Below are 40422 nucleotides of genomic sequence, written 5' to 3'. Positions count from 1 at the left end.
GTAATCCATTGTAAAATATGAACTAATCTTCAAAAACACCTCATCTCCTGCCTTTTTCCTCAATTGTTGCCTAAAGAAATGTGTTCTTAACCCGATTCGGGGTAGTAAGACTATACAAAATGCCTACGCCTATGCATTTTTTTGTAAATATACCGTTCACATAAACTCTCTCCCCCCTACCGGAGTTCTTATGACCTTCAAATCCTTGAAGCGAAAGCTGATAACCCAGATTTCAGCAGGCTTCATACTATTCATTGGCCTTCTCCTCGGTATTTCGCTCACCACTATGCGCAGTGAATCAATAAAAAGCGCATATTCATATTCTGAGGAAATTGTAAAAGAACAACAGCTTAAAATTGAAAATAAATTCAATTCCGGCTTCACTATTGCCCGCACGTTATCCCAGTCTATTGAGGCAATACTGCTTTCCAAATCCCCCAAAAGCAGAGCACAGATTGTGGAAATGTTGAAAGTTGTAGCAATAAAGAACCCGAACATTTTCGGAGCATGGGTCGTTTTCGAGCCTAATGCCCTTGAAAACGACGCTGACTATATTGGCAAATCAACATTCAACTCCCCAAAAGGACAATTTGTACCGTACTGGAGTCGTGCTGAAGGCTCCCTCAACCTAAGCGCATGCAACGTTGCTTCGAATGGTGCCTGGTTTACTCACAGCAAAAACACTCGAGAAGAATTTGCAACGGAAGTCGCCGAGTACACCAATAAAAAAGGAACCCACTTCAGCGTCTCAAGCCTTTCCGTTCCGATAATTGTAGACGGCAGTGTTGTCGGTGTGGCCGGTGTCGATCTCTCCACACAGTTTCTCAACAAACTGGTTAATACACTCACGGCATATAATGGTGATTGCAACTTGGCGCTTATTGCTGCAAACGGTAAAATTCAAGCGCTGACAGACACGCCTGATGCGCTGGGTTCACGGCTTGAAACCTTTATTCCCAATGGAAGAGGAGCCTTTACCAGAGCGCAGGACAACGAAATTGTCCGCATTGAGGACGGCGAAAATATCCACATTCTGGTTCCTGTTCAATTCGGTAACACCGTAGCAAAATGGGTTGCAGCCATCACAGTATCAAAAGATATTGCGCTGGCAGATGCGAATGAGCATACAATCCAGATGATTATTTTAGCTTTCATCTGTGCCATTGGAGCGTTGCTCGCAACGTTCTACCTTGCAGCCACCATTTCCAAGCCCATTATTCAAACCTCTTCTGTTATTTCCGCAATTGCACAGGGTGATCTTAATGCTCGCTGTGCACCGAACGGTGAAGACGAAATTGCTATAATGCAGCGGGCTGTTAACAGCATGGCAGAAACGCTTCAGGCTAACATTCATGATATAGAAAAAAATATGAATGAAGCGCGAAGGCATTCCAAAGAAGCAGAACAGGCAACGTCTCAGGCTAAGGCTGCGGAAGATAACGCCAGACAGGCGTACAAGCAAAGCCAGCAGGCTGCGCAGGAGCTGGATGAATTAGTGGCAAACCTGACAACGGCTTCCTCGGGACTGGACACACAAATTCAGTCAACCGCAGACGGGGTGCATCAGCAGGACGTTCGTAACAGCGAAACCGCCACTGCTATGGAAGAAATGAACAGCACCATTAATGAAGTCGCACGAAATGCTGCAGAAGCAGCAGCGAGCGTAGACACTGTGTTCAGTGAAGCTGAATCCGGTCTCGCTATTATTGGCGAATCAGTTTCCACCATCCAGAATGTATCCACCCTTTCAGCCCACCTCACCGAAGAAATGGGCGCACTTGGAACGCAGGTTGAATCCATCAGCGACATTCTTAATGTTATCAGTGACATTGCTGATCAGACAAACCTGCTTGCCCTTAACGCAGCTATTGAAGCTGCCCGTGCAGGCGATGCAGGCAAAGGCTTTGCAGTGGTAGCTGACGAAGTACGTAAACTTGCTGAAAATACGATGGAAGCGACCGGTCGCGTTGGCAATGCTATTCAAAATATTCAGGCCGGCACACAGAAGAACATTACCGCCATGACGAACACTGCGGATGCTGTGCAAAACGCTACATCGCTTGTAACTCAATCCGGCGAGGCATTTGAACGCATTGTTGCCAAAGTAACCCCTGCAACTGATCAAGTCCGTGCCATTGCTACAGCAGCTGAACAACAATCCTCCGCAAGTGAAGAGATCACACGCGCAGTGGATGAGATCAGCCGTATTTCCTCTATGACAACATCCAAAATGAAGGATGCTGAATCAGCTGTCCGTGATTTGAATGCTGTTGCAGAGTCTCTTACAGTTACCATGAACAAGTTGCTTGCCATATAACGAAAATCAACACTGGACAGCTTTTAAGCTGCTTTGTGTACCGCCTATCACATAAAAAAAAGCGACCTTGAAGGTCGCTTTTTTTTGCATGTTTCTCATCTAGTACGGCAGAACACGGGCTTTTCCGTTCGGTGATGTTACAACGCGTACACGTTGCCCATAACTGAAGTTCGACCCTTCTCTTGCCTGTACGATAGATACTGATCGTCCAGAATCCAAACGTACAGTAATCTGAAGACCGTCTGTCTTCTGGAATTCATCTTCTGCCAGAGCACCGGCAGTTGCACCAAGGGCTGCACCGCCAACCGCACCTAAGACTCGACCGGAACCGCCACCAATAGTACTGCCAAGAAGACCACCGGCAATACCACCACCAATGAGCCCTACACCTGTGTTCTCATCTTTAATTGTCACAGAGTTCATTCGTGTGATTGTTCCGTAGCTGATAGAGTCAGCCTGCATTGCCTGATCACCGGTATATACATTCGGATCATACTTGTTTGTACAACCCACAAGAACAGCCAATGCCATCAAGACCAGAATTATTTGATACCGTTTTATTATCCAGGTCATGTCTCACCTCCTGATGGTTAGGTACCTTGTAAAAAATACAAAAAAGTCACCTACCAGAACACGATTTTTTCGCCGAAGCCCCGTCATTTCAAGGCTCTAAGCGATATCGCATAATCTAACCATCAAGCATTATGGACAATCACTGAGCATCTATATCTTGTATTTTATCTACAAAGGTAGCGAAGCGCGTTACTCCCATTATTTCAAAAACATTGCGGAAGTTTTCTGATAAACCGGAAATAACGACCTTACCGCCGTCATTGTAGAAAGTGCGGATTGAATCCGTCAGCAATGCAATAGCAGCACCGTTGATTGATGTGTTCTCTGTAAAGTCGAGTACAACTCTCTTGGCATCCCCAGCTCCCTTAAAAGCGTGCTTAATTTCTGCTTCATCAGCTGTACCAAGAGTGCCCCGAACAGTAATCACCATTGTCTCGTCTGTGAATTGCGTTGAAAGAGTAACAAATTTATCGGTACTCAACTTAATACGCTCTTCCACACGCTCCAGTGCTTTCTCCAGCACTTCAAGACGTAACGGCTTATTAATAAAATCTGTAGCATCAAGATTTAAAGCCTGAATCGCAACATCCATATCACCGTGACCGGTAATAACGACTACTTCTACATTCGGCTCTTCTTCTTTAAGACGTCCCAGCACTTCAATGCCGTCCATACCCGGCATTTTAATATCAGTTAACACCAGAGGCGGACGGTGCTCTGCAAACACTTCCAATCCGCGTTCACCGGAATTAGCCAACAAGACTTCATGACCCAACGTACTTAATAACAATTCAAACATTGTCAGCGTGGGCTGTTCATCATCAATCACTAAGATCTTCATTCAATCTACCTTTCCCTAATTGGCTGCAAGAGCCACCTCTTGACGCGGGAAACGAACAGTAAAGCATGTACCGTCACCTACTGCACTCTGAATACTGAGCTCTCCTCCATATTCACGTACAATGCCGTAGGAAATAGCCAGTCCAAGTCCCATTCCTTGCCCTGTGGCTTTTGTTGTAAAGAACGGCTCAAACACCTTCTCCGCCACATGGTCTGGAATACCTGTTCCATTATCTTCAACCGAAACAGATACCCCTTCGTCGTCATATTCAGTCCGAATCAGGATACGGCCTCTCACCTCCGCACCTTCTTCATTTCTCTCTACAATAGCATCACGGGCATTGATCACCAGATTCAACAGCACCTGCTGCAACTTATTATGCTGCGCGGTAATGTACGGTAATTCCGGATCAAGCTCTGTGACAATATGGACATCTTCAATAAGGAACTGTCTGCTGAGTAAAGACACAACAGACCCTACAGGCTCATTGAGGTTCACATCCTCAAGCAATAAATCGGCCTTGCGCCCGAAGGATCTGAGCGTATTGATGATGTCGGAAGCCCTATCCACCTGTGTGCTGATTTCCGTCACAACCTGTGCATACTGCTCCTGTGGAATATCAATTCCCTGCTCATGCACCATTGTTAAGAAATCGCTTCCCATACGGATGGCATTCAACGGCTGGTTAAGCTCATGCGCCACACCGGTAGACATTTCACCAAGTGATTTCATTTTAGATGCCTGAATAAGCTGGGCATCTTTTTCTACAAGATCAGTAACGTCGGTTGTTGCAACGATAATGGCAGGCCGTGTACGGTAACTGATAAAGCACGCAGTTACGTTAACGTACATCGGAATGTTACCTTTGCGTAAATGCACAACACGCGGTGCCTTCATTGCTTCTGAACACAACTCGTCATTACTGAAAAATTCAAAACATTCTTTTGCCTGTTCTTCCCCGAAGGCAGCATACGGCATACCCACAAGTTCTTCACGGGTATATCCGTACAGCTCTTCTGTGCGTGGATTTGCATCCACCAGCTTTTTCGAAAGAACATCAACTACAAAAATCGGGTCCGGCCCGCTGCGGAATAAGGAACGGTATGTACTTTCAGATTCTTGCAATCTTCGACGATACAACCTGATAGACCATACCATGTTTCTGAAAGAAGTTGTCAGCTGCTGTACTTCATCTCCGTCGCTTGCCTGATTATAGAACGCGCATTTTTTGCAACGGTGCGGACGCATTTCTGATTTGCTTTCGCCCTCACGTTGTTCATCAAAATGCCAGCAGGGCAAATCCGTGTCATGGAAGGCAGGACACTCCAGTTGTTCCTCAGTATTAATAAGGTCTGAGGAACTAAAATTCCCTCGCGACAGGTCATCGGAGATCTGCGTGAGCGTCATGACAGGATCAGCAATATATTTCGCCATCCTGTGACTGACCCAGAACGTGATTATAATAACCGCCGAGATGAATCCCAGAAACATTGCACGCAATTTACCCACAAGGCTGTCTATGTGTGCCTTGGATAGTCCCACATGCACTGTGCCTATCTGGTAAATACCTTCTTTTATGGGAACAGCAATATCGTACGCTTCATGCCCTCCAAACGGCACAATACGTACACTCTTCTCCACCCTTTCGGTTACGGGATTAACTCCCTTTAATCTTTTCGGAAAAGGGGTGGTAAAGGTGTGACTGAGCACAGCACCGTTTTTCCCTTCAACATAGATATAGGCGACAAGGTGCTTGCGTTCATGCAATTGCTTTTCATCAAAAAGAACATTGAGCAGATGATCTGTATCATTCTCCAGAATAAACTCTGCGCCACGGGTAGCCACACTATGCGCAATGGCGGTCCCGCGCATTTCCAGCTCCTGCGTGAGACCGGAAATAAGAATCCAGCGGGCAAGCAACGCAATCGTGCCGCTGATCAGCAGAATAACTATCAGGATAGAAAAGAAAAATTTATTCTTTAAACTAAGCTGTGCAAATTTAGCGCGAATCATTTCGTAACAGGCTCCTCACGTTTGACCAAAGCGTTTTGCTTTACCTGCCGGTCAATGTCGTCCATCAATATAAACTCGCCATTGTTCAGGATGGTATAATATACCGAGTCCAATCCCTGATGATCTTTGGACGAAAACCCTACTGAAGCATATCCGCCGAGGGGGAATTCACGCATGGACTCCATCGCTTTCATAAAGCGTTCGCGTGTTAAATTCCGCCCTGCCCTGCGCAGACCTTCCACAATCACCCGTGCATTCACATACCCTTCCAGCCCTACCGCATTGGGAACATCTTCGGGGTAATACTCATGCAAGTGCCTGACATATTCTTCTGCTATTCCCATCAACTCATCTACCTGCATAGATGTTGGCGGAGGAACAACCTGTGAAACAAGCACATCTCCCTTTATGTCGTCGGGCAACCGTCTGGCAAGTTCTTCTGCACCTACAAACGATAAATTAAAAAATGCAGCATCAAGCCCGCGTGCATCTGCCTGAATAATAAACTCAGCACAAGGCTTACAGGTACCCACAAGAACAACAGCATCCGGCTGCGCTTTGACTATCCGCTGCAGTGCTTCTTCTATATCAACTCCGCCCCGAACATACGAACCGCGCGCAACCGGCGCAAGACCGTGCTCGCGCAGTGCGATCTCTGTCCCCATCAGCCCGTCAAAACCATAGGCATCATACTGATAAAATACAGCAATACGCTTATACTTCATACGCGAGACAAGCAACTCTACAGCAGCTTTTGTTTCCTGATAATAGGAAGCACGAACATTAAATACATACGGATTAAACGGGACACGCAGGGCATTGGCACCGGTAAAGGCACCGACAAGCGGAATTTCTGCTTCTTCAATAAGCGGGAGAACACGAACTGTTGTGGGGGTTCCGACAAAACCGAAAAGAGAAAAGACATTCCCGGTGCTGATCAGCTGGTGCGTGTTTGCCAGACATCGTGTTGGATCATACCCGTCATCAATGGCCTGCAGGGTAATCAATCTGCCGTGCACGCCACCGAGGGCATTCACATTACGCAGATAGCTCAATGCCCCCCGCAGGGTCTGTGTCCCCAGATAACTTGCATGCCCTTTCAAAGGCAAAGAAGATCCTAACGTTATTTCTGTGGACGAGACACCGGGAACCTGTGTGTAGCGCAATGGCTCATATCCGTCTCCATCGCATCCGCACAACGCCAAACAAAACATCGCCCAAGCCGCAAACTTGAATGCCACACGCATATACTCTCCCTAGATACGCAGGAAAAAAGAAAGGGAATCTTTTTATATGATGCATACTCTCAAATAGTTAACCAGCGAGGTCTCTGTAAGTTGTGCCGTTCTTACAAGTAACCTATCTGTTCTATACCCCATTTTAGTCATTTAAGAACGAACAAATATCCTCACGCTTGATTGTGCAACCAACTAAAACAAATGAAGTTCTTGCGCTAGTGCCAATTTAGCAGTAAGTAGACTCTATGCAAGAAACAGCCGCATTTGACATCTCCATGCTTGATTCAGAAGAGGCAGCACTTGAGTATCTTCTCTCATTTTGCTGGCCTTCCGGCGTGCGCTTTTGCCCGCGATGTGGGCAACACAAACTGTACACGCTTTCAGGCGGACGTCATCGCTGTGCCACTTGCAAATATACATTTCAGGACTTCAGCGGCCGCTGGATTAATAACGGCAGTCTCTCCCCGTCCACATGGCTTCACCTAGCCCACATGTTTCTGCAGGAATACACCGTACATGAGCTGGCACAAGAGGTGAACCTTTCGTATAACGCTGCCTACAAGGCCGTTACCACCATCAGATTTGCCCTGCTTGCACACGCAACAGATGCCCGCCAGCTTCTGGGGCCGGAAACCGGACTCGGGAAATATATCAAAGGAAAAAAACTCACCGGAGCTCCTCCGGTACGAGCCAAAGGTGCCATCCCTGTATTTGGCATTATGGAACGCAACGGTTGGGTTTTTATTGACCTTGTCAGCGGCATTGAAGCAGAGACTGTGTTTCATTTTAACCACAGCTTCCATCTTACTCTGTTCCGTGCAGGCAACATTATATATACGGGCAAGTACCGTCAGTATGATGCGCTTATCTTATGTGGTGATGATTCTCTTCCATATGAATACATCAGAAAATATGACCACGACTTCCCCATCAAAGAAGGCTCCTTCTGGGAATTCGGTCATTCCCGCCTGAAACGCTTTAAGGGAATCACTCCCCAGCGTTTTCCTCTCTACCTCAAGGAACTTGAGTTCCGGTATAACAACAAAGAAGGCGACATCCTTTCTATGCTGTTAACCCAACTCTGTGATCTTGTTCCTGAATTCGATCCGTTTAAAAAATAAGCAATCAGGCGAAGACCACGCTTCAGTCTGCACCCTCCAGACCATGACTCATCACAAGAGGTTTGAAAAAGCTAACCTCATGAGCTGGTGGTAGTACATGCCTTCCCCTCCTTACATTCTGCACAATAAAACTCTTTATTTTCAGCAAGATAACCCTTTAACACATTGCAAGTGCCAAACCGTGCGCATATTTAGTGCCAAACCACACGCATATCTTTTTCACAAGCTTACAACATATTGTTTTTACTAAAAATACACATACTACCAAGTGCTGTAGGCTGTCCAAGTTCATTTCTTTTGTGGAAGTTCTTTTTCTGTAGCTAAACTCCTCCTAACATAACGATTCCATAGTGCGCACTGCACTATGATCACGTTGGAAGGGGTTTTTGTTATGGAACGAATCAACCGTTCTCAACACAACGAAGCGATGTTGCTTCCTTTTTCCGGACTCGGAATACCGCTGTCGGACGTAGCCGCACGTGCCACTTTATGCGAGCTTACGCCTGTGACAGTGGAATACGAGGATCGGATCAAGCCTGTGCTGCCTGAATCTCTCCCTGTCTGTAACGGATACGGGTCAGGATTCAACCTGCTGATCGCACTCGGGCGGGAAATCAGAGGACGCTAGACACAACTTCAATATCAGGAGGAACAATGACAGTCTCCCGTAGACAATTCCTCAAGCTTTCTGCAGGTGCTGCCACCGCATCTGCATTCGGCGGACTGGGCATATCTTTAAAGCCTACCGTCGCGAAAGCTGAGCTGCAAAAATTAAAATGGTCTAAACAGACAACATCCGTCTGTTGTTACTGTGCTGTAGGCTGCGGTCTCATCGTAAACACTGCTAAAAACGGTGACGGTCGTGCCATTAACGTAGAAGGCGATCCGGACCACCCAATCAACGAAGGTTCACTTTGTGCAAAAGGTGCCGCAATCTGGCAGCTTGCAGAAAATGACAACCGTCCGCAAACTCCACTGTACCGTGCTCCAAACAGCACAGAATGGAAGCCTGTTTCTTGGGACTGGGCTCTCACAGAAATCGCTAAACGCGTAAAAAAGACCCGCGACAAATCTTTCCAGCTTAAGAACGATAAAGGTGAAGAAGTTAACCGTACCGAAGCTATTGCTTCTGCCGGTTCTGCCGCAATGGACAACGAAGAATGCTGGGCATACCAGTCATTACTCAGATCCCTTGGCCTGGTGTACATTGAGCACCAGGCGCGTATCTGACACAGCGCAACTGTAGCGGCTCTGGCAGAGTCGTTTGGACGCGGTGCGATGACGAACCACTGGATCGATCTTAAGAACAGTGACTGTGTATTAATCATGGGCAGTAACGCTGCCGAAAACCACCCTATTTCTTTCAAATGGGTAATGAAAGCAAAAGACAAGGGCGCAACGCTCATCCACGTTGACCCTCGCTTTACCCGTACCTCCGCAAAGTGTGATTTCTATGCCCCAATCCGTTCCGGTGCGGATATTCCGTTCCTCGGCGGTCTGGTGAAATACATCCTCGATAACAACAAACACTTCCACGACTATGTTGTTAACTACACCAACGCATCGTTCGTTGTCGGTAAAGACTACGAGTTCAATGATGGTGTATTCTCCGGTTTTGATCCGAAAAAAAGTGCCTACGATAAATCCAAATGGGCGTTTGAAACAGACAAGAACGGTGTGCCGGTTCGTGACGAATCATTAAAGCACCCGCGCTGTGTATTTAACCTGCTCAAAAAGCATTTTGCCCGCTATGACGTTGACACTGTTTCCAGCGTAACAGGCACGCCTAAAGAAGATATCCTCAAAGTATACGAAACCTATGCTGCTTCCGGCAAAGCGGATAAGTCAGCAACTATTATGTACGCTATGGGCTGGACACAGCACACAGTCGGTGTACAGAACATCCGTACAATGGCGATTGTGCAGTTGCTGCTCGGTAACATCGGCGTTGCAGGTGGCGGCGTAAACGCGCTGCGCGGGGAATCTAACGTACAGGGTTCTACAGATCACTGTCTCCTCGTACATATTCTGCCGGGGTATCTTGGAACGCCTAAGTCCAAATGGTCTGACCTCGCAGCCTATAACAAAAACTGCACTCCGCATTCTGCTGACCCTATGTCTGCAAACTGGTGGGGGAACAAGCCAAAGTATATGGCAAGCCTTGTAAAAGCCATGTACCCTGAAGCATCACCTGCTAAAGGCTACGAAATGCTGCCTAAGCTTGATGCGCATAAGCCGATGACCGAGTACTACTGGCTTTCCATGTTCGAAAAAATGAACCACGGGCAGTTCGACGGCTTCTTTGCATGGGGGCAGAACCCTGCATGTGGCGGTGCTAACGCAAACAAAAACCGTGAAGCCATGGCAAAGCTCGACTGGCTTGTGAACGTAAACATCTTCGATAACGAAACAGCTTCATTCTGGCGCGGGCCAAACATGAATCCGAAGGATATCAAGACTGAAGTCTTCTTCCTGCCATGTGCTGTTTCTATTGAAAAAGAAGGTTCCGTAACCAACTCCGGCCGCTGGATGCAGTGGCGCTATCAAGGGCCAAAGCCATACGGTCAGACACTTCCTGACGGTGACATCATCCTTAAACTCACCGACAAGATTCAAAAGCTCTACAAGAAAGAGGGCGGTGCATACCCTGACCCTGTTGTAGGTCTTGGTCTGCAGGACTGGCAGAACAGCCATGGACATTTTGATGCCCACGGCATTGCCAAGCTTATCAACGGTTACTTTATGAAGGACACCGAAGTTAAGGGCAAAAAGTTCAAAAAAGGCCAGCAGGTACCAAGCTTTGCGTATCTGCAGGATGACGGCTCCACATGTTCAGGCAACTGGCTCTACTGTGGATCTTACACAGACAAGGGCAACATGGCTGCCCGCCGCGACAAAACCCAGAACAATGCACAGGCAAATATCGGCCTGTACCCTAATTGGGCATGGTGCTGGCCTGTAAACCGCCGCATTCTTTACAACCGTGCATCTGTTGACCTTACAGGTAAACCGTATGCACCGAAGAAAGCAGTTATCAAATGGACTGGCGATAAAACCAAATGGCAGGGTGACGTGCCTGATGGCGGATGGAAGCCGGGTACCAAGCACGCCTTTATTATGCGTAAACACGGCTTTGGTCAGATTTACGGCCCGGGTCGCGCAGAAGGTCCGTTCCCGGAACACTACGAGCCGCTTGAATGTCCTATTGCGAAAAACCCGTTCTCTTCACAGCTGCATAACCCTACGGCCTACCAGATTGCCAGTGAGGAAAAAGCTGTTGCCAACCCTCGCTTCCCGTATGTCGGTACAACATACCGCGTTACAGAGCATTGGCAGACCGGCCTGATGACCCGTTATCAGGGCTGGCTCATTGAAACAGAGCCTCAGTTGTTCTGTGAAATCAGTGAAGAACTGGCGAAGAAAGAGAAGATTGAAAACGGTGAAAAAGTCAACGTTTCCAGTCTGCGCGGCACGCTCGAATGTGTTGCCATCGTTACTAAGCGTATCAAGCCGTACAAAGTACATGGTCAGGACGTACATCTCGTTGGCCTGCCTTGGCACTATGGCTGGGTAACACCGAAACACGGTGGTGATTCTGCAAACCTCCTCACACCTTCTGTGGGCGACCCTAACACCGGTATTCCGGAAACAAAGGCGTTCATGGTTAACGTGAGCAAGATAAAGGGAGCGTAAGCCATGGCTAAAAAATTCCTCGTCGATCTTACCCGCTGTACGGCATGCCGTGGCTGTCAGGTAGCGTGCAAGCAATGGAAAAAGCTTCCGGCTGAAGAAACCATAAACTGGGGTTCCCACCAGAACCCGAAAGACTTGAGCTTTACTACAATACGTCTTGTCCGCTTTGAAGAAGTAGTCAATGACGGAAAAGTAGACTGGTTGTTCTTCCCTGAACAGTGTCGTCACTGCACAGAACCCCCATGCATGGGGCAGGCTGAGCTTGATGACGAACGTGCTGTAATTCAGGATGAAGCAACAGGTGCGGTAATCTTTACTGAATACACCAAGAACGTCGATGCTGAAGGCGTCCGTGAAGCATGCCCATACGATATTCCCCGTAAGGATCCTGCCTCCGGCGAGCTCTCAAAGTGTGATATGTGCATCGACCGTATTCAGAACGGCATGAAACCGGCTTGCGTTCTTTCCTGCCCGACTGGTGCAATGACCTTCGGTGACGAAGAAGAAATCGACGCACTGGCAAAACAGCGCCTTGCTGCTGCTAAAAAGCGGTACCCGAACGCTGTCCTCGGTGATCCTGATGATGTACGGGTGGTATACCTGTTCCAGCAAGACCCTACCCAATACTTTGATAAGGCAATTGCCGCGGCTTCACCGCATATGATGAACCGCAAGCAGATGTTCGCCCGTCTGCTCGGTACCAAAGCATAACAAAAAGCAAAGAGGCACGCAGAAAACTGCGTGCCTCTTTTTATAGCAATCATAGCTGGCTGGCAGTATTTGCTCAGCGCAACTTCTCTATTGTTACATTACGCTCTAATAAAGTTCTGGGACATCCACATTGGATCTTCAGTCTCTTCAACCTGCTGAGCACTGCTTTCACCTGAAACCGGCTTTGCAGACCATTCAGATGCTTCAAGCGCAAAATCGATAAAACTCTGGAAAATGGCAATAAAGGATGTCTTTTCCAAATCTTTCAGCAGTTCTTTTCCCCAAATGACAATCTCGTTATCATCTGAAAGATGCATGACCGGAGCCCATTTAGTGGTAAGAGCATTAAAGCGAAGCATTTCTTTCATCTTCTCAGATGCACTTTCTTCATCCAACTCACCTACGTAGCTGAATAAAAACACGCATTCATCATCAGGGCAGGCAATATTAACTGTCACAGTGTCATCAACGCTGATGAGATACACACCGGACTCGGTGCTTTCCAGCCCTGACAATCCAATATTATCAAGAACTTCATTCATCAGGTTATCAAACACAGCATTTGTTTTTTCAGTACTCATTTATGCTCCTACTAATCCGTGTGCATATTCAAGCAGTAATGCTGCCTGAGAGTGAGTTTGGACAAAGAACTGACCACGGGACTGTCGACCTTGAACGATAACGTCTAATAATTTTTCGTCCACATTATCACGGGTCAACTCTCCTGAAGCAGCCATGTCTGACAATGCAAGTCCGGCAAAGATAGTGCCAGTACGTCCTACTCCAGCGGTACAATGAATCGCTAAATTGCCAGGATTATTTTGTGTTGCATTTTTTACTGTGCTTAAGATTTCTTTAAACGTATCCATTTTCACTACCCCGTGATCAGGCCAATCTGGGAAGTGAAGTGCCTTTACATCGTGCATTCCTGTCTGGCCGGAAACTTCCATATTGGTTACGTTCATAACCCCATCTCTCTTTCGTGAGGTCGCTGCTACCTCAACATCTCCAAACAGCTGCTCCCCATGTGGGCGATACTTCGGAATGTGATGTTTTTGAATATCATCCCTGCGAGTTAAATCTAGAATGGTGGTTACTTTTGCTTCACTTACCATAGTCCAGAATGCTTCTTGAGTTTCCACTTTAGGAGCCTGTGTTGCTATACCATACTCTTTTCCACCGAGAGTTACGTAGTTAGCATTGATCAACTTTGAAGTATTAACCAATGTTTCCTTCGGTGGCTTTAAGTCTTTGAAACGGCACACTGCCTTCATCTCATCACTATTATTGTAGTACTGAGAAGTGGTTTGCAAAACCAAAGCTCCATGTCCGTCACCAAGTCTCTCCTTAAGCGCTTTCGCCATTTGCGGATGAAAATCTTTAGCTCGCCCCTCATCGCCTATCATCGCAATAGTGTCCTCAGTTACACTCGGTTGCGCACCAGTTCTCATCTTTTCCCCTGTCATTGCAGCAGGCTTCGGAGGACGTTCTGGCTGTGTTAATGATGGACGCTCCTTAGCTGCAGCTAGCAATTCTAAGGCCTGATTATGGGTCAACAGATTATCCGTGATACCTTTCAAGCTACCGTCGCTACCAAGTTTTAAGTTATCAAAATATGACTTGAGATCACCGGTATCGATCACTTTACCATTCAGTTCGGATACCACCTTATCCGCAAAGGCTTTCTGCGTATCAGTTGTTTTTGAGCTCAGCTGATTACGTCCAAAGAGTTTCTGTTTCAGATTTCCCTTTGCTTCGGAGGTACCTTTAACTTCTTGCTTATCCCCAGCGCTTAAACGACCGATCTCGTCTCCGCGTCCAAGATTTACCTGTGCTTGCACCTGTGCTTGAAAATTATTTGATATTGGCATGTTTGTGTCTCCCATATGCAGAAAATGTACTCCCCTGCATCGGTTGTGCTTTTTAATTGGGCTGAAAAGTGAGCCTCGGGTAAAGCTCACTCTCCAGACGTATGGAGAGGTATATGTATTTTTTGATTATCAACAGGTTAAGAACAAGCTACGCAGTCTCAACCTTAAAAAACATAGCTAGATTCGAATCGCTGTCTGCTGCAACAAATCAGAATCAGACGTTGCTGACTCGCTTTGTGCGCCTTCTTCAGCCTCACTAAGCTGCTTTTTCCAGTAATCCGCTGCTCCCAGAAAATCTGAGAATATTTCTTCAACCTCAGTCACATGCTCAAATGGCAATGTGACTAACTGCTGAAGGCTCAAATATCCTGTCTGATCATCCACAGCCAACGTTCCGCCAGCAGTTGAAGCCCACATGTAATTTCCTTGCAGCACTTGCAGTAAAAAGCCTGCATTCTCATATGGGGCAGGAGCAAGATAGGCTGAAAAAATCAGTACTTCTTCCTCTTCAAGAAGCGAAAAAACTACATGTATATCTTCAATAACAACACCTGCCTGCATTGTTTCATCCAGAACAATATCTGTCTTGATGATCTTACCGAGGTGATTCAAAATCTCTTGAGTGTGTTCTATAATCATTTCTTGCTCCTAAAGAGGTCTATCGACTAACGCAGCTTCCGCTGTGACACGTTCAATTACTGGATTATGTTCTGCTTCTCCTGCAAAGCTGACTCTGAAACGAGTGGTAAGCACCATCGACAAGTCATCTGTCTGTTGATCCATTGAGGCAGTGATTCCGTATTTATCACCTTGTGTTGAAATGGAAATGAGACCGGCAACAGGACGGTCTGCACGTTGCAGCATATCCATGTACACATCGCTTAGCGGCTTATCCACCCCAACCCATGAAGACTGGGCAATGCCGTGCACATTCTGGAACGCAACGCGGGTTATCTTGCGTGCGCGTTCTGGCCCATCAAGCATTTTGATCACCTTACGGTACGCAGCAGCAACATCCTCATCAGAATTGGAAGCAGGCTGATACTTTTTGGCATCAATCTTTATCCCGTCACGGATAAAATCTTTGATGAAGCCAAGAGACACTCCTGCAAGATCTTCACCTGTAACGCCTTTCGGCTCCCAAAGTTCCGCAGGTGTTGTTTGCAGATCTTCAGTAAGTGCATTTTCAACTTCAGCCTGAATATTATACTCACCTTGACTGAGCGTATTTTTTCCTACCAATTCAGCAGCATTACGCCCTGCCCTGTGGAGAATAACACCGTGCTCCTCGTCAGTTACTGTTGCAAACTCATTACCGGACAATTTCTGCATATTGCCGACACCATTTGCACCGAGAAGTTCAAGAGGAAGCTCACGCATCATAAACTTGGCGCCCATTTCGCTCTTAAGCGTATCAATGACTGATATCTGCTTATCGAAATTCGGGAAGCCTCCTGTTGCACCAACAAATATATCCTCAGGACTAAAGCCAAGGCTCTCAGCAACAGCAGAGAGACGGAAAGCAACGCCATTTGAAGCTGCATCCATATTATCAAGGCTTGTTTTAAGGTCGCCCATAAATGCTTTCATGCTGTCTGACTTTAATAACTTACCAAAACCAGCTTTAAGAGCTTCCGGCGAGATACCGTTGTCCTTTGCAAAGCTGTTCAACCGTGCTGATATTACATCCCGCATACGGTCAAAGGTATCAGCAGCGCCGGTATCATCAGGTCTGATGACAACACTTGCTTCCATCACAGTAATAAGCTTCATAAAGGACGTAACATCGTGTGTTGTTACCGTTCCTTTCGCTGCCAGTTCGTTAAGCTGCTGCGCCAGAGAGTTACCTATCTCACCCGTGTTATTTCCGGTAAGTCCGACAAAAGGCTTCAACTCAGCAGAGCTTAACGCAATTTCATCGCCTAAGCGGATATCAAGATTGTCATACTGCGAAGAAAGTTTTTGCATGAAGGCTTCAATATCAGCCTTCATCGGTGCTCCCATTTCCATGCGAGCGTCACTGCCAATTCCTTCGAGAGCAGCTTTGCAGTTTTGGTACATCCGGCTGATACCTACAGCGGTTTCTCTTCGAGCCGGATTTTCCTCTGTAATTGCTCTCCATAAATGAGGACTGTATTTCAGGGCTTTCATACCGAGTTGCTGAAAATCATTACGCAGTTCTTTTGGAAGAGTTGCGCGTTTTGTCTCTGTGGTTCCAGTATGAAACACCTTTGACCAGCCACGCTTAATAAGCTTGCCAATGTCCGCAAATTTTAGAGTACGGCTCGTTGGCTCACCTGACACATTTCTATTAAAAAGTTTAGAAAGAGCAGCGCCATTTGATTCCATTTTCAGCAACAAACGATCGCCGACAGCTCCTGTTGAGTCATGAAGCGCACCGTAGAGGAGAGACCCTTTTCCTCCGGGAAGACTTACATCAATACCGCGATGTCCATGTTCTGCCTGAGATTCTTTGGCATACGAAGATGTACGAGCGTAGCCTTTAACAGAGCTATCCAAAAAATCTTTCAGTTGATGGTTCGGGTCTTCAATAACCAGTGTAGAACTGGCTGTTGCTCCTGCCTTGGTCTGTCCCTGCGCATGAAGAAACGACAGCAAATTCTTAATGTTCGAATCAGTAGCAGCTGTGTCATCACCCTCAATAATCGACTGGTAGACTTCACTGCCGCGACGTACGTTTTCAGCAAGTGCTTTGCCTGCCAGTTCTGAAAACAACTGCTTTCCGGCATCACTCTTTTCCCAGCCTTTCCCCAGCTGTTTACGCACTTGACCTGCAACGTGACGCAACTCGCCTTTTGGCAAAGAAGACACACCTACACGCTGGTGTACGTTATCTGGTGGAACTGGAATGGAAACAGTGCCTGCCCCCAGTGCCTTCGGAACACTTGTCCGAAGTGGAGACGCACTACCAGCCTTTACAGCAGTCAGGTCTGTTCGAGGAACTTCCTGTCGTCCCTGCTGCCTGCGAATATGTGGCAAGTTTGCTTTGAAGCGATTCAGTAAACCAGTAGCGCCTGACGTCTGCTGGGTATCATGATTTTTTTGCACATTGGTAACCTGTGATGGGTGTGCCACCACAGGATTATTGAATATTTTCATCATCCGCTCCTTACGGTACACGCTTTGGTAATTCTTGCTCCGCGTTCACACAGAATATTGCAGAGGGTGTGCCTCTAACAAAAAAACTTGTGATTTCAATATAATTGGCACAAAAAAACATGCTTCCTCCAAAGAGATTGCATGCACTGAATGCCAACAGAAATACCAGACTTGCTAATATATTTGGCACCTAAAGCTATAACAATGAGTGTACCCAGCGTAGCACTTCTGCCACTGGCTTAATATATTCCTTTGGAATATATGCGCCCTCTGTACTGTCAGCGTACAGGCCACGTGCAAGAGAGACATTGCGCATAATCGGAATATCTTCCTGCTTGGCAATATCAATCATACGTTGCGCTAATCCGCCTTCACCCTTGCAAAGCACCATTGGAAGCGGTGTGTCTTCCTCGTCATACATAACCGCAACAGCATAGTGTGTCGGGTTTGTAATCAACACATCTGCCTTCCGCACTTTGGCTGCTGTGTCTGACATAATCATCTCCTGATGCAGCTGCTTACGCTGCCCTTTAATGTGAGGATCCCCTTCAGATTCTTTATATTCACGTTTCACTTCATCTTTGGTCATCATAAGACCTTTTGTATACTGCCAGCGCTGAAACAAATAATCCCCAATAGCCAGTACAATAAATACAGGTACCAGATACTGTACAAACTGTTTTGCCAAAACAGCCGCTATGGACAATGGCATAGAGACACCGGACTCAATTGCCAGCAGTAAGGATGACATGTGTTTTTCAACAATCATCCAGATAACCCCACCAATTGCAAATACTTTAATCAAGGACTTTAAAAACTCCACTGCATTTTTGATTGAAAAGGTTTTTGTGAACCACTGCTTAGGATTCAACTTATCAAGCGACGGCGTCGCCGCTTTCATCGAAAACAATACCCCCACTTGAACAAATTGTGAGATCACGCCGCAAAAAGCCGCTACAGATACGGCTATGGCAGTAAGCACTGCAACAATTGATAATGCTTTTTGCCCCACAACTTGCACTGCAAATTCAAACGGCTGATTCATGTACAGAACAGGAAGCTGGAATAATGCTGAAAACTGTTCAAAAAACATGTCCGCCCCGAACCACAGCAGAAAGAAGACCCCTGTTACGCTTGCCGCTGAAGGTATCTCCTGACTTTTACAAACATTCCCCTTTTGACGTGCGTCCCGTAATTTCTTCGACGTGGGTTGTTCTGTTTTTTCACTCATAGCTATAGTCCCGCATCCCAGAAAAGAACGTTTTTCATAAAAGAAATCAGTTCAGAAAATGATGTCCCCACAAACCGCACAAACACTGAATAGTAGAGCACCAACAAAAGTGCGACTGCGAAACTCTTCACTGCCATGGACAAAGAAAACACGTTCAACTGCTGTGCAAATCTGTTGATCAAACCAAGCCCCACGTCCGAAAGAAGACAAACGATAACCATTGGTGACGCTACCAGCAGCACCAGCACCATAAATTCCCCCAGTACCTTCACGAAGAACAAACTCAAAGAAGGTGCTGCCGCATCTGGAAAGTAATGGATGGGAGACCAGACAACATAGCTGTTGAGCAACAGTTCTACGAGCAGCAAAAATGCGCCGCTTGTAAAAAACAAGTACACAACAGTCTGAAAAAAGAACGAAGCCAACGGGGAAGATTGCTCACCGCTTAGCGGATCACTCCCCTGCGCCATGGATGCACCGCGCTGGTTATCGATGAGCTGCCCTGCGCTTTGCATTGCCCAGAAAAACAATCCCGAAAGGTACGCAAAAACAAACCCTAGAGCCACTTCCTTTGCAAGCAGTCCTAGAGTCCAAAATATTTTGTAGTATCCAGTATGCACAGGGAGCGAATGAAACTCCGGCGCAAGCGTTACGAACAAAAACGGAACAAATGTAAAAGCAACTCCGTTTCGCAACACGCCGGATAAGACGACTCCCCCCATAAAAGGTGCTACCTGAAAAAATATCAGCAACCTCGGTACACAGAGGCTGAATAAGACAATATACTTTTCCAGACTTTCAGGATCAAAGCTGAACTCAAACACAAATATTCCCGTCAGGCCAAACGTTCAGGTTGTACCACATAAATCACTACCTGACGATCATATTAAAAGAATCGAATATCTGTAATGAATACACATACAAAGCTTTGCCGAAAGTACCCGCAGCCAGAAACAGCGTGGCACATACGCAAATAAGCTTAATACCAAAGCTTAATGTCTGCTCCTGAATCTGGGTAATAGCCTGCACAAGGCTCAGCAATACGCCGGCAATTGAAGCAACAATAATTGGAGGCATGGAAATTTGCAGTACGAGCAATAATGCCTGTGCTGCAAAATCAATAACACTTTGTGACCCCATAACGTTGCTCCTACAACTTGATTCTATCGATCGGTTGCACTGTTATTTCCGGTGTCAGTTCTTGATACGACAGAACAGGAAGTGAATAAAACTCACCCTCAATAAGCCTGCGGACATATCGTCTGATATCCATGGAAGCGAGCAGAACACACTTTTGTGACTTACTTTTTGTATCACCGATGACTTCACGCATATTTTCAATAAGTTGTGCAGAAGTGGATGGATCGAGCGCAAGGAATGCACCGCCTGAAGTCTGCCTGATTGATTTACGGACAGTCTCTTCCAGACCAGGATCAAGTAAGTATGCAGCAAGCATGTTCATACCGCCGCTGTACATGTAGCTTAACTGACGCTTCAGGTTACTGCGTACATATTCAACAAGCATGATAGGATCTTTTTCCTTTGCCCCCCATTCCACCAGTGTTTCAAGGATGGAACGCATGTTACGCACAGAAACCTGTTCCTGTACAAGACGCTGCAAAACTTCAGCAATCTTTTGAACCGGTACAAGACGAGAAGCTTCACGCACCAACTCAGGAAATTGTTTTTCCACTTCTTCAAGTAAAAAGCGTGTTTCCTGCAATCCAATAAACTCAGAACTGTGCCTTGCAAGTACTGTTGAAAGGTGGAACGAGATAATTTTGGAATGATCCATATAAGAAATATTGGATTTATCTAACAACCCGCCAACACTGGTATCACACCAGATGGACGGAGTATCCGGCAGGAAATTGTCTGTCTGCGTATAGCTGACACCCATCATATCGAGGTTTTCCAGACTTTCCAGAACCAGCAGTTTCCCCTTTTCAAGTGTTCCTGAGGAAACAGGAACTTCGTGAATAAACAAAGAATACTGAAGTTCAGTCAAGTTCGGGTTCTGACGGATATGAATCCCCGGGAATGGCACACCGAGATCAAAATACAGTGCGCGTCTAAGTGCAATCAACTCATCATCAAGATGCTTGTAGTTGAGACTGTCTGCCAAAGACTCTGAAATATCGAGCAGTAGCGGAACAGTCAGTGCAATTTCATTAGCATCGTCGGCTCCGCTCTTCTGCGGGGTTCGTTTCCCTGCAGCAGGTGCGATGGTGTCTTTTAAGCTCTGTGCCCCGTTTACGTCTTCCTCATCATCTGACTTCACCATCTTCATCAGAATGAAACCGAACGACCCAAGAATACCACCAAGGCTAAAAAGCTGGATTTTCGGGAATCCGGGAATAAGCCCCACCAGACACAGCAAACAGCCTGCAAGCAAAATTGCTTTAGGCTTATCAAATATCTGGCGACCGATTTCCCCGCCAAGGTGGTCTGAATCTTCATCACCGGAGCGGGTAATGATAACACCCGCTGAAATAGCAATGAGCAACGACGGAATAGATGAAACAAGGCCGTCACCAATGGTCAGGATGCCGTACTTCTGGATACTGTCACCGGCACTCATACCAAGCTGCGTTGTACCGATGATGATACCGCCGAGAATGTTCACCATAGTAATGATGATACCGGCGATACTGTCACCCTTAACAAACTTCATGGCACCGTCCATAGCACCAAACAACTTACTCTCGTCTGTTACCCTTTTTCGACGTTCCTGTGCTTCTTCCATAGAGATAACACCGGCGCGCAGGTCAGCATCAATACTCATCTGCTTGCCCGGCATCGCATCAAGGGTAAATCGTGCTCCTACTTCAGCAACACGCTCTGAACCTTTAGCGATAACAAGAAACTGCACGATAGTCAGAATAAGAAAGACAACGGCACCAACGATGAAGTTACCTTCCACTACAAAGTTACCGAAGGTATATACGATTTCCCCGGCATCCCCGTTCAGAAGAATCAAACGCGTTGTTGTAATGTTCAGCGCAAGTCTGAACAGCGTCGTGATAAGCAGCATGGTCGGGTACACAGAGAAATCCAGTGCTGATGAAATATAAAGTCCCATCATCAGCATCAGAAATGAGATGCCCATGTTAACGCCGATAAGGGCATCAACAATAAAGGTAGGCATCGGAATAATCATAAGTCCGATGATCGCCACAAGCAGGAATGCCAGCGTGATATCGTTATACTTAACTATTTTGGAAACAACGCGTTGCACAGACATGTCTTTTTCCGGACATTAATGTTGGTCGATTAGTAACAGGTACCTGTCAAAAATATCTTTGCTCTCACCCTTACGTCCCAGACTCCACAGCGCTTTGGCCTGAATGAGTAATAAAGGGGCATCCGATGAACGCATCATGCCTGTATCCAGACATTCAGAAAGCAGCGAAAGAGCGGATGCAGCGTCACCTTTAACTGTTGAAAGATAGGCAAGGTACCGTTTATTTTTCATATCATCAGGATACACGGCCTCAAGCCCTTTAAATATGCGCTCTGCCTTATCAAACTCTCCTACACGCAAGTACGTGTAGCCAAGCACTTCAATAACAGTCCGCTGCTCTTTAGTAAGTTCCATACAAGTCCTATCCGGATACGACTAAGTTTTTAAACATATGTAAGAATTGCTGGTTATTCACAGCTTCATCAAGTTCCTGTGCAAGACCACGCTCTGCTTCTGAAGAAATCTGACCGGAAACTTGCTGCAATGCAGAACGAAGTTCCCGCCCGAAGTTCTCAGGCAGTAATAGTGCCGGATCAGGCACGGACGGTGTCAAAAACGATGCTACTTCTGATTCAATACCGTTATTTTTGAACACCTCTTCCAACGAGCGAAACGAGGTGGATAATTGCGGAGGAACGTTAGCAGCCTGCGGCATCTCAGATTTTGCAGTAACAGCTGCTGATACCTGCTCGATACCATGATTGAATGTAATGAACGGCTTAATTTCGGTACCCATAGTAGTCTCCTGACAAGTTACGCTGCAAAGGTGCTGCGCAGTGTTTCATCCAGATACATCAGCGCGTGTTCAAGAACATCCACAGTGCATTCTTCTTCTGAAAGCAGTGTGGAAAAGACCAGCATACCGTTGCCTGTTTTTCCGCAGGTAAGAGGAAAACGCTGAGGAGTGCTGTAGTGCACAAGACGCATTGCTTTTTCGTTGAGCGCATCGATGTCGGACTGAACTGTCGGGCCCTGCTGTCCCATGCTGATGGATACACCAAAAAGCGGCGCCATTGCGCTCGGCTGACAGCGCTCAATAGCTACGGAAACTGTCTCATCAAACGTGAAGCGGACAACTTCACCCTGCTGTGGAGCTAATTCAGGCATTCCAATACGCTTACCGAACTCGCTGATCACTGATTCAAATAACATTAGTATCCTAACTCCTCGTCTTCCCGCTCAATGGCGCTATCTAATTCCTGCTGAACAAGCTGGAGAATTTTATCTCTGCTCTCTAACGATTCAAATACCTTCACAGGAAGCATCTTGGTTTCCTTCAACGTATCCTGAAGGAAGAGAACCTTGCGGGTAGTGTCCGGTATGTTCAATGGATCCATTATTGCGTGCACATCCATCGGTGCAGGGAACTTTTGTTCCATCATCTGTAAAAAACGATCCATCATCTGCGCCACGTTGTTGCCTGCCTCAGTTTGAGGAAGAGCAACATTATGTTCAGACTCAAGGCGTTCCAGCAGTCTTCCTGACAATCCATAGAGTGATGCGATATCGCGTACTTTATTCATGTCAGTGCTGAACACTTCCATTCGTGCCTTGTCCATTGTCGGGCATACAGAATCAATATCCCGTGCAAGGGTTGCGAATAAAAATTCCAGAGCCTGATCAATCTTTTCAGCGCCGTATTGCTGCAGCAACTGATCGAATACAGAACGGGAGTTCTCAAAATCCAGAACCGTGGAACGGTAGGTATCACGCAGCTGTTGCGAGTCCCCTATTTCTGCATATTCCGCAGCTTCAGATGCAGCATGGAGTCCAGCAGCAATTGCGCCTCCCTGTCTGCTTTCCATTTGCTGCAGCGCATAGGAAACAACCTTTGCCTGTTCACTGTCAGGCGGCGCTGTTTCGAGTACCTCTGCAAGCAGTGCATACTGTTCTGTAACATCACGGCCGCTTTTTCCCAGGTACTCCTGAATCTGACCATATGCGTCATCAGCGGATTGCGCACCGCCGGAAGCCTTTTGCATCATTTGAGAGATAAACACGCTCAGCTTTCGGGCTTCACCTGCAAACTCTTCTTTATCAATCAGCTCCTGATATTTCTTAACAGAGTCAATCAGTCTGCTTTCCTGACGCTTAGTCTTGGAACGCTCGTTCAGCTTCTGTGATTTAGTCTCGGCTACATGAGCGGTCAGCTCTTCCATTGCATCTGCAACCAAAGAAGCCATATTTTTCGGCGCAGAAACAGTACGCCCCATAAATGTACCGCTGGTGCGCACGCTTTCCGGTGCGCGGGAGGTATCTATATGCTGTTGTCCAACATTTGCATTTACAGAAATAGACATAACAACTCCTACAAAGTATAGCCCATCATCAGCCCCTGACTGATCTTCATCCATCCATCCAGCACTACGAAAAGCAAGAGTTTAAAAGGCAGGGAGATAGTTGTCGGAGACACCATCATCATCCCCATTGCCAGAAGGATATTCGATATAATCAAGTCAATCGCGATAAACGGTAAGTACAACAAGAAACCTATCTGAAAAGCCTTGGTCAGTTCCGTCAATGTAAAGGCAGGCAGTACAATAAACAGAGAGGTTTCCTTAACAGAGTCAAACATATCCTTGGGCCAGATTCGTTTGGCAGTGGCAACAAGCTTGGCCTTAATACGCGGGGAACTGTTTTTATCCAAAAATTCTACAAACGGCGGAGTAACGTTTTTGGCTACTTCCATGTACTGTTCCATCCGCATATTCGGCGCAAACTTCTGTTGATCCAGCAGGGTCAAACAAGAGTTTCCTACCGGTGCCATAATGAACACACTCAGAATCACAGCAAGACCGTTGATGACCATCCCCGGTGGAATCTGCTGAATACCCAGCGCGTTACGGACAAGCGAAAAAACGATAACTATGCGTACATACGTGCTGCCCATCATAATTGCGAAAGGCGCCAAGCCCAAAATAACAATGAGCGGCAGCATTTGTATTGCTTGTATTCCCACACCAAACTCCAAAAACTAGAATCGTAAAAAAGACTGACGGCTATTCTGCAACGTCGACAATTTCTATTCCGACACGATCTGCTACAGAAACCAGACGGCCTTTACCTATCTCTTTATTTCCAGCTTTGATGGAAATAGGGGCATCGACAGAAGTATCAGTTGTAAAAATGTATCCTTTGCTCACTTGAGCAAGTTCCCCCAGCGGCAAATGTGCTCTTGCTACTTCAAAAACAACCTCAAGCTCCAATGTGCTTGTATCAATGCTGTCTGCGAGCGTCTCATCACTCTGCTCTGCCATTTCATGCTCAAGCTCTACAGCTTCTTCCATCTCAACTTCTCCCCTACTGTCTGCTGCATCCAATGGATACGGCGAAAAAGAAACAACTTCGAACCCGTGTTCGCATTCTACGGCCATTCCGACCGGAGTTGTGCCTACCCGCAGGCTGAACAACGCATTCTGCGTTTCCTGAATACTACCTGCCCCAAGCAACACATCACCACTGCGAAGGCTTGCAATCTCATCACGGGTAAGTCGTTGCGAGCCGGCTATACAGGAAATCTCCATGAGCAACTCATGAGACGTTCCCTCTTCCACCCGCGACTGCGGAAGCAGGTGAAGCAATGCATTGTGTGCAACGCCATCAGCAGCAAACGTCACCTGCGCAACGGCAAGGCACCCTTTTCCTTCCTGATGGATACTGAGCATGCATGAACAGACTTCTGCACGCTCTGCTATCTCGGCTGAAACGAAACCTTCACCGCCTGCTGCTTCACCACGCTGGGCAACAGCAATGGATTCCACGACAACAGGCTGTTCTACTACCTGTCCGAGAATCTGCAATAACGGTTCAACACTTTGCGCTGCTGCGATATTCTGCAGCTGTTCTGGTAAGTCTAAAAAGGTTGCACCATGTGTTGTGCCAGCCTGCTCTGCAAATAATGCAATGCTCTGCCATGCAACTTGAACCCGCTCGCTACCGAGCAGAAGAGTCATAATCAAAGCAGCATCAGGCTCTTTTTCCGGCTCAGAACACCGCACCATGCCTTTTAAATCAGCCAGACAGTGCATGTCCGGCAACGCAAAAACTACATCCTTCGCAATCCGATGCGACAGAAGAGCTTGAGCATGCGAACATTTCGGCATCGCCAATACAGCAACGTCAGCGCTACGTAATTCATTTGACACAGATCTATTCATCCTCTTCCTGATCAAAGTTCAGCAGCCCTTTGGAACGGCCATCTGATGCTGTCTGATCATTCACCACAACCCGCACTCCCGGGTTATCCGTTTCAAGCCGCTCTTTAAGCCCTAACTGGTTCTCAACCAGTGTCTGGTGAGCATTGACGTTCTGTGTATTAAATTTGACAACCAAGCCGGACGGTTCATAGGCAATCTTCACAGCAGTATCTGGCAATGAGCTATGCTCGAGACGGATAATAACTTCACTCTGTCCTCCATGCTTTGGAGCGCTGACTAAAATCTGCTGCGCAACATTCTGCATTTCTGAAGTGAGTTTCACCTGTGCTTCACCTTGAGGAGTTTGAATCTGGTTGTTTGCTACCTGCGGCTGCTGCCCTCCCATGCGGGAAGAAAGAATTGCATCGCCCATGCCTGCAAACAAATCTGACGGTGAGTCCTGTTTACGACTATCACCCTGATCAGAACCCTTCTCGGAGCCTTTGTCGCTATTCCCTTTTAATGCAGCCACAAACTCATCCACAGCGGCACCACTCGGCGCTTTTTCCATACCGGATGCTTTTCCAGCAGACCGATTGTTACCTGTGATCTTTTCCTGCTTCGTGGTCTGAGTTTTATGTGCACTCTCTTGAGCACGGCCTTGTCCGGCCTTTGTCTCGGCCTGTTTATATTCCTGCCCTGCTGGTGCAGAGAAAGAAGAAGAAGCTGATGGTGTAACAGCCATAGAAATAACTCCTATTTAGTGAATAACTTCCGTGAAGAGGAAGCCAGCTCTTCAAGCTCCTTTTCCTCTTCCTGACGGGCTTTTTCCTGTGCCTCAGCTACCCATTCCTGTTTATGCAAATCCAGTTTCATGGTAGCTTTCTGCGCCAGCATCGCCTCTTCCTTACATTTCAGGGTATATGCCTTGGCATCCTGTAATTTTTTCTCGGCACGGAGTATTTCGTCCCCCAGCTCCAATTCTCGAAGCTCCAGAGATTTAATCCCTTCATAAAAACTCTCAATACCGCTTTTTGTGGTCTCTTCTTGTAAAAACACAGCATAGCGGTTTTCAATTTCTTCAACCCGCCATCGCTTGTATTCTTCGAGTCGTTCTTTTGCTGCTTCCAGCTCGTCAGCAGCTTGCAGTTCTTCCCGAAGTGCGACCAGAGCCTGACGTTGTGCTGCGTCAGCCCGCTGGTTACGAAACCGCAAAATATCTTCCAAAGGATACGAAGGCATATCGAATTATGCAGCTACAACCGCTTTCAACGCGTCTAATGTTTCTTCAAATGTGGAAAACTCTGCCAGTCCCTGCTGCAAAAAGCTCCGCAATTCATCAATGGACTCAACAGCTCTGTCTGCATCAGCATCATTCCCTTTCTGGTATTCACCGATGCGCAGTAACAATTCCACTTCATCATATTTTGCAAGCAGCTTACGCAATTCTTGCGCTGCTTCTTTGTGCTCAGGTTCGGCAATGGCGTTCATCACACGACTCACGCTGGCCAAAATATCAATGGCAGGATAATGGTTCTGCGCTGCAAGCTTTCTGGAAAGAACAATATGACCATCCAGAATCGAACGGGTTTCATCCGCTATCGGCTCTGTCATGTCATCCCCTTCCACAAGCACTGTATACAGAGCTGTAATCGAGCCTTTATCCGAGTTACCGGCACGTTCCATAAGCTGAGGAAGACTGGAAAACACTGATGGCGGATACCCGCGCCGTGTAGGCGGCTCACCCGCAGCCAGACCGATTTCTCGCAGCGCCCTGCCAAATCGTGTTACAGAGTCCATGAGCAGCAGCACGCGCTTCCCCTGATCTCTAAAATATTCTGCAATAGCAGTGGCAACATATGACGCTTTAAGACGCTCCATAGATGCCCTGTCCGAGGTTGAAACAACGAGGACGCTTTTTGCCAGCCCTTCCGGCCCCAGATCGTGCTCGATAAACTCACGAACCTCACGACCACGTTCACCAATCAGCGCCAAGACGGTAACATCGACATCCGCACCTTTTACCAGTGATGCAAGTAAGGTACTTTTACCACCACCTGCTGCCGCGAAAATCCCCATTCGCTGACCTTCACCGCAGGTGAGAATTCCATCCAGTGCCCGCAAACCCAAGGAAATTGGCTTTTCAATAATCTTACGATCCATAGGGCTAGGTGGTTCAGCATATACAGGGTATGTTTCTGCCCCACTCAACGCCGGCTTCCCGTCCAATGGTTGTCCAAGTCCGTCAAGAACTCTTCCCAGCAAGTCAGGTCCCACGGAAACCGAATGCACCTGACCTGTGTGGATAACCTCTGTTGCAGTGGAAACTCCCTGCAAACTTCCCAGCGGGGTCAGCAACGCTGTTGTACCGGAAATACCCACAACTTCTGCAGACACAGTCCAGTTGTCCCAAGGGTTACGCAGCAGACAAAGCTCACCAACTTTGGCTCCCGGAACAACGGCATGGATAATAGTTCCGACAACAGCCTCAACCCTTCCACGGACTTCAACCGTATTCAAATTTGCAATACCTTCCTGCATCGCGTCGATAATGTAATCAAAAGCCATGCTACGATGCTTTCCCGACTCTGCGAGTGAGAGCCTTGTTTATTGCTTTAAGCTGCGTTGAGAGCTTGCAGTCCACAATGCCCATCACAGTCTCCAGCAGGCAGTCACCGTCTTGCAGACGTTTATCCCCGTGGATATCCAGTGTCATTGCCGGGAATGTTGCTCCAAGCTCGGTCAAGGCATTCTGTACATACTCCACCTCAGAAAGGCTGACCTTAATGGTCACTGCACTTTCATTCTGAATATGCCCCAGCCCTTTCTTTACAATGGAAACAATCCGTTCTTCAGGCGGAATATCTGCAATCACTTTGTCCACAGCATGCTGTACAAGTTCTACCGAGGCATGCTCAAGACGCTCTACAAAGGCAATGCTTTCAAAAAGTGTGTCCATAATCTTTTCAGAGTGTTCCAGCTTGCCCTCTTCAAGACCGTCCTCATACCCCCGCTGCCTTGCCTGTTCAAAAGCTGCTTCCGAAGACGTAATAATTTCTTCTGCACGATCCTTGGCAGCCTGCAGAATATCTTCAGCTTCAAGGAACGATGCATACTCCGCTGCACGAAGAATTTTGACATCAGAAGGAATACTCAATGAGCTGTGTACTATACGAAAAGGTTTTGCCATACGTGGCTCATCTCCTGTTTCATTATCCGAATCAGCATCCCCCAGCAGCGCCGCACTTGCTGTTCGGAAAGCTCTAACGCACCTGCCTGACGCACCATTTGCACGTACAAGTCCGACGATTCATCCGCATCACCAGAAACAGCTTCTTTCCAAAGCTGTGGAAGCCGTATCGCTATACGGTGGTAAACGTCTTCCGGATGCATCCGTAAAAAAACGGTTATAATCCCGATCCCTGCGGCATTCACAGCATTGCACAAAGTTGCTGCATATTGCTCATCATCAGGAGCCGGTAACATTGCGGTCAGCCTCTGGAATGCCGGCTCTGATGTCATCAGTTCCGCGCTTTTCCCACTTAAGAAACGAAGTTTTCGATGCGTACACACCAGTGCATCCCGTCCAAACGTTTCGATGAGCTCTATGACCTGCTGTTGTTGAACAACCTTACAGACACGACCTGCATACAACGTAAGACCGGTAAGGAGCGCTAATCGAACAAGCTCGTCACCTTCCAGTAACGCCAGCCGCTGTTGTGCAGTTACAAAAGAATTATGGAAAACTTCTGGAGCAGGATCATCTGTTACCGCCAACAGATATTTTGCCATTTCTGACTGAACGTAAGGACTGGTCGCTTCTCCCCAGCCATCCAGAGACACATCAAGAATGTGGTCTGTATGAATATCTTCTATGGCTGGTCTGTTAAAACGAACTATTCTGGTAAAGCTTTCTCCGGAAAGAGATCCCCCGCCGGTCATCAGCGTTCCTCGTTCTCAGCAGCAGCTTCTTTTTGCTGAGTACGCTTACGAAGTGCCAGCATCGCGGCAAAGCCGATCAGTATTCCTCCGGCAATTCCTCCTGCGAGCAGCATCCAGAATGAAGAAATCGAATTGCGGTTTACAGCAACACCTGCAATCTCTACATCCTTTTTGGGTGCAGGAAGTGAAACAGCTTCGCGAATCGGGAACAATGCCACACTGACATTATCGTAGGATAAACCGGGTACACTCTGCGCAACCAGTTTACGAATCCGCACCACGCTGCTTTCAATATCAAAACTACTTACATACCGGATAAGGACTGCTGCTGAAGCAGGAACAGGCTTTTCACCCATTTCTTTTGCTTCTTCGAGCACCACATGAACTCGGGCGGTAAGCACACCGTCGATAGAGCTGCATGTCTCTGAAAGCTCCTGCGAGAGTGCATATGCAAAGCGAGCCTTTTCCTGTAACGGAGAGCTGATCAATCCCTCGCTGGAAAAGACTGTTCCCAGAGATTCAAATTTCTTACGCGGCAGGTTTTCAGATTCCAGCACACGCAGCGCACCAACAACTTCATCTCGCCCCACTGTGATGGCAAAGCCTTTTTTGCCGGAAGATATTTTCTCTGCTTTGAAGCCCTGCTCCAGCAATACGCTCAGCATTACGTTTGCTTCTTTTTCGCCCAGACCGGAATACAACGACGTGGAGTTACATCCGGTGGCAAGAAGGCAGAACAGCAATACGACAATACCGGAGTAAAACCGCATAGATTGTTGTCTCATAAGTGTGTCTTTATTTTATTGTGCTTTGGTAACTGAAGCCACAGTGTCCTGAACTGACTTATTGACTCGGGACATCTGTAAAATTTCCTGCTGCAGCATGCCGGTTAAATTTTGAATACGTAATAAGTCCTGCGGGGCTAACGCACCTTTCGTTGTCATATCTGACATAGCCTGCGCAAGGGCACTCTTTACGTCGTGCAATGGTGATGAAGTACTTTGGACAAATGAAGCATGTTCAGTTTGTGCACGTAATAATCTACTCTGAACATCCCAGACATCCTGTGTCTTTTCCACTGCCTGATTCCCCTCAACAGCAGTGTGTTCCTGAACAGTACCCGCACCTTCCACGCGTTCATCAAACCTTATTGCAGAGGGGTCTGTGGCATCGGCAGGTGAAGTACGGCCGACTTCCTCACCTCCCGATGCTGAGTAGAAATGCTCCTCTCCAGTCGAGTCAGTACTCTTTTCCCCGAACCCTTCAACACCAGATGCTGATGATTCATTTCCTGACCCCGCCAGAGCTTCCTGAAATTCACGAACCAGTGCCGGATCAGGAGAACCGGACGGAACCGTCCCTCCTGTGCTGGACACAAGTTCTGTGAGCTTTACAGCTATGGATGCAATATCTACCACATCAAATCCCCGATGCTCTCTTTACTCAGGCTAGCTGTTCAAAGAGAGTGATGAAGCAGCAGCAACTTCTTTAACCATAGTGGCTGCGCTGCTCTCCGGAGCATGTGCAAGCACTTTGTTACCAAGTTCTGCGGCATCGTTATGTTTTTCTTCAAGAACATATGCCATGCACTTAAATGCAGCGGCATCCCAGTTTTCTGAATTTGCTTCAAGAAGCTTCTGGAGCTTTTCGTGGGCAGCCTCATATTCTCCTACACCAATGTGGGTAAGAGCCATCCCCAATGCACACGCTTCATCCTCTTCACCAAGGGCAGAAAAGATATCACGAGCCTGCGCAATGAATCCGGACTGAGCGCCTAAAAAAGCAATGTCCTTTAATACTCGTTTAGAGTCTGCCTGTAACATCAGACTAACCTGTGCGCTGGATTACAGACTTTGCTGTGTCTGTAATAGACTTTGTCATGGTTGAAGTCGCCTGCACGAGGTTGTTGTACTGGCCCATTTCAAACTGCAATGCGAGCATCTTCTGCGGGTTGATTTTCCCCTGCTTAAGAGTGTCCTGCATTTTTTTCTGCAGAGTTGCTCCGGCGTCTTCAATTTTCCCTAAATTCTGGGAGAACATGGTGTTAATATCTAAAGACATATTCTTCTCCTTATCTCACCTATGACTGGTGCATGTTGTTCCAGTAACCATTTGCAATTTCATCTGCTGATTCCAGAGCCTGAAGAAGACGTTGTGCGCCTTCAAACTCATCAGGAGCCAGTCCCTTGTCCATTTCGCGCTTCACTTCAAAGCGGATCGAAGCGATCTTGTCTGTGACAACTTTCAATCCATGACCGCTCGGGTCGGAAAGCAGTTCATCACACCACTGATCTTTCATATGGTTCTCCTGCGTTATTCAGTAGCAATAGTTTTTCTTTCACCATTTTTATCAAGTACAATTTCTTTCGCAGAGATGGATGTAATGGTCGCACCATCAGAGGTTTTACCTCCGAGGAAAAATACCTGCCCGTTCTTAAGACGAACAAACGGCATTGACCCTACCCCTATCTGCTGAATTGTATTTTTTGTAATCAAGCCAGGCTTTCTGGAAACAAGCTTCCGTTTTTTCACCTTAGCTTTTGCAAACTGAACCTGCAGTTCAACCGGTACAGGAATCTGTAATGCTTTATTAAGAGCAAGTGGCATGCCACTTACCCACTCTCTATCAAAATCCCCTAATATACCTGACAAAACAACACGCTCTTTTTCATATTTTGCAATCAGACCATCAGGATCTTCATGCTTTGCCAAAAGTTCTTTCAGCACTGCGGCAACATCTTTGGCACTGGCAATATCCCATTCCAATGCCTCCATATTGGAAAAATTGTCAGCAATAACTTTCTTCAACTCCTGCAACTCATCTGCAGAGCGGACATAGCCCGTCCCCACAACAATACCGTGGTCTAATGTAAACTTAACATTGTACCCAAGCTGGGATGCCGTCAGCTGCATGGCCTCTATACGTTGCTCAAGTACACGTACTCTGAACAACGTTGGAAACGGATAGGCAGATACCATTTTTCGCAGTGCATCTAGCTCTGCAAATGTGCCAACCTTACCTGAAATAACGATGACACCATTCTCTGTTTTAGCCATCTCGATACGTGCATAAGGACGCCTTTGGGTAAGCGCTTGTAATTGCACCAGTGCACTTTGCACTTCCGGAACTGTCTCAGCAGGCTTCATCACTGTAGAAACCCCGACAGAAAGCATTCCCAGTAAGCAGAGCACAACCACCGTTAAAACAATTTTTCTACCCTTTCCCGATGTTGTTGCAGGGTCGGAGGAATGCGTAGGTGCAAATTCACTCTCTTCTGTCTGGGCAGGCTCCTGCACAATTTCCTGCCTAACCTGGTCAGCAAATTCTGAAGAAATTCCAGAGTGCATTCGAAATGCCGAAGAAGCCAGCCGCGAAAGCAATTCCTGTGCTGACTGCTCTCCATCCTGATTCAAGCAGGCAAAATACAACCCGCCAATTCTGAACAGCGTTCCGGCATCAAGCGGCGGCGTTTGTTCATCTTCAACAGTGTACTCTGCACCTTGTTCATCATAATAATGAACAGAATCATCTAAAGGATATACGACAACAGTCCCTTCTTCCTGCACTTCAACTGCGGCATGCTTCAAAGAAATTGTGCTATCAAAAAAGATAAAATCACAATCTTCTCCAGAGCCAATTGATGTTTTTACACCTTGCTGCAGCGCTATTTCTGCTCCCAAAGCTGAGCCGGAAAGAACCGATAACGTCACGGTACTATTCATAGTTATCTTTATCCCTACAATGTACCGGAGTTAGCAGCATCTACCGTAACGGCAGATACAGATGAACCAAGCATAGCGCCTGAGCCATCAAGCTCTTTTGAAGAAGGTAAAGACGTTTTCGCCTTAGCACCACGTCTTGCACAGCCGCCTCGAACGACGCCTTTTTGTTGTTCCGGCGGAACCATTACATCCGTGTCTTTCACTTTTTTCTCAAAGCCAAGTTTATCAATATCTTTTGTCTGATCTTTAATCTTATCCAGATCAATCACCGTCGGGCTGATCAGAATAAGACGCTGCATACGTTTAACGACAGTCTTCTGATACCCGAACAGAAGGTTTAGATACGGTATATCTTTCAGTCCCGGTATCCCACTATCTTGAACTTGGGATGTCTCGTAGTAGTAGCCACCAAGCAGAAGGCTCTGTCCCGGGTTAATTACGGCCTGAGTGTTGATGGTTGTTTCTTTAACAACAGGCAGCTTATCTACTGTAGTGGTTTGACCAGAAGAATTACCCTGCCCGTCTTTCACGTGGACAAGAATTCGAATACCATCAACATCTTTTGACGCAGGATCTTCTACAATACTAGGAGTTACACGCAGTACGGTCCCCGAGCTCACATTGTACAAGTCTGTTGCATACGCACCTGCTACACGTACATAAAAGGTCTGGGTGTTTTCCAGCGTAGCCTGCATGTTCTCCATAGTCAGAACGGACGGCTGTCCCAGCACGCGACTATCACCTGTTGTTTCAAGTGCACGCACTGTAGCCATGAACTTATTTTTGCCGGATGTGAAAATTGTGGAAAAATCCATACCGCCAGCCATTTTGGGAACAAAGCCCGTGGTACCTTTAAGAGCAAGATCACCCGCGGTAGTAATATTCCAGTTCACTCCCAATTCACGGGAAAAATCGACGTTAACGTCTACAATTATGGCCTGAATCTGTACAAGGCGCTGTGGAATATCTATTGACCTGATAAGCTCAGAGTACATGGCCATATTCGTTGGATAGTCACGGATAATAACAGCGTTAATTCGCGGTTCAGCTGTAATTACAATACCTTTTTCAGCAAGCGTCTTTGCAGTGTCAGGCTTGGCTTGCGGCTGCGGTTTCGCCGCCTCCTGCTGCCCAGGTGCAACGTCCTTGGCTCCGGTATTCAACCCTTGTCCAAGTAACGGTGCTACTGTTGAAGAGTTATCGATTGTCCGTACCTTTGCCTGAGAAGAATCACCAGACGCCATGGAACGAAGAATACTCGCAGCTCCAGGGATAACTGTTGAGCCTTTATTCGTATTGATTGTGAAATCATCAGCCCAAATATGACGAAGTTTAAAAACGCGGACGACAGTACGTTCCTGCGCATTGCGAGCAGCATTATCCAAAGCAAATCGAAGATCATCGATGTATTCTTTCGGAGCAGTAATAAAAATGCTGTCCGCTGCTGGGGAAAGCGTCGGCCTGATGTACAGAGAAAAAAAGGTATTTTCTTCAAGAAAAGATTTTAGAGGAGCAACAATCCCTTGCCCTGCAGGCAACATCCCTTTGCGCACAACAATACGCTCGGAGATAAGATCGTCCTGTGTGTAGAAGTAAATTTTTGAATTATAGACGTACCATAAAATATTATACGCAGCTGTGATGCCGTCTAAAAACTGCTCCGGTCTTACTTCAATGAATTCACCAAAGATATTTCCAGAGACTGAAGGAGATAATGTTGCGGAAAAACCTTGCTCACGAGCAAATGCGGTCAACGTCTTCTGAATATCTTCTCCTTTTACAATGCGAGTAAAAGGTTCTTGAAATACAGAAGAAAAAGCAGTTACCGGCAAAAGCAACAGTATTACGCAGAGAATACTGCGCAAAAAAAGACGACACCCCATTCTACCCCTCGTGTGCACAACCATATTTTTCAGTTTGGTATAAGACCGGTATAAATAAAGATATTCCCTGCGTACAAACAACGTCTGTACGCAGGGTTTATTGGCTAATTAACGTCCATAGGAAAATGGACTTACTGTATCCTGCGGCAAGCATTGAGCTTTAAAATAATCCGCTTCATTGAGCAACCATTCAAAAGTGCTTTTTAAAATATTTTCACTTAGATGCGCTGTACTCAAAATATAGGAGTAGACTATTGCACCTGCTGTCTCATCCAAAGAAAGTGTTCCGCTGAACTCATTCTTTTTCAACAAGGCTGCCTGCAATAGTTTATCTACCAACGGGCTTCGTTCAAACGAATTATCAGGAAGCTCTGTAATCTTGAGGAGAAAAACTATATCAGACATTCCCCGCCGGAATAGTTCAACTGTGCTTTCACCTATCGCCACCTTGCATCCTGAGGGGTCTGCACTCTGCTCCACTTCCCAGTCATGTTCGGTAGCAAGCGCACGTACCATATCTTGTAAAGCTGTACTCACCGCACTGCCCTCAACTTACGCGAGAATGCGACGTTGGGTTTCAAGATTTGCCTGCATCAAAGTACGCTGAGTTTCCATAGCTTTTTGTCTCAGCTCATTCATGCTCTGCATCAAGGAATCAACTGCTTCCTTTTGCCCCTGCATTCTGGTTGCTTCAGCATCAAGAGATGCACGACCATGCTCAAAATGAGAGGATACAAACTCACCAGTTGAATTAATGATAGAAGATGTACCGCTCGTCAGCTGACTTGTAGTTTGGATTTTCGCATTCAACTTCATATTATGTGCTGACATATTACCGTTGCTATCCAACCCAGTGCTTTTCATCTGCGCGGCCATACCCATTGTCGCAAGACCGCCACCAATTTGCAGCACTCCGCTGGCAATACCGCAGATAGCTTTGGCAAGAGCTGCTGCTTGTGCTTTATCTGCCTGCTCTAATTTATTGTCAGCAATCATGTTGCTCATCGCCATTTTTGACTCTTTAGCAACAATACGCTGTTCTTCAGCAAGCTTAGTAATAAGAACCGCAAGTTCAGCACCAAGGTTGCCATTCCAGACAGGAGGCAAATTCGCATCTGCAACTGGAGGAGACATTTTCAGAGAATTATTGTTTGTGTAGCCAGAAACATGGGCTTTCATCACCGGTGGTAACGATGTACCGGAAAGCCTCTCAAGCGCCTCCATGAAAGACACTTTCTCGGTACGGCACATTTCCAGCGCCTTATTTTGCAGCGCTTCTGCAGAGTTACCAGTCTTTGCGCTGTACGAGCCAAAGAATTCGGTAACTTCTTTATTAAATTGAGCTGATTGATCAGCGTAATTTTGTTTTACGTATGAATTAACGGAATCGATAACACTCATAGGAACCTCCTGTAAAAGTAATGTATTGAATAGTAGAGTTACGTAACCGTATGCTATGCCATTGCCGGTGCGCCGGTCATAATGGTCTGCATGGACTCGTTACTTTTCTCTACAATACCTTTAACACCCTTTACGTTGTCGTTGAGGACTTCCATCATTTTGTTGATATGATCAATCTGCTGCTCATCAACAGCTTTAAGACGTTCAAGCAACGCATCAATTTTAATAGTCGCTATTTTAGCCAACGCAGCTTCATACTTGTTCCATGTATTAGCGATTCCTGCTGCGCCGGAGCTAACACTTAATGCACCCTGTGCTAAGCTTGCCCACTTCGTAATATTTTGAAGTGCTTGCGCAACCTTTGCACTAATTTTTGCTGATGTTTCTACTGCCTTAGAAGCAATAACACCTGCTGCTGCACCACCAATGCTGGCTGCAATCATTGCGACCCCCACAAGGATCGGCCCAAGCAGGTTTGCGATATTGTCAGGCACACCACAAACTTTTAGCAATTCGGTAACTCCAGCCCCCAAAGAGTATTTTCCTCCCGAAGCCTCCGAGACAATACCGTCAATAAGAGCGATACCAGCTACGACACCAGCAAGAACTGCACTTGCAGCACCGCCTGTTGCAACAACAGCAACAGCTGCTACAATTGCACCAAGGATCATACCAATCCACTTGAGGGCTTTAAGAAACGGAGACATATTTCTGTCTTTTTCAGCTTTCTCAGCTGCCTTTTCCAGTTCCTTTACGCGCTTATTGAGCATATCCATACGCTGCTTACCATTGCTCTTCACCTGATCCATAGAAGCTGCAATTTCAGAACGTCTTGTTTTTTCAGAAATAGCGTCAATAAGAGTCTGCAAGCTCACCCCTGCCAAACCTTTTACCGGAGTGGGCAATGGAGGTGCAGTAGTCGTAACCTTTGCACCGTCTGATAAAACAGGGCGGTCAACATTGGTTGAACCTTTTTTACCAACAAGCTTTTCACCATCTGCTGATGCAACTGCTGCTGCGTACAGCGTCGCATTCGTATTAGTAACTTTGGCCATACCGCTCATAGCTACTCACCTCCAGCTTCCATTTGCTCAAGAACAGCCTGTGCACGAACGACGTACGCACCAAAATCCTTGTTACTTTCTTCTGCAAGTCCTACACCTGCTTCCAACGCAAGCTTAGCTGCTTCCAAATTACCTACCTTGTACAAGGCGATGCCACCAAACAAAGAAGGAATAGGATTTTCCGGTTCAAGGAAGCCAGCCATTCCATAGGCTTCTGCTGCAACTTCATATGCTTCAAGCTCCTGAGCGCAACCTGCAAGGCCAAGCCAGAAACGAGGCTCAAGGTGATTCAGCAACGTCAGGGTTTTAAACACATCAAATGCATCCCTGTAGTTACCAGCCATATATTTTTCATATGCAAATGCATATGTCTGTTCCATTTCTTCTTCGCTTACCCCTTGAAGATCTGCTATCACTGCACCGTCTTCAAGAACGGCTTTCAAGGCGTTAGCAATTACTGCATCTTGACCTTCAGCGGCTGCTGTATTTTCTACTGTATTAGACATTGTCCCTCCTAACGTGACAGAATCGCGTTTAATGTCTGTTTGCCATCGCTAATGGCTTTATTAGCACCCTGCAGGTGGTTGTTGTACTGTCCCATGTAGTCCTGAAGACGAATCATCTGTGTTTGTGTATCAGTTCCAAGGCTTTGAATATATGTATCAATACGTCCGATGTATGCCTGAATATCTTCTTTATGAAGCTTTCCGGTTTTAGTAACGCCAAGCTTGTTGTATTGAAGAAAGCCTTTTACAGTTCGCGTATTGCCTTTAGCATTTACAAACTTCTCTGAAAGCATATCAACAGAACCTTTCTTACCAGCTTTGCTGAGAGCTTTCTGCATAGCCTGTTTTGCAGCATACGCAGTTTTTAGCTTGTTCTGCTTTTCTTTAATGGTATTCATTAAATCAGTAGCTTTTCTCTTGGCATTATTTGAGCACAACATCTGCAGCTCTGCGAACATTCTGCTTAAACTCTGCCCACCTGCTGCGTCAGTACCGATTCCAGAAAGACTATTTGCACTATTAACTTGCATACTCATTTTTTGCTCCAAATTGTTTTGTTTTGCTTAATCTGAAAAAGTAGAACTAAATGCGCATCATGCCGCGACGGGACATTGGTGCTTTTACTGAAGCAGTAGACACAACTTCCTGTTGAGCCTCTTCGCTCGCACGCTCTATTTCGCGCATACTTTTTTCCATTGCTTCTTTCAGTTCCGCAGGAGCGGCTGCCAACGCCTCTTCAAGAGAGTTAAATTTACACTCACCAATTATTTCGGAAAGTTGCTCATGCTGTGTATTTAATGAGAACAGTTCCTCTTCCAGTGAATCAACCTCTTGGATTAATGATTCGATATCCATATGAATATTTCTCCTAACTAGTTTACAACCAGCAATTCAGATTAAGCACGAAGCGTGCCATTTTGTAACATACCAAAACAAAACACATTTAAAGCAAAAAAATCGTTCCTTACCGGGTGAAACTTTGTTGGCACGCAGCCAATTGATTTGGCACTACCGTAACATTCCAACTTGTCTCACTGCTTCTCCCAACGACGGAAAAACTGTCATTAAGGAGCTAAAGCCCGATACTTCAAATATTTCATTCACAAACGAAGACAGATTACAAAAGAACAACTGCGTTCCGTACTGCCTGCTCTGTTTAACCAGCAGCAACAACGAGCGAAGACCGGCAGAGCTTAAATACTCCACTCCGCGCATATCAATCACAACCGCTATTTTTTCTGAATGAATATGAGTGGTCAGAAACTTCTCAAACACATTCCCGGAAGTAACATCTAATTGCCCTGAAACGCGCACAACTATATGCGATTCAAAAACTTCTTCAGTAAGTTCAATTTTGCTTTCTTCATTCATGAGAGGAGCCTTTAAAGACTAAGCTTCTAAACTGGTAATGGCATCCTGCAAGGAATCTTCAATGCGCAGGATAGAAATGAAACCGGAAATTTTAAAAACGTCATACACAGTCGAGGAAAGGTTTGCGAAAACCAATTCTCCCTGCTTCATCTTAACCTTTTTCATAAGTATCAAGATAGAACGTAGACCAGCAGAGCTTATGTAACTTACTTTCTCAAAGTTAATTACAATTTTTAGAGCCATCTCATCTATATGCTCCATACATAGTACTTCAAACTGCTGTGCTGTACTGGCATCAAGGCTGCCATCAGCATGCAACATGCCTACTACGCCTTTTTTTTCAAACGTAACTTTCAATTCAAAATCCTTTAATGTATGAATAAAATAAAAATGTAATTGCTAATTTATATTTTTTTTCTTAAT

At 46.4% G+C, this 40422-nt stretch carries 43 protein-coding genes; 5 read left to right on the top strand and 38 right to left on the bottom strand.

Features of this window, described 5'->3' with window-relative positions; all coding sequences use genetic code 11:
* Positions 1-190 precede the first annotated feature (190 nt).
* Positions 191-2317, top strand: a complete 2127-nt coding sequence (locus SP90_RS15215) for a methyl-accepting chemotaxis protein (protein WP_066858291.1) — start codon at positions 191-193, stop codon at positions 2315-2317.
* A gap of 99 nt (positions 2318-2416) precedes the next feature.
* Here SP90_RS15215 and SP90_RS15210 read toward each other — a convergent pair whose 3' ends face one another.
* The 4 genes from SP90_RS15210 to SP90_RS15195 form a co-directional block, all read right to left on the bottom strand.
* Entirely contained in the window at positions 2417-2890 is a 474-nt protein-coding gene (locus tag SP90_RS15210; RefSeq protein WP_082936489.1) for an outer membrane lipoprotein, read from the bottom strand.
* Between the two features lie 139 nt (positions 2891-3029).
* Positions 3030-3731 carry a response regulator gene (locus SP90_RS15205; RefSeq protein WP_066858288.1) on the bottom strand — a complete coding sequence of 234 codons (702 nt, stop codon included), beginning with the start codon at positions 3729-3731 and terminating at the stop codon, positions 3030-3032.
* Between the two features lie 15 nt (positions 3732-3746).
* Positions 3747-5744: an ATP-binding protein gene (locus tag SP90_RS15200; RefSeq protein WP_066858285.1), complete on the bottom strand. Its 1998-nt coding sequence runs from the start codon at positions 5742-5744 to the stop codon at positions 3747-3749.
* The gene (locus SP90_RS15195; RefSeq protein ID WP_066858282.1) at positions 5741-6991 is read right to left on the bottom strand and encodes an ABC transporter substrate-binding protein; all 1251 of its coding nucleotides are present in this window, start codon (positions 6989-6991) and stop codon (positions 5741-5743) included. The genes SP90_RS15200 and SP90_RS15195 overlap by 4 nt, the downstream gene beginning before the upstream one ends.
* 236 nt (positions 6992-7227) lie before the next feature.
* Between SP90_RS15195 and SP90_RS15190 the strand changes: the two genes are divergently transcribed.
* The 4 genes from SP90_RS15190 (at position 7228) to SP90_RS15170 (ending at position 12507) form a co-directional block, all read left to right on the top strand.
* Positions 7228-8103 (top strand): transposase, encoded by an 876-nt coding sequence (locus tag SP90_RS15190; protein WP_066858279.1) that lies wholly within the window; start codon positions 7228-7230, stop codon positions 8101-8103.
* Positions 8104-8494: 391 nt separating this feature from the next.
* The gene (locus SP90_RS15185) at positions 8495-8731 is read left to right on the top strand and encodes a hypothetical protein (RefSeq protein WP_066858276.1); all 237 of its coding nucleotides are present in this window, start codon (positions 8495-8497) and stop codon (positions 8729-8731) included.
* 26 nt (positions 8732-8757) lie between these two features.
* Positions 8758-11796 (top strand): formate dehydrogenase-N subunit alpha, encoded by a 3039-nt coding sequence (gene fdnG / locus SP90_RS15175; protein WP_082936488.1) that lies wholly within the window; start codon positions 8758-8760, stop codon positions 11794-11796.
* A 3-nt stretch (positions 11797-11799) separates the two neighbouring features.
* Complete coding sequence (locus tag SP90_RS15170) at positions 11800-12507, top strand: 4Fe-4S dicluster domain-containing protein (protein ID WP_066858267.1); 708 nt, start codon at positions 11800-11802, stop codon at positions 12505-12507.
* Between the two features lie 98 nt (positions 12508-12605).
* Here SP90_RS15170 and SP90_RS15165 read toward each other — a convergent pair whose 3' ends face one another.
* The 34 genes from SP90_RS15165 to SP90_RS15000 form a co-directional block, all read right to left on the bottom strand.
* Positions 12606-13088 (bottom strand): type III secretion system chaperone, encoded by a 483-nt coding sequence (locus SP90_RS15165; protein WP_066858264.1) that lies wholly within the window; start codon positions 13086-13088, stop codon positions 12606-12608.
* Positions 13089-14378, bottom strand: a complete 1290-nt coding sequence (locus SP90_RS15160) for a protein-tyrosine phosphatase family protein (protein ID WP_066858261.1) — start codon at positions 14376-14378, stop codon at positions 13089-13091.
* Positions 14379-14555: 177 nt separating this feature from the next.
* Positions 14556-15017 carry a type III secretion system chaperone gene (locus SP90_RS15155; RefSeq protein ID WP_066858258.1) on the bottom strand — a complete coding sequence of 154 codons (462 nt, stop codon included), beginning with the start codon at positions 15015-15017 and terminating at the stop codon, positions 14556-14558.
* 9 nt (positions 15018-15026) lie between these two features.
* Positions 15027-17498 carry a hypothetical protein gene (locus SP90_RS15150; RefSeq protein WP_066858255.1) on the bottom strand — a complete coding sequence of 824 codons (2472 nt, stop codon included), beginning with the start codon at positions 17496-17498 and terminating at the stop codon, positions 15027-15029.
* A gap of 196 nt (positions 17499-17694) precedes the next feature.
* On the bottom strand, positions 17695-18729 hold the full coding sequence (gene sctU, locus SP90_RS15145; protein WP_066858252.1) for a type III secretion system export apparatus subunit SctU: 1035 nt from the start codon (positions 18727-18729) through the stop codon (positions 17695-17697).
* Between the two features lie 2 nt (positions 18730-18731).
* On the bottom strand, positions 18732-19553 hold the full coding sequence (sctT, locus tag SP90_RS15140; RefSeq protein WP_066858249.1) for a type III secretion system export apparatus subunit SctT: 822 nt from the start codon (positions 19551-19553) through the stop codon (positions 18732-18734).
* A 46-nt stretch (positions 19554-19599) separates the two neighbouring features.
* Positions 19600-19869, bottom strand: a complete 270-nt coding sequence (gene sctS, locus SP90_RS15135; RefSeq protein WP_066858246.1) for a type III secretion system export apparatus subunit SctS — start codon at positions 19867-19869, stop codon at positions 19600-19602.
* Between the two features lie 10 nt (positions 19870-19879).
* Positions 19880-21973, bottom strand: coding sequence for a type III secretion system export apparatus subunit SctV (gene sctV / locus SP90_RS15130; RefSeq protein ID WP_066858244.1), 2094 nt, complete (start codon positions 21971-21973; stop codon positions 19880-19882).
* A 15-nt stretch (positions 21974-21988) separates the two neighbouring features.
* Entirely contained in the window at positions 21989-22327 is a 339-nt protein-coding gene (gene sctY, locus SP90_RS15125; RefSeq protein ID WP_066858240.1) for a type III secretion apparatus assembly chaperone SctY, read from the bottom strand.
* Positions 22328-22334: 7 nt separating this feature from the next.
* A complete protein-coding gene (gene sctX / locus SP90_RS15120) occupies positions 22335-22709 on the bottom strand; it encodes a type III secretion apparatus assembly protein SctX (RefSeq protein ID WP_066858236.1) in 375 nt (124 codons plus the stop codon).
* Between the two features lie 17 nt (positions 22710-22726).
* A complete protein-coding gene (locus tag SP90_RS15115; protein WP_066858233.1) occupies positions 22727-23125 on the bottom strand; it encodes a type III secretion system chaperone family protein in 399 nt (132 codons plus the stop codon).
* Positions 23125-24273 (bottom strand): type III secretion system gatekeeper subunit SctW, encoded by a 1149-nt coding sequence (gene sctW / locus SP90_RS15110; RefSeq protein ID WP_066858230.1) that lies wholly within the window; start codon positions 24271-24273, stop codon positions 23125-23127. Before sctW ends, SP90_RS15115 begins: the two co-directional genes overlap by 1 nt.
* An 8-nt stretch (positions 24274-24281) precedes the next feature.
* Entirely contained in the window at positions 24282-24911 is a 630-nt protein-coding gene (sctR, locus tag SP90_RS15105) for a type III secretion system export apparatus subunit SctR (protein WP_066858295.1), read from the bottom strand.
* A gap of 61 nt (positions 24912-24972) precedes the next feature.
* Positions 24973-26130, bottom strand: a complete 1158-nt coding sequence (locus tag SP90_RS15100) for a FliM/FliN family flagellar motor switch protein (protein WP_066858227.1) — start codon at positions 26128-26130, stop codon at positions 24973-24975.
* Positions 26123-26854 (bottom strand): type III secretion HpaP family protein, encoded by a 732-nt coding sequence (locus tag SP90_RS15095; protein ID WP_066858224.1) that lies wholly within the window; start codon positions 26852-26854, stop codon positions 26123-26125. The genes SP90_RS15100 and SP90_RS15095 overlap by 8 nt, the downstream gene beginning before the upstream one ends.
* Before the next feature lie 11 nt (positions 26855-26865).
* Complete coding sequence (gene sctO / locus SP90_RS15090; protein WP_066858221.1) at positions 26866-27351, bottom strand: type III secretion system stalk subunit SctO; 486 nt, start codon at positions 27349-27351, stop codon at positions 26866-26868.
* 6 nt (positions 27352-27357) lie between these two features.
* Positions 27358-28677, bottom strand: a complete 1320-nt coding sequence (gene sctN / locus SP90_RS15085; RefSeq protein WP_066858218.1) for a type III secretion system ATPase SctN — start codon at positions 28675-28677, stop codon at positions 27358-27360.
* 1 nt (position 28678) lies between these two features.
* Entirely contained in the window at positions 28679-29299 is a 621-nt protein-coding gene (locus SP90_RS15080; RefSeq protein ID WP_066858215.1) for an HrpE/YscL family type III secretion apparatus protein, read from the bottom strand.
* On the bottom strand, positions 29278-30051 hold the full coding sequence (locus tag SP90_RS15075) for a SctK family type III secretion system sorting platform protein (RefSeq protein ID WP_066858212.1): 774 nt from the start codon (positions 30049-30051) through the stop codon (positions 29278-29280). Before SP90_RS15075 ends, SP90_RS15080 begins: the two co-directional genes overlap by 22 nt.
* A complete protein-coding gene (gene sctJ, locus SP90_RS15070; protein WP_082936484.1) occupies positions 30051-30836 on the bottom strand; it encodes a type III secretion system inner membrane ring lipoprotein SctJ in 786 nt (261 codons plus the stop codon). Before sctJ ends, SP90_RS15075 begins: the two co-directional genes overlap by 1 nt.
* A 15-nt stretch (positions 30837-30851) precedes the next feature.
* Positions 30852-31469, bottom strand: coding sequence for a hypothetical protein (locus SP90_RS15065; protein ID WP_066858206.1), 618 nt, complete (start codon positions 31467-31469; stop codon positions 30852-30854).
* A gap of 30 nt (positions 31470-31499) precedes the next feature.
* On the bottom strand, positions 31500-31874 hold the full coding sequence (locus SP90_RS15060) for a tetratricopeptide repeat protein (protein ID WP_066858203.1): 375 nt from the start codon (positions 31872-31874) through the stop codon (positions 31500-31502).
* Positions 31875-31878: 4 nt separating this feature from the next.
* Entirely contained in the window at positions 31879-32112 is a 234-nt protein-coding gene (locus SP90_RS15055) for an EscF/YscF/HrpA family type III secretion system needle major subunit (protein ID WP_066858200.1), read from the bottom strand.
* A gap of 19 nt (positions 32113-32131) precedes the next feature.
* Complete coding sequence (locus SP90_RS15050) at positions 32132-32350, bottom strand: EscE/YscE/SsaE family type III secretion system needle protein co-chaperone (RefSeq protein ID WP_066858198.1); 219 nt, start codon at positions 32348-32350, stop codon at positions 32132-32134.
* A 14-nt stretch (positions 32351-32364) separates the two neighbouring features.
* Positions 32365-33774, bottom strand: coding sequence for a type III secretion system inner membrane ring subunit SctD (sctD, locus tag SP90_RS15045; protein ID WP_066858195.1), 1410 nt, complete (start codon positions 33772-33774; stop codon positions 32365-32367).
* 14 nt (positions 33775-33788) lie between these two features.
* The gene (gene sctC / locus SP90_RS15040) at positions 33789-35657 is read right to left on the bottom strand and encodes a type III secretion system outer membrane ring subunit SctC (RefSeq protein WP_066858191.1); all 1869 of its coding nucleotides are present in this window, start codon (positions 35655-35657) and stop codon (positions 33789-33791) included.
* A gap of 108 nt (positions 35658-35765) precedes the next feature.
* Positions 35766-36194: a type III secretion system chaperone gene (locus tag SP90_RS15035; protein WP_066858188.1), complete on the bottom strand. Its 429-nt coding sequence runs from the start codon at positions 36192-36194 to the stop codon at positions 35766-35768.
* Between the two features lie 15 nt (positions 36195-36209).
* On the bottom strand, positions 36210-37058 hold the full coding sequence (locus tag SP90_RS15030; protein ID WP_066858185.1) for a hypothetical protein: 849 nt from the start codon (positions 37056-37058) through the stop codon (positions 36210-36212).
* A gap of 53 nt (positions 37059-37111) precedes the next feature.
* Positions 37112-38122: a type III secretion system translocon subunit SctE gene (gene sctE, locus SP90_RS15025; protein WP_066858182.1), complete on the bottom strand. Its 1011-nt coding sequence runs from the start codon at positions 38120-38122 to the stop codon at positions 37112-37114.
* A gap of 2 nt (positions 38123-38124) precedes the next feature.
* Entirely contained in the window at positions 38125-38628 is a 504-nt protein-coding gene (locus SP90_RS15020; RefSeq protein WP_066858179.1) for a SycD/LcrH family type III secretion system chaperone, read from the bottom strand.
* An 8-nt stretch (positions 38629-38636) separates the two neighbouring features.
* The gene (locus SP90_RS15015) at positions 38637-39164 is read right to left on the bottom strand and encodes a hypothetical protein (protein WP_066858176.1); all 528 of its coding nucleotides are present in this window, start codon (positions 39162-39164) and stop codon (positions 38637-38639) included.
* Positions 39165-39210: 46 nt separating this feature from the next.
* On the bottom strand, positions 39211-39483 hold the full coding sequence (locus SP90_RS15010; protein ID WP_066858173.1) for a hypothetical protein: 273 nt from the start codon (positions 39481-39483) through the stop codon (positions 39211-39213).
* Between the two features lie 153 nt (positions 39484-39636).
* Complete coding sequence (locus SP90_RS15005) at positions 39637-39999, bottom strand: STAS domain-containing protein (protein WP_066858170.1); 363 nt, start codon at positions 39997-39999, stop codon at positions 39637-39639.
* An 18-nt stretch (positions 40000-40017) separates the two neighbouring features.
* Positions 40018-40356: an STAS domain-containing protein gene (locus tag SP90_RS15000; RefSeq protein ID WP_066858167.1), complete on the bottom strand. Its 339-nt coding sequence runs from the start codon at positions 40354-40356 to the stop codon at positions 40018-40020.
* Between the last annotated feature and the right edge of the window lie 66 nt (positions 40357-40422).

The organism is Halodesulfovibrio spirochaetisodalis, from assembly GCF_001672295.1.
Taxonomy (GTDB): domain Bacteria; phylum Desulfobacterota; class Desulfovibrionia; order Desulfovibrionales; family Desulfovibrionaceae; genus Halodesulfovibrio; species Halodesulfovibrio spirochaetisodalis.
The sequence above is the reverse complement of the archived record's forward strand: the minus strand, read 5'-3'. Positions and strand labels throughout refer to the sequence as shown.

Bases quoted from the DNA above. Each gene is read 5' to 3' on its own strand.
- SP90_RS15215 (WP_066858291.1), top strand. From the start codon at position 191: ATGACCTTCAAATCCTTGAAGCGAAAGCTGATAACCCAGATTTCAGCA.
- SP90_RS15210 (WP_082936489.1), bottom strand. From the start codon at position 2,890: ATGACCTGGATAATAAAACGGTATCAAATAATTCTGGTCTTGATGGCA.
- SP90_RS15205 (WP_066858288.1), bottom strand. From the start codon at position 3,731: ATGAAGATCTTAGTGATTGATGATGAACAGCCCACGCTGACAATGTTT.
- SP90_RS15200 (WP_066858285.1), bottom strand. From the start codon at position 5,744: ATGATTCGCGCTAAATTTGCACAGCTTAGTTTAAAGAATAAATTTTTC.
- SP90_RS15195 (WP_066858282.1), bottom strand. From the start codon at position 6,991: ATGCGTGTGGCATTCAAGTTTGCGGCTTGGGCGATGTTTTGTTTGGCG.
- SP90_RS15190 (WP_066858279.1), top strand. From the start codon at position 7,228: ATGCAAGAAACAGCCGCATTTGACATCTCCATGCTTGATTCAGAAGAG.
- SP90_RS15185 (WP_066858276.1), top strand. From the start codon at position 8,495: ATGGAACGAATCAACCGTTCTCAACACAACGAAGCGATGTTGCTTCCT.
- SP90_RS15170 (WP_066858267.1), top strand. From the start codon at position 11,800: ATGGCTAAAAAATTCCTCGTCGATCTTACCCGCTGTACGGCATGCCGT.
- SP90_RS15165 (WP_066858264.1), bottom strand. From the start codon at position 13,088: ATGAGTACTGAAAAAACAAATGCTGTGTTTGATAACCTGATGAATGAA.
- SP90_RS15160 (WP_066858261.1), bottom strand. From the start codon at position 14,378: ATGCCAATATCAAATAATTTTCAAGCACAGGTGCAAGCACAGGTAAAT.
- SP90_RS15155 (WP_066858258.1), bottom strand. From the start codon at position 15,017: ATGATTATAGAACACACTCAAGAGATTTTGAATCACCTCGGTAAGATC.
- SP90_RS15150 (WP_066858255.1), bottom strand. From the start codon at position 17,498: ATGAAAATATTCAATAATCCTGTGGTGGCACACCCATCACAGGTTACC.
- sctU (WP_066858252.1), bottom strand. From the start codon at position 18,729: ATGAGTGAAAAAACAGAACAACCCACGTCGAAGAAATTACGGGACGCA.
- sctS (WP_066858246.1), bottom strand. From the start codon at position 19,869: ATGGGGTCACAAAGTGTTATTGATTTTGCAGCACAGGCATTATTGCTC.
- sctV (WP_066858244.1), bottom strand. From the start codon at position 21,973: ATGTCTGTGCAACGCGTTGTTTCCAAAATAGTTAAGTATAACGATATC.
- sctY (WP_066858240.1), bottom strand. From the start codon at position 22,327: ATGGAACTTACTAAAGAGCAGCGGACTGTTATTGAAGTGCTTGGCTAC.
- sctX (WP_066858236.1), bottom strand. From the start codon at position 22,709: ATGGGTACCGAAATTAAGCCGTTCATTACATTCAATCATGGTATCGAG.
- SP90_RS15115 (WP_066858233.1), bottom strand. From the start codon at position 23,125: ATGTTATTTGAATCAGTGATCAGCGAGTTCGGTAAGCGTATTGGAATG.
- sctW (WP_066858230.1), bottom strand. From the start codon at position 24,273: ATGTCTATTTCTGTAAATGCAAATGTTGGACAACAGCATATAGATACC.
- sctR (WP_066858295.1), bottom strand. From the start codon at position 24,911: ATGCTGCCGCTCATTGTTATTTTGGGCTTGGCGCCTTTCGCAATTATG.
- SP90_RS15100 (WP_066858227.1), bottom strand. From the start codon at position 26,130: ATGAATAGATCTGTGTCAAATGAATTACGTAGCGCTGACGTTGCTGTA.
- SP90_RS15095 (WP_066858224.1), bottom strand. From the start codon at position 26,854: ATGGCTGTTACACCATCAGCTTCTTCTTCTTTCTCTGCACCAGCAGGG.
- sctO (WP_066858221.1), bottom strand. From the start codon at position 27,351: ATGCCTTCGTATCCTTTGGAAGATATTTTGCGGTTTCGTAACCAGCGG.
- sctN (WP_066858218.1), bottom strand. From the start codon at position 28,677: ATGGCTTTTGATTACATTATCGACGCGATGCAGGAAGGTATTGCAAAT.
- SP90_RS15080 (WP_066858215.1), bottom strand. From the start codon at position 29,299: ATGGCAAAACCTTTTCGTATAGTACACAGCTCATTGAGTATTCCTTCT.
- SP90_RS15075 (WP_066858212.1), bottom strand. From the start codon at position 30,051: ATGACCGGCGGGGGATCTCTTTCCGGAGAAAGCTTTACCAGAATAGTT.
- sctJ (WP_082936484.1), bottom strand. From the start codon at position 30,836: ATGAGACAACAATCTATGCGGTTTTACTCCGGTATTGTCGTATTGCTG.
- SP90_RS15060 (WP_066858203.1), bottom strand. From the start codon at position 31,874: ATGTTACAGGCAGACTCTAAACGAGTATTAAAGGACATTGCTTTTTTA.
- SP90_RS15055 (WP_066858200.1), bottom strand. From the start codon at position 32,112: ATGTCTTTAGATATTAACACCATGTTCTCCCAGAATTTAGGGAAAATT.
- SP90_RS15050 (WP_066858198.1), bottom strand. From the start codon at position 32,350: ATGAAAGATCAGTGGTGTGATGAACTGCTTTCCGACCCGAGCGGTCAT.
- sctD (WP_066858195.1), bottom strand. From the start codon at position 33,774: ATGAATAGTACCGTGACGTTATCGGTTCTTTCCGGCTCAGCTTTGGGA.
- sctC (WP_066858191.1), bottom strand. From the start codon at position 35,657: ATGGGGTGTCGTCTTTTTTTGCGCAGTATTCTCTGCGTAATACTGTTG.
- SP90_RS15030 (WP_066858185.1), bottom strand. From the start codon at position 37,058: ATGAGTGTTATCGATTCCGTTAATTCATACGTAAAACAAAATTACGCT.
- sctE (WP_066858182.1), bottom strand. From the start codon at position 38,122: ATGAGCGGTATGGCCAAAGTTACTAATACGAATGCGACGCTGTACGCA.
- SP90_RS15020 (WP_066858179.1), bottom strand. From the start codon at position 38,628: ATGTCTAATACAGTAGAAAATACAGCAGCCGCTGAAGGTCAAGATGCA.
- SP90_RS15015 (WP_066858176.1), bottom strand. From the start codon at position 39,164: ATGAGTATGCAAGTTAATAGTGCAAATAGTCTTTCTGGAATCGGTACT.
- SP90_RS15010 (WP_066858173.1), bottom strand. From the start codon at position 39,483: ATGGATATCGAATCATTAATCCAAGAGGTTGATTCACTGGAAGAGGAA.
- SP90_RS15005 (WP_066858170.1), bottom strand. From the start codon at position 39,999: ATGAATGAAGAAAGCAAAATTGAACTTACTGAAGAAGTTTTTGAATCG.